Origin of the sequence: Mesorhizobium sp. M0243 (assembly GCF_040321775.1) — a bacterium.
Classification (GTDB): domain Bacteria; phylum Pseudomonadota; class Alphaproteobacteria; order Rhizobiales; family Rhizobiaceae; genus Mesorhizobium.
The window spans coordinates 57,467-103,014 of record NZ_JAMYSF010000023.1 but is presented as its reverse complement, the minus strand read 5'-3'; the positions used below and the strand labels follow the sequence as shown (position 1 = coordinate 103,014).

Genomic DNA, 45,548 nt, shown 5'->3' with positions numbered 1-45,548 from the left:
CACACCCCCACCCCCCCCCCTCACCCCACACTTCACTAGACATATTTCGATACGACCCACCCCCCACACCCCCCCCCATCAACCCCGCTTGCGCCCGCGCCCGGGGCCGGGGCCCCCCCCCGACAGATGTTCCGGATGTGTGGACCAACAGCTGACGTGCGGGTTCCGTCCTGAAGACCGGGCGACGCAGGCCGAGGGCCGGCTTGACGGCCCAGCGCAACCACAAAGATTTTTTGCCATCAGCGAACCGCGGAGCTCAGGCACCGCGCCGCCGCAATTGGACACTCGAAAACCTTGGACAACCAAGGTGATGCAGACCGGCCACCCGTACCGGCTCAGGCAAGCACCGCGCTCATCCCGCAAGACACGAGTCACATGAACGCTCCGGCAATCGCGAGGGAATCTCGCCTCGCTGGTCGCCACCCTTCCAAACATCACTGGTGTCATTCAAACGGACGAGGACAGGCACCTGGTGTCCCCCTAGCGTGCACTCGGGCGGCATGCGCTCAGAGGTGATTAAACCGGGCCATGGCAGCATCGAGAGCCAATCGGCCATGTGCGCTTGGGAGAGGCAGATGAACCCGCACCTGGTCTGCGTGGGAGGCGAGGATCACGCCTTGAGAGTTCCCTTCCTCATCGCGCTGCGAGAGAAAGGCTTTCGCGTTACGGCGGTCTCGAGCGGTTCTCCCGTACCGTTTTTACGGCATGACATTTCGCATCACAGGTTCTCCTTCGACCGCTTTGCAAGCGGAGGCGGGGAATGGCGCACTCTCGGAACGATGCGCCGCCTGATGCAGGAGCTTCAGCCTGACATCATCCAGAGCTTCGACACCAAGCCAAATCTGTTAACGCCCCTTTCGGTACGGGGAACTGTTCCGGTCATTCGCACCATCAACGGACTGGGATGGACGTTCTCATCGCTGGAGCCTCGAGCCCTGGCCTTGCGTCCGGTCTATTGCGCACTGCAATGGCTTGCGTCTTCCTGGACGGCAGCGACCGTATTCCAAAATAGCGACGACCAACTGTTCTTCGAGCGCTTTCGGCTGATCGGTCGCGGAAGTTCGCGACTGATACGCAGTTCCGGAATCGATGTCGACGCGTTCGCAACGGTGCGCCATCTCGGGTCCTCAGCAACGAAGATGCGAAAGGACCTCGGCCTTCAGTCCGCCGAAGTGGTGATCTTCGTCGGCCGTTTGACGCGCCAGAAAGGCGTGGCGGCCCTTCTCAAGGCGGTCCCTCGCATTCTGTCCGCAAGGCCCTCGGCACGGTTTGTGCTCGTCGGCCCACGAGAATCCGAAGGCTCATTCGCAATCGACAAGTCGGAACTCGATCGGCATGCACCTCATGTGCTGGCCTTGGGTCCACGACGCGATGTCGCCGACCTCCTTGGCATGGCCGATGTATTCGCCTTTCCCACTCAGTATCGCGAGGGGGTTCCGCGTGTATTGCTCGAGGCGGGGCTGGCGGGACTGCCCATCGTGGCCTCAAGGATGCCAGGCTGCAGCGACGTCGTCGAAGACGGATGGAACGGCTACCTGGTTGCGCCGCATGATGCCGAAGCCCTCGCCTCGCGAACAATAGACTTGCTGTCCGACCGCGCGGCGGCCAAGGCGATGGGCGCCCGTTCTGTTGAACTTGTCCGGAGGCGATTTGCCCTGCCACTGGTGGTCGACCAGTACTGCGACCTTTACGACAACACACTCCGCGCGGGGCACATGCGACCGCTCCCTGCCGTTGGGCTTGGAGGCGGCCTCGCAAATCACCGAGGCGGGGCACATCAATGATCCGGGACGCCTTGCTCGCCCTGGGGGTTGCTATGTCCTATGCGACGCAACTAGGCGTTCCGGGATTGCCGCTCGGCTATGGCGAATTGTTCATCGCGATCTGGATCGTGCTGGCGATTGGACGAATACTCGCTGGCGGTCGTCTCCAGCTCACACCCGCTTTTGTCCAACTGGCGAGCTTCTGGCTGCTCCTGTCGCTCGCTTTGGGGATCGGCACGATCGTCGGTTACCTGACCACCGTTCTTTATCTGACCGGGTTTGTACATGACATTATGGCATATGTGTTGCTGGCAAGCTTTACGTGCCTGGCCGCGGCGGAGCCGGACGCCGATCGGCATCTGCGCCGCAGCGCATGGTACGTGGTCGCGTTTGCCAATGGAGCCTTTGTGATACAGCTTGGCTTGGCTTATGGTGCGATCCACCAATCCGGCGTCGATCCCTGGTATTGGGACCGGTTCCGCGGCTGGTCAGAGAACCCGAACCAACTCGCGCTCTATTGCGCGCTCTTTGGCCCGCTGGCTTTGCATCTTGCCACGACCACGCGCAACCCATGGGCTCGTTTGCTAGCATTCTCATGCCTGCTCCTGACGTTCTATGTCGGCCGACTGACGAAGAGCGACACCTATCTCTATACCAGCATCCTGAGCTGCCTCATCTTCATCGGATTGCGGCTTCGTGCATGGATAGCAACGAGCGGCCGCGCCAGCATGCCCCGCCTGGCGGCAATTATGCTGTTGGCAGGCTCCTTCCCTCTAGCGCTTGCAATGACGCCGTACGCGCTCACCGAAGAGACCAGCGTCGCCAATTTTGCGAAGAGCCTTACCAAAGACGAAGGCGGGGAAGCGACCGTCGAAACGTTCGAACTCCGGCTTTATCTGTGGCAGGAGGCTGTGGAAAAAGGATTGAAATCCGGGTCCCTGGGACTGGGCCCTGGCCCCCACCTCGAGCGGCCTCCCGTGGCCGACCGTCAATTTCTACAGCGACCTTTCGAGGCGCATAACACCGTTCTCGACCTTTACCTGCAGGGCGGATTGCTTGCCGTGATGGCGTTGGTCTGGATCGTGGGCGCCGCCATGTCCTCCGCCTGGCGAGCGGGATTCGACGCCCTGCTGGTGCTCGGGGGATCGACGATAATCTTCAGCATGCCTCACCTGATCATCCGCCACCCGATCGTGTGGTTTTCGCTGGCTTTCTGCCTCGTTGCCGGAAATCCGACCGCACTTCGGCGGCAGCTTGCTGAACCGAGGGTGGCCTAATGTGTGGGATCGCGGGAATTCTATTGGCTTCGGACGCTCTGGACATAAAGCCGCTTGGAGCGATCGGGCGGATGACTGCATCGCTGCGTCACCGGGGGCCGGATGGCGAGGGGCTCTGGATCGACCGCGAAGCTGGAATCGCACTGGGCCACAGGCGGTTGGCAATTGTCGACCTGTCAGCCGCCGGGCACCAGCCGATGCATTCCGCCAGCGGTCGGTACGTGATCACCTTCAACGGTGAGATATACAATTTTCGCGATTTGCGTAGCGAACTCGAGTGTGCGGGCCAAACCTTTCAAGGTGCTAGCGACACCGAAGTGATGCTCTGCGCAATCGAGCATTGGGGGCTTGAGGCCGCCCTCAATCGCTTTGCCGGTATGTTCGTCTTCGCATTGTGGGATCTCAAGACAAGAACCCTGCATCTGGCCCGCGACAGAATGGGCAAAAAGCCCCTCTATGTCGCATCGACCCGAGATGCGCTGGTTTTCGCGTCTGAGCTGAAGGCGATCAATTGCTTTCCGGGCTTTTCTCCCGACCTTGATCTTGATGCCGCCGCGGCAATGCTTTCGACGGGATGGGTGCCGGACCATCGCTGTATCTGGCGAAGCGTGTTCAAACTGCCGCCTGGTTCTGTCCTTTCCGTCACGGCGGCGAATTTTGCCGAAGACCGCAGCGCGGACCGTCTTTCCCGATGCGTTCACCGCTGGTGGTCGCTGGCTGCCGTCGCTGCCGATGGGCGACGGAATCCCGCCATCGGCACCGACGAAGATCTGGTTGACGAACTGGACAACCGGCTTCGGCTGGCTGTGCGGGAACGTATGATCGCCGACGTGCCTCTGGGCGGCTTCCTGTCGGGCGGGATCGACAGCTCAGCCGTGATCGCCTTGATGCAGGCCCAATCCTGCAAGCCGGTTCGCAGCTTCACGATCTCGTTCGGAGAGGGCGGCTTTGATGAAGCTCCATACGCAGCGGCCGTTGCCCGTCATCTGGGTACCGACCACTCCGAACTTCACCTCTCGCCAAGCGCCGCACGTGACGTCATTCCCGAGTTGCCCCAGGTCTGGGATGAACCCTTCGCCGATGAATCACAAATACCGACCTTGCTCGTTGCCAGGCTCGCTCGTCAGCACGTCACCGTAGCGCTGTCGGGCGACGGTGGTGACGAATGCTTCGCAGGATACGGCCGCCACTTTATGGCGGAGCGGCTGAAACGGCACCTGCGCCTGCCCCGACAACTGCGCCGAACCTTGGCGGCAGGGGCAGGGTTTTTCGCACGCGCCGGACGTGACGATGCCGTTGGCAAACTGCCGCTCTCTGCGAGCGCGAGGCATTTTATCCGGAGCGACCGAATGGAACGCCTCGCCCGGCTGCTCACGGCATCGAACGAAGACGAATTGTTTCAGCGGCTGGCGCGGCCACAAGCTGAAAACCTTGGATATCAGCGGCCGACCGAACCAACCCACGGCTACGGCGGTCCGCCGCTTGACGACCTGCTCTCCCGTCTTCTGTACGATGACATGGCGGGCTACTTGCCTGGCGATATCTTGGTGAAGCTGGACCGTGCCACCATGGCCAACAGCCTTGAGGGTCGGTGTCCTCTGCTTGACCACCGCGTTGTCGAATTCTCCTGGCGGCTGCCATCCAACATGAAAGTTCGTGATGGCGCCGGCAAATGGATCCTTCGCCAATTGCTACGCCGCTATCTCCCGCAGCACCTGATCGAGCGTCCGAAACAAGGCTTCGATGTCCCTATCGCTGCATGGCTGCGGGGTCCGCTGCGCAACTGGGCCACCGATCTTCTCGCCGACATGCGAACCGAAAGCAGTGACGTATTGGACACCGCGAAGATCGACGCCTGCTGGCGCGATCACATTGATGGCCATAACCGCTCGCGCGAATTGTGGTCCGCGTTGATGTTCCAGGCCTGGCGGAGCAAGGCCAATCGGCAAGCACAGCAAACCGGCCCAACTCATGAACGCGACCTGGCAGGAGTGTAAGATGGTAGGTTCCGCAATCAGCCCGATCCAGCTGCCACGGGTCAATCAACTACCAGCACCGGTTCTCGAAGGCAGAGTGCCCGTGCGGTCATTGCGTGAGTATGTCGAGCCGCCCACCGCGTCGCGCCAACTCTTCGTGATTCTGGCAAGGAGAAAATGGTCTATTGTTGCCTTCGCTGTGTTGGGCGGCTTGTTGGCGGGGTTGCTGGGAAGCCTTCGACCAGTTCTCTACGAGTCAACAACCCAGCTTATCGTCGACGCCCCCTCGCGCGGTTCACTGCCCGTCGGCGCCCCGTCTTCGCAGGACCTCGTTGATTCAAGCATAGATGACCACATCACGATGTTATCGTCGCAAGATCACCTGCGCCGCGTCATGGCGGCACTGCGCAAGACAGGTGCGGCGGAAACCGGACAGGACAATTCCGCGAGCAGGAATTCCCGGCTTGAACCGTCTGCCACCCCTCCCCCAAGGACACGCTCACTTGCCGGCGGTCTACTGGACTGGCTGTGGCCAGGGGCGGACCAGGCAGACAACGGTCCACAAGCCGAGGATGCCTCCGAGTTGAGAGATTTGCGGCGAGGCATGCGGGTCGGGCAGGAGCTGCGATCGAGAGTAATCTCCGTCGCTTTTGCCGATGACAGCCCCGCGCGGGCGGCGCTCGTGGCCAACACATTCGCTCAGGTTTATGTCGACTCCCTAGCGAAAAAAAGGCAGGCATCCGACCAGCAAGAGCTCGATGCGATCACCGCCAGTTTGCCCGGGCTGCAAAATGATCTGCAGGCAGCGGCAGACCGCCTTGAGAAATATCGGCTGAGCCACGGAGCCATCGACCAAGGCTCGGCTGACAATGCAGCCAGGGAACGGGCCGACCTCAGCCAGCAATTGTCGATGTCAAAGGCGGACCTCGCCGCTGTGGAATCTCGGCTTCGATACGTCCAGGGGCTTCGAGAGCATGGGGCCTCTCTCACCGCCTTGGCCGAAGCTATTGGCGCGCCTGAACTTGCCGACCTTGCGGCTCGACAGGCTCTCGCGCCGGCAGACCAGGAACTCAGAGCCACGATGCAAAGCAAGATCGAACAAGGCGTCGACAAGATTGCTGCCGATGCAAACATTTTCCGTGCACAGATCGCCGCTCTTGAAAGCCGAAAGAACATCCTGGATGCGGTCATGGCCGACACCGCCAGCCGGCTTTCCGGTTTGCGGGCTCTCGAGCCGCAGGTCAGCCTGCTGACCCAGCGATATAACGAACTCCTTGGTCGACAACAGGATTTGACGCGGCGTATCGGAGTTCCCTCAGCTGGAATTTCCATCCTGTCCGCTGCTTGGCCGTCGACTATCCCGCAGACCTTGCCAGCCATCTTCCTTGTTCCCCCTGGGATGATCTTATTCGCCATTCTGGGGGCGATGTACGTCACGATGCGCAATCATTTTGACCGGACTTTCCGTGGCGAGGCCGAGGCAGAAGCGGTGCTCAAGGTTCCATGTGTGGGGCAGATTCCCGAAGCAGGCGGAATGCATGCCAAACAACTGCGAAACCTCGTGCTGGGGGAGCGCAGGTCCGCATATAGCCGCGCCGTGACGTCGTTGCTGATTGCGGCGGCACCAAATGCGCTAAGGGCTCGTTCGTCGTACACGGCGCTTGTCACCTCCAGCGTGCCGCAGGATGGCGGGACCGAGCTCGCGTGGAGCCTGGCGCTCGCCGGCACGCGACTGGGCGGTCGAGTTCTGTTGGTCGATCTTGAACGCAAGGGCGTTCAGCTCACGCTCGAGTTCCTGCACCAGTTCAGCGAACGCAAGAACCGCCATTCCTTCGCTGACTATGTTTGCAATCGCTGCGACCTGGAAGGTGCCGTTGCCAGGCTGCATGAAATCGGGATCGACGTAATGACCGCCGCTCCGTCGGACGACCTGCTGGCGCTGCTATCATGCGAGGACGGAGGCAAAGTGATGGCGGATCTGCACGCGACCTATCGCATCGTGATCATAAACCTGCCGTCGGCGCTGGGGCAGCCGGAAGCCAAATTTCTGCCAGGATGGGCGGACGTGGTTCTTTTCGCCATCCGGTGGAGGAAAACGCCACGCACCCTCGCTCGCGGGGTGCTGGAACTCCTTCAGGGCAACGGTTCTCTTGCGATACCTGTTGGCAGTGTCCTCACGCGAGTGAATCTGAAAAAACATGCCGGATATCGGCTCGAGGACAGCGCTGACCTCTTGCGCGAGCAAATAGCATGACGGCCACAGGCTCGTCCTTGGGCTACGGACGATCCTGGGGCGGTTCATCCAGGGAGCGGCCAGGACGATTCACGGTGCAGCCTGTCAGCAGAGCGCGTCATTCAGGTGAATGATGGCAAGGTCCGGTGTGCATCGTAGGCTGCGGCAATCCCCGATATTTGCCTCCCTCGGAAGCGCGAACCGATGGCACCAAGCGACCTTCTGAGACCCAAGACGGTTCCTGCGGCAGGCACAGCCATCATCGTTGTTCGGCCGAGCCCGATCGGCTCGATCATTCGTGCAGCAAGCGGAGTGTCGGCAATGGCGATTGTCGGCCAGCTCACCCTTCTTGCCGCAATCCCGGTTTTGGCGCGGCTCTATTCGCCGGCCGATTTCGGCATCTTTACGATTTATCTGTCGATCGTGAACATACTCGCCGGGGTCGCGGCATTGCGCTTCGAGGCTTCGCTCTATGGGGTCAAGGGGAACGCGCAGGCCTATGTGACGGTCAAGCTTATTCTCTTGGCTGTGTTCGTGACGACCGTCCTGGCCTTTTCGGCCGGACAGATGCTGTCGAACCTTGCTCCCAATCGCCTCGGCTCGCTCGCCTGGCTCATTCCGATTGGAATGGGAGGCGCAGGTCTGGTCGAAGCCATGAACTGCTGGAGTCTGCGTGCCGGGCTTTTGCGCGATTTTGCTCTCGGGCGCCTGATCCTGCCGGCGAGCATGGCTGCACTGCAATTGGCTTTCGGCATCGCCGAACTCGGCGGTGAAGCGATGATCCATGCCCATATTTTAAGCCAGTTCGTCTTCATCGGGGTGATCGGCTATCGGGTGATGAGTTGGGAGGATTTGCGTGGCATCGCCTGGGCACCTTGGCGTGCGGTATTGGAAAAGGCTCGGCGGGAATACAAATTTCCTCTGTTCGATATTCCCGCAACGCTCGCGAGCATAGCAATCAACAATCTTCCAGCAGTCCTTGTCGGCGGGCTGTTCGGCACCGCATTTGCCGGATATTTGGGCGTGGCCGCGCGGCTGGTCACCGGTCCGGTGACGCTGATCGCCACACCGCTCAGCAATGTTTTTGTCGCCGAAGCAAACCGGAACAGCAATCGTGGACACCTGCTTGGTGTGGCGCGCGGGCTTCTCCTGCTGGCCGCCGCCTTTACCGCGGTGCCGATCTTGCTGCTCGGCCTCGCCGCGCCCTATGTGGTCGTTCCGCTTCTGGGCGAGCCTTGGATGCCCACTGCGGAAATCATGACCGCACTGGCGCTGATGGGCGCGGCACAGGCGTTGTCGACTCCGCTCAGCGACGTTCCCGCTCTGTTACGGCGGCAAGGAACAAGACTGGTCATCGACCTCGCACGGGCGGTTCTCGTGTTTGGCCCGCTGCTCGCCGGCGCCCAGGCGGGCTGGCAGCCAGTCACCGTCATCTATTTCATGGCCGCCGGCGGCGCGTCGGGTTTCGCTCTGAAAATGGCAGCATCACTGTATCTGTTGACCCACGACCCTCAACCAGCAGGCGCTGCAACGTGCATCCAACATGAATGTCTCGAGGAAAAAACACCATGAATTCGTCGTCGGTTGACAACCTTCAAGCGGCAGTTGCGGTCACCCAGCATGACCGGGCCGATCTCTCGTGGTCACGCCCTTTTATCTCGGTCGGGATACCAACCTTTCGTCGACCGGATACGATCCGCAGGGCGATCGACAGCGTCTTGGGCCAGGATTACTCCGATTGGGAGTTGGTCGTGAGCGACGACGAGGGGCCGGAGGGCGAGACCTGGGCTATCGTGACCGACTACGCACGGAGCGAACCTCGCATCCGCATCATCGAAAACAGTCGAGGTCGCGGTCAGGTGGAGAACACCAACAACGCTATGCTGGCTTGCTCCGGACGATGGATCAAGTTGCTACATGACGATGACTGGCTTGCGCCAGGTGCACTCAGGACATTCGCCGAAATTGCCAAACAGTACCCCTCAGTCGCCTTCATGACGTCAGCCGCAAACATAATCGAGGACAAGCGAGTGCGATTTCGCCAAGTCCCCAAGCAGCAGGAACCGATCTCGCTTTATTCCAGCCAGCAGTGCCTGATGGACCTCTATCTGGTGCGCGCGACACGCTGCCTGGGGATTATTCCATCCACATTGTTGATCAACAGCGACGTCATTCGTGCCGGCTGCTTGATGCGCACGCACAAAGAGATTCCGGCCGGAGTGGATCAACTGTTCTTCGTGGATCTAGCCAGCCATGGGGACATGGTGGCGATAAGCGATCCGCTTACCTTTTACGATGCAACGAACCATCCAAGCATTACAACGTCAAAGAGTTTCCGCGAGGTCGACGAAGTGACCCTCGCCGTCAAACAGCTTAACTGGAATCTCATCAAGGACCGCAACCATCTCCCGCCTCCCGAGACATTGCTGCGGGCATTGCGGGTTGCTCGTATTCCCATGAGGTTCCACCAGCAGTCCTGGTTGACCACGTTCCTGGACGGGATTCAGATCTTCCGGCCTTCCGTCATGAAGGTGGCGGGCTGGCACGTGCTTAACCACGTGTTTGCAATCCGCCCAAGATTGGGCCGGGTGCGCACACGACGGCGGTAGGGTGAGGCTGGCGGACAAGCACGCCGGCAACAGATTGCGCGCGCACAAGCCTGTTGCGCGCGCGCATGGTACGGCCGTTACCTCACGGCAAGACGCATATGCGCCCAAGAAGAGCTACCAGTTCCGCCTGGCGCCGTGTTTCGGTCTTGGCGAAGAGCGACGCCAGCTGTGACCTTATCGTGGTCCGGCTCAAGCGCCGCTTGCGGGCTATCTCCAAAGGGGCATCGCCCTGCGCCAAGCGCAGCGCGAGTTGCGTTTCGGCACTCGTCAGACCAAACATTCTTTGCAGCGTCTGGGGATTTGGCCCGGACCTGTTTTCACGATCCAGCAGCGCCACGATACTCGTCGCGTCAGGCGTTGCTATGCCCTTCTCGTTCAAAATCAAGGGCCTGTCGCCCATACCGCGGATCACCACCCATGAAAGCGTGCCAGGAAGAAAATTCCCCGGCACGTTTGCGATCAGCCGCCTCAGAGCAACCGACACCTTGCCGGCCGTATCAGCTGCCTCGCCCTCGCGCTCCAAGGTGTTTTGAGCGGCTGAATTCCACTCCATGACCTTCCTGTCGCTGTTCAGGATCAGATAGCCACACCCGATGCGATCAAGCATTCTCACAACAGATGCAAGGCTGCTCTGCTTTGGCTCGACAGCCACGCCGTCGAACCTTTGTGGTGCTTGGTGCCAGGCGGAACTATGGCCACCCTGCGTTCTCAAGGCCGAGACGGGCTTTCCCCCGAAACTTCCATATTGGCGACCAAGAATTCCATCATGCTGCCTACCAACCAGTGCCATTTTCTTACCTCCCGCAAAACGGCAACGCCTCCCTGTCAGGAGGTGCCTTAAACATGTCAGTCAGGTCGCTTGGAGAGTTGCGGTCCGATCCGCCCCCGACAACGGACAAAATGCGCGCTACAATCCCGGGGAACAATCCTGCGGTCGGACTAGTCTGTACGCTTTTCGGTCTAATCTCGACGGACTAGTCAGAAGGTTATAGTCTGGCACATGCGTTTGCATTCGCTCAGTTTGCATCCGAACAGCTCAGGCAAGTTGCTAACCCACCTTGCCTCGATGTCGCTCCTGGTCGCGACACTTGCGGTCGAGACAGCGCTGCCCGCCTCCATGGCATACGACATCGGCTTTTTTGAGTTTGTTCCCACCATTATTGCCATCTCATATCTCGAAGATCGCCTGATTGCCCTTGCGGCAACGTTTGTGATGGTGACTGTCGGCTTGTTGGCGCGGGATGTCCTTCACAATCCAACCGACGTCGACGTTTGGATTAGGGCCATCCTGCTGCTGGTTGCAGGGGGGATGATCGCCCTGACTTTCCACCGGCAGAGGCAGGACTACCGCACCCTTTTGCGGGTTGCAGAGGCTAGACTCGTGGCCTTGGAGGCGACCGAAAACAGTTATCGCTGGGCATTTGAACGTGCCGCTATCGGCTTTGCCAATATGAGCGAGAACGGAGAGTTGCAACGATCCAACAAACGTCTTTGTGAGATGACAGGGTATGCCGAGGAGGAGCTTTCTAGTTTGCCAGTCAGGGCACTCGTCCATCCTGACGACAACCACACTTTGGCGGAAGCATTGACTCGCCTCAAAGACACGACTTCGTTCGGCTCGGAGATCCGTCTCCTGAGAAAGGACGGCACGGTTTTGTGGACAAGATTGGCGCTGTCTTTGGCCGTGCCAGCTGATGCTCTCCCTCAAAGCATCTTTGTAATGGTGGACGACATATCGGGAGAGCGAACCGCCCGCGAGGCACTCCGGGCTCAGAAGGAATGGTTGGACCTGGCGCTGTCGTCCAGCCGGTTGGGAACATGGCGCATAGACTTCGAGAGCGGATCCGTGAACGGCTCGGCCGCGTTCTGGGAAATGATGGGACTGGCACCCGCGCCGAGCCGTCCGCTGCAGGAACTGGCTGCGGTCGTTCATCCAGCCGACTTGCCTAATTTGACGGCCCCGGGAGAGCTTGCATCCGGCGCCAACTATGACGCGGAGATCCGCATCAGGCGAGCTGGCGGACATATCCGCTGGATTGCTCTTCGCGGACGGGACGAATTGCGCGATGGTCGTGCACAGCGAATAGGAGTCGCCGCGGATGTCACCGATCGGCGCATAACCATTCTGCTGCGGGCTGCGGCGAAGAAGCGAGAGCGGGCCATGCTTGAACAGCGCCACAGGCTCAACAATCTGTTTCCGGTGATCACGGCGCTTGTGAATATGGTTAGTGCCCCCGACAACGATATCGCCCGCTATAAGCAGACACTGATCCAAAAAATCGGCGCACTCCAGGCGACGCATCTGCTTCTTTCACGCGATGGCAACCTGTCGGCGTCCTTGCGCGACCTCATCGTTCAGGAATTGCAGCCCTACATGGGGACGCACAACATCTCGATCAGTGGGCCCGAAGTAAAAATCGCAGAGGGTTCGGCTGAGAGCTTCGCAATGATCGTTCACGAGCTTACGACCAATTCCGTGAAGCATGGGGCTCTCGGCACTCCGGCAGGCCGGATCGAGGTCATGTGGCAATTCACAGCCCAGGAGCCCGGCGCCGACATCGTGTTTGAATGGTCGGAATCGGGAGAGCGCCGGGTCTCCACCTCGGCTCGGCGCGGTTTTGGGTCGTTGATCATTGGAGCCGACGGTGAGCCTATCGTGGGTCACTCTTCCAAGCTTGAGATGCTGGCTCACGGACTGAAATATTCGGTCCGGCTGCCGCCAAAAGCAATCGGCGCTAGTTGACGTCTCTGGCGGCCCATGTCTTCAGCAGAACCGCGGCCTCTGTCCGATTTCGTGCCCCAAGTTCGCGCAGGACGGCGGCGGCATGAATCTTCGTCGTCGCTTCTGCAATTTCAAGAGAGCGGGCAATCTCTTTGTTCGAGTAACCTTCGGCCATCAACCTGAGGACTTCCTTCTGTCTGGACGTAAGCCTGCCCAGATTGTTGACGCTGGTGGTCCTGTGGGGCATTCGCGTGGGAGCCTCGGATGGAAGGCGTACCGGCTCCTTGGACCTTTGTGAAAGAAGTGCCGGAACGTAAATACGGCCGGCCAGGATTTCCTTCACCGCCAGGACCACCTCCTCGTCCGTTTGGGACTTTACGATATAGCCATGAAGTCCAATCGAGAGGGCAGTTAGAATCTCGGCGCGTGAATCGGTCCCTGAAACAATTGCAAACCGTGTGTCGGGATGAGCCGGTAAGACGTCGCGAAGATCGTCCTGGCCGGACAGTCCTGGCATGTTCAGGTCGATGACGGCGAGATCAACGGGCGCCTGATCTTCAAGCAGGCTTATGACGGTATCAAAACACGCCGCTTCGAATATTTCCAAGTCTGGAATGCCGGCCATCAATGCCAGTCGCAGCCCACGACGATACAAGCCGTGATCATCGGCGATGATAATACGATACATGAACCACCCACCTTTTGGCAGCCCGCATGTGTCCCTAGCTGCCGAACCCTCCCTTTGGATGGACTGTACGGTGACCCAACACAGATCAGCCGCCCGCTGATCCCCCGTATGTCGACGCTCGTCGCCGCCCATCCGCACATTTCAACCTGCTAATATAGCTTACAATCGCACACATTTCAGGGCCAGATAGCAAAGTGTTTTTTTCGTACGAACGGTAGCGATGCCCTTCCGAGAAGGTCGTTACCGGCGCCGGACATGCGCACAGCAGTTGCCAATCGAGCGGCTACAGCTCCCAGCTCTGATTGACCGCCCTGCCGCGCCCATGCCCTGCCGGCTGGAATATTGAAATCAAAACGCCGGGAAAGTGCCATTCAAATGCACGACGACGCCTTCTCGGGCGCCACTTACCATCGCTGCACCCGGAGAGGCGAAACCAACACTGGCGTACCTTCCGGCCGGTGGGCTGGACCCATCACACCGCGACAGTCGTATCAATAGGAGGACGAGATGAAAGCGGTCATTCAGTGCGGTGGAATGGGAACACGCCTTCGGCCTTTCACATCCATCTTGCCCAAGCCTCTCATGCCGATCGGTGCTCGACCGGTTCTTGAATTGCTTTTGAAGTGGCTGCGACGGAACGGCATTCAGGAAGTCTACGTCACGACCGGCTATCTGGGGCACTTGATCCGCACCGTATGCGGAGACGGATCACAGTGGAATCTAAGGATACGCTATACCCAGGAGCTGGAACCTCTCGGCACTATCGGCCCGCTCTCCCTGATCAGGGAGGAACTGGACGAGCCGTTCATTGTTCTCAATGGGGACGTACTTACCGATCTCAGTCTCAGCCGGTTTGTGGCATCACACCGGACTCACACGGATCCAGTCACCATAGCCACCGCTTCCCGCGTCATCAAGATGGACTTCGGCGTCATCGACGAGATCGACAATACTGTTAAAGTATTTCGTGAAAAACCGACTCTATCTCATCTGGTAAGCATGGGTATATATTGCATGAACCCAGATGTTTTCCGTTTTATACCTGACGGTATCGCCTTCGGATTCGACGACCTCATGCTGCAGATGATGCAAAACGGCACGAATGTGCACGTCTACAAACATGATGGGCTTTGGCTGGATATCGGACGCGTTGAAGATTTTCAAAACGCACAAACCATTGCCTGGGAAGAGCAGTCCGTATCGATCGAGGTCTCGGCAGCGGCCGCTTGAGGGCGAACGCTCGGCCGCGCCAACATGAGGAGGTCGTAATGCTCTTGGTCAGCGCTCCTATTCTTGGCTTTCCGGAAAAGGCGGCCCTGGCCAAAGTTGTCGACAGTGGGTGGCTGACGATGGGGGACCAGGTACGAGCCTTTGAAGAGGCCTTCGCGGCCGTGCATGATGCGGTCGATTGCGTCGCCGTCAGCTCTTGCACCGCCGCCCTGCATCTCATTCTCCATGCACTTGGGATCGGCCCTGGAGACGAAGTGCTGGTTCCCTCGCTGACCTTCGTGGCGACCGCGAATGCAGTGCTCTACGTAGGAGCAACACCGGTATTCGTCGACATAGAGTCGGCCGAAGTGCCACTGATGTCTCTAAGCGACGCGGAAGCCAAGTGCACCGGACGCACCAAGGCAGTCATTCTCGTCCATTTTGCCGGCTACCTCGCCGACCGGGAAGAATGGCAGAGATTTGCCCGTGTGCGAGGACTGCATATCGTCGAGGATGCCGCGCATGCTCCCGGCCTTAAGGAGGTGGGGACTTACGGTGCGGCCGCGGCCTTTAGCTTCTACGGCAACAAGAACATGACCACCGCGGAAGGCGGGGCCGTTATCGCCCGGGATGCACAGCTCCGTGAAGCGATCCGCCAGGCTCGCGGACATGGGATGACCAGTGGCACACATCAGCGGCTGAACAGCCGCACGCCGCAATACGACGTGACGATGCTCGGTTTCAATTATCGCATGGACGAATTGCGCGCCGCTATCGGCTTGGTCCAACTTCAGAACCTGCAGGAATGGAATGAAATCCGGCGCATATTGGTCGTCCTCTATCGGCGTCTGATCGCAGATTATTGCTCGGCTGTGACAGTCCCGTTCGGCAAACCGCGGACCTCGGCCTACCACATCATGCCTGTCCTCCTGCCGCATGACGTCGACCGGCAAACGGTAATCGACCATCTGCGAACGAAGGGTATACAGACCACAATCCACTATACGCCCGTGCACCAGATGACGCTTTATCGCCAGATGTTCACTGAAATCCATCTGCCGAAGACCGAGGACTTCGCGCAGCGGGAATTGACGATTCCACTACACCCGCAAATTACGGCAAGTGCGATCGAGTCGGTGGTTGTTGCGTTGGCCACGGCGATTGAAGGCAGCGGGCGGGCGGGAGCCGCGGCATGAACGCACTCGACGTGACGATGCATCGGCCCGCCGTAGCTGGCACCAGCCACGGAATTGCCAGACGCGCTATGGACATCATCCTCGCCGCAGTAGCGGGAATGGTACTCGCTCCACTGATGCTCCTGATTGCCGTTGCACTCTTTGTCGAAGGCGGTTGGCCCGTGCTTTTCGCACAGACGCGCCTGGGTGCCGGCGCAAAACCGTTTCGCATGTACAAGTTCCGCAAATTCAAGACGACAGCCGATCCTTTCGGCCTTGCGCTGACCATGAACGATGACAGCCGCATGACGCGGGTAGGCCGTTTTCTCGCGGCAACGAAACTTGATGAGCTGCCCCAACTGTGGAACGTTTTCACGGGGGACATGGCAATTGTCGGGCCGCGGCCGGAAAGCCTTGCCTTCGCCGATTGTTTCCGCGGCGGCAATGAAGCTGTCCTACAGTGGAAGCCTGGCCTGCTCGGCCCAACCCAGGTTCTCTTCCGTCACGAAGCCTGTTTTTACCCGCCCTCCCTTGATCCGCTCCTGTTTTATCGAGAGGTCCTGTTCCCGGCCAAGGCAACGATCGACCTCGCCTACTATCCGCGGCGCACCATTGCATCGGACCTCGTCTGGATAATGCGGGGCTTCAGGGCGGTTTTCGGCGTGTCCCTGCCTCCCGCGGCAAGTGGGTAGAGTTGGCAAGTGAGGAGAGTTTGGCATGAATGGATTGTTGTTCGTTCGCCAGTTTGACGGCTCACATGATCGAAGGAGTGCACGGTCGTGAACTATCACGGCAGGAAGGTCCTGGTCACGGGTGCGGATGGATTTATCGGATCCCACCTCACGGAAGCGCTGGTGCGCGAAGGTGCCGATGTCACGGCACTGGCCCTCTACAACTCGTTCGACAGCCATGGCTGGCTGGATGATTTGCCCGACCACGTTCGAAGCCAGTTGCAGTGCATTCGGGGGGACGTTCGTGACAGCGCCTTCATCAACCGGATCGTGCGCGGCCAGGCGGTGGTGTTTCATCTGGCTGCGCTGATTGCGATTCCCTATTCCTATGCGGCTGCCCAATCCTATGTGGAAACCAATGTGCTGGGTACCGTGAATGTCCTCGAAGCGGCACGCCACTGGGAAACCGAGCGCATTGTGCATACGTCCACAAGCGAGGTTTATGGCACCGCTCTGACCATGCCGATCCACGAATCCCACCCGTTGCAGGGACAATCCCCCTACTCCGCATCCAAGATCGGCGCGGACATGATGGCGGCGTCCTATGCCAGGTCCTTCGATGTGCCGGTGGTGATCCTGCGACCGTTCAATACATACGGGCCGCGCCAGAGCGAGCGGGCCATCGTGCCGACCATCATAAGGCAGGCTCTGGACGAGAACTGTTCGGCGATCATGGTCGGCGACACCAGCCCTATCCGCGACCTTACCTTTGTGGAAGACACTGCGGCGGCATTTGTGGCGGCAGGGGCGGCCAAGCTTGAATTTGGCCATGCCTACAATGCCGGCAGCCAGCGCGCCGCCAGTGTCTCGGACGTTTTGGAGTTGGTGCTCGAGTTGAGTGGCACCAGGAAACCGGTCCGCCGCGATGAAAGCCGGGTGCGGCCGCAGAACTCCGAGGTTCGTGCGTTGCTCGCCGATTCCTCAAACCTTGAAAGTAAAGTCGGATGGCGGGCACATACGAGCCTGCGTGATGGTCTGGAAAGGACCATCGAGTGGTGGCGCTCGCGCCTCAGCGAAGGCCGCGTCCGTCGTGAAATGAGCTATATGACATGACCTTTCCGCGGCTCATACCGGCTGTGCTGCTGATGGCCGCTCTGCTGGCGCTGCACACAGCCGGAAACCGGCCGAGCGGTGCGGCAGGCACGGAGCCGTCAATGGATCTGCCCGCTTACCTGAAACCTGTCACTGATCCGGCGACAGGGATCAGCTTTACTCGGATTACCCAGCCCGGAGCTCTTGGCAGCGGAATTGTCTGCGGCAAGATATATTGCAGTCACCGATACTCGAGCGCGCAAGCGTGGAATGCGGATCAGAGCCTCCTCGTCCTCATGAACGGCTGCAACGGCATGTGTTTCCTCGACGGGAAAACCTACCTCCCTTTGTTTCACCGCAACAAGTCGGGTGAGTGCGAATGGCGCCCTCGAAAGGCGGAGATGATGATCTGTGTCGACGGTCAAAAGATCTCGACTTGGGCTCCCCGCACCAATCGTGAGGACATAGTGTATGCCGCAACGAAATATCGGGATCTCGAATTCGGCCCGTCCAAGGGAAATCCTAGTCGTGACGGCAACCGCATTGCCGTACGCGCGACCCGCGATGATGGAGCTGCCGTCGTCTTCGCATACGACATCGACCGGCGTCTGAAATACCCGGACATCGATCTCGCCCAGGTTGCCGGAACGACCAGTTCCTGCACCATTTCTCCGCTTGGAGAAAACATCCTGTGTTTCCAAAACCTGGTCGACGGCACCGAGCAGCGAGCCATTTTCGCAGTCGACGGCACCCTGCGCCAGAGGTGGAAGGACCATCATCGGCCCGGCCATGGCGATTTGACTCTCGATGCGGATGGTAGCGAGATTTACGTCGGAACCAGCAAATCCGCTCCGGACGAATATCAGGTGATCAAGCGTCGGCTGTCCGATGGAAAGGTCACGTCGCTCACGAAGTACGGTGAGGCCGAGCATACGTCGCTGCGTGCTTTGGACAGGCCCGAATGGGCATTTATAAGTTACGGGGGCAATCCCGATGAGGTTCGGAGCCATCCAAACTGGGCGCCATACACGCGCGAAGTGATCGCGCTGCGTGTTGACGGTCGTCAGGAGGTCCGACGCATCGTGCAGACGCGAAACGCTCCATTTGACTATTGGAGCGAGACACATGCCTCACCGTCCCCTGATGGGTCGCAAGTGATCTGGTCGAGCAATTGGGGGGTGCCTGGTGGGCCGGTCTACGAATTCGTCGCCCGTCTCGATTGGCCGCAGCAGCCGAGCTTGAATTACTTGAATTAAAGGGAGATTGCCATCAATGGCCTTCGTTAGCCGAATTTTCTTTGCAGCGCTTGCCGGCTGCCTGGCCCTGGATATCGCAGCCGCGGCTGAAGCGCCGGTGGCCTACAAGCTTTCCCCCGGCGACACGGTAGAGATAGGAATTGCCTCCATAGCGGAACGAACGCAACGCGCGATTGTCCAGATGGATGGCTCGATCGCGCTGCCCGAGTTCGGGATGATCCCAGTTGGCGGGTTGACGCCGGCTGAATTGCAGACGCGCATGGAAGCGGTGCTGCCAACCAAGATCGTCCACCAGCGTCTGCCTGATGGACGGGAGCAAATGATCGTCATCAAGCCGAGCGACGTCACGGCCGTGATCGCGGAGTACCGGCCGATCTACGTGACTGGCGATGTGCTGACGCCAGGGCAGCAGGCTTACCGGCCACTCATGACAGTCCGGCAGGCGATTGCGGTCGCCGGCGGTTTCAGCCTTCTGCGGTCGCGGGCAAGCCAAAGCGGACCTGATCCCGTTGATCTGCGACGCGACTACGAGTCGATCTGGGGGGATTATATCAGGGACTACTTTCATGGCGCCCGTATCCGCGCCGAACTTCAGAACCAGGCAGAATTTGACATGCAGCCGCCGCAAGGTTCGCCCCTGTCGAATGCATTGATATCGGCGGTCGCGCAGGCGGAAGCGGAGGGTCTCAGAATTTCGCTGAACAATTTTCAACAGGAGCAAAGCTATCTCGACAAGACCGCCAAGGATGCCGAGGCTGAGGTCGAGGTTCTGCTCAAGCGCGAGCAGACGGAAGCGGCCGCGGTGAAACAGGATGAGGACGATCTGGCGCGGGTCACCAAATCGTTCGAATCGGGCAACCTGACCAACAGCAGGCTCGCCGACGTCAGACGTGCCGTGCTGATGTCGTCGAGCCGGGCGCTCGAGACGTCGGTCGAACTCATGAGAACGCGACGCCAGCAGGAAGACTTCGTCAGGCAGCAGGAACGCAATGAAAATCAACGAAGGATCGGCCTTCTGAACGAGTTGAGGGACACCGACCTTCGCCTCGCCGAGACCACTGCAAGGCTCCACGCAGCCAGCCAGAAGCTTCAGCCATCAGGGGCGTCCGCTCTTCCACTGCCGGTCGCCGGCGAAACCTTCCAGGCGCGGATCACAATAACCGGCGGGGCCGGCGACGCGTCGAGAAGTCGACCGGTCGACCAGGACACTGAGGTCGCGCCTGGAGACACGATCGAGGTGAGGTTCAGCAGCGACCTGCAGAGTGCGGCGATCCAGTAGCTACGCGGACGTGAACCTAGCCGGGAACGATGAGGCTGATGCCTCGCCTCACAGCATGAAGACATGGGCGACCTGAGAAATCGAGCATGGGAAAATCAAGAAAGCGGGTTTGTCGTGATTGGTGAAATAGATGTCGCCAGCGCCTACAGCACCGGCCGCACCGACTTCATGGGACTGAAGTTGGTTGTCGCGCCCGGCGTGCTCGTCCCTCGCCCGGAGACGGAATTGCTCGGCTGCACCGCCCTCAATGTGCTGCGTGAACTTAATCGGCCGGTCCCGCGTGTCGTCGACATGTGCTGCGGGGCAGGCAATCTCGCCTGCGCCATTGGATACAAGGTCCCCACCGCGCGCGTCTGGGCGAGCGATCTCACTGACAGCTGTGTAGAAACCACGTGCCGGAACGTCGCCCATCTTGGCCTGGCCGGACGCATTTCGGTGCTGCAGGGCGACCTGTTCAATTCCTTCTCGGGTCTGGAGCTCGAAGGCACGATCGATCTGGTCGTTTGCAACCCGCCTTACATCTCCGAGAAGCGGCTCGAAAACGACCGCGCGCATTTGATGGAACTTGAACCACGTGAGGCGTTCGCTGCCGGGCCCTACGGCCTGAGCATTCACATGCGGGTGATCAAGGAGGCGCGGCGCTATCTGCGGCAAGGTGGTATGCTGCTTTTCGAGGTCGGGCTTGGCCAGGACCGGCAGGTCATGAGTTTGGTTGAACGTTCCAAAGGCTACGAGAGCATTCGCACGGTTGCGAACAATGCTGGTGAAGCCAGGGTGGTTTGTGCACGAGCCAGAACGCCAGCGTGAGCCGCGCCATGGGTTTGCGCGCTCGGTTGGGAAGACGCCCTTATTACCATCGCCCGGCGATCAGTTTTCCTTGCTCACCACGTAACGTGCAATTCCCTGGATGGAATCGAAATTCTCAGGCAGAAGTTCACTGTCCTCGACAGTGATGCCGAATGTCTCCTCGACGAAGCCGATAACTTCAAGCACTCCAGTCGAGTCTATGATGCCCTGGTCGAGCAACGACGTTTCAACCTCCAGGGCACGCGGGTCGGCCACGTAGAAATTTGACGCCAGAAAGGCGCGTATCTGATCGCTGTAGGTGTCAATTCTGTTGTTCGTGCTCAGCATTGAATTGGCCTCCGATCCAAATGATTTCCAGGTATCGCTTTATGACAGCGCTATTTTCTTGAGCTTGCCCGTGTCCGTCATCGGTAGACTGGACACAATTTGGATGGACTTCGGAATCATGAAGTTTTCCAACCGCTTCTGACATTCCATCCGCAGCTGCTTTTCGCCTATGATCGTTCCTTGCTCCATGACGACAAACGCTTTCACTGCTTGCCCCAGCAGGTCGTCGGGAACTCCGACAACCGCGGCTTCCCGTACTCCCGGGATTTCCATCAGCACGTTTTCGACTTCCCTAGGCGCCACCTTTTCTCCCCGCGATTTTATGATCTCATCGCTGCGGCCGACAAAATAGAGGTACCCTTCCTCGTCCATTCGGCAGTAGTCGCCGGTGTACAGAACCTGCTCGCCGGGCAAAGGGCCAGGCTTGAGCTTCCTCGCGGTAGCCTCCGGCTTACCCCAGTAGCCCTTCATGACCGTTGCTCCGCGGATGACCAACTGGCCGACGACATTGGGACCGACCTTTCGGTCATCCTCATCGACAATCCACATTTCGGTGTTCGGGATGGCGATCCCCACGCTCAACGGTTTTCGCGCAAGATCTTCCGGCGGAAGATAGGTGCAGCGTTTGCATTCGGTCAGGCCGTACATCGAATAGATCCGGGCATCGGCAAACAGTTCCTGGAGCAGGCGAATGTGCTTGAGCGGCAGTGCCGCAGCAGTGTTCGTGACATACCTTATGCTTGCAAAATCATTTGCCTTCAGCGTCTTGAGATCCGACAGCGCGGCAAAGATGGTCGGCACGCCGGGAAAGCCTGTAACTCTCTCCCTTTCGATGATCGCAAGTATCTGTGCGGGGAAGGCAAACGAGCGCTCGAGGACCAACCGCGCCCCGGTACGGAATGCCATTATCATCTGATAGAGGCCGTAATCGAAGGCCAGGGGCAAGACATTGAGGATCACGTCGTCTTCGCCAAGCTCGAGGTACGAGGCGATAGACGCGCAGGCTGCCATCATGTTCCTGTGTGTCAGCATCACGCCTTTGGGTTCGCCGGTCGAGCCCGACGTGTAGATGATGGCTGCGAGATCGATATCGATGCGGCGGCGGGCCGGCGCTTTGCCGTGGCCGGCAGCCGCCTCATCCCAGCGCACGGCATGCGGCAATCCCCGGAGCTCGGCGTCGTCCACCTGACCGGAGACGATGAGCCGCCGCAGCGACGGACAGTTACGCGCCGGCTCAGTAAAGATCGGCTGCAAATGTTTGTCGGTGATCAATGCCGCCGGCAGGCAATCGTTGAGCAAATACCCCAGCTTGTCGCTCTTGGTGAGCGGATTGACGACGCACACAACGGCGCTCGCCTTGAGAACCGCCCAGAAGCTGACCACGGTCTCGACGGTGTTGTCGGCGAAGATCATGACGCGGTCACCGGGGGCGACCCCGGACGTGACGAGATGATGGGCGACCGCGTTGGAACGTGTCTCAAGCTCATCATAGGCGAGCCGGTGCCCGCCGCACACCAGCGCCACCTTGTCGCCGAGCCGGCCGGCCGAATGGCTGAGGTAGTCGTGCAGCAGAGGGACGGCGCCATGCATCATACCAGCACCTCTTGCCTGTGCAGGTGATCGACATCTATCCTGAGGTCGACCGCACACCCGCTCGAAGGGCGGCTTGCGACAAACTGCTGATGGAGGAGCTGCGTCGACAGCACGCCGACCAACGCCATGTTGTCCGAGTTGGACAGATCCCCATCGCCGGTCTTGGCAGCGCATTTGTCCAGCAGGCGCGCGACCGAGTTCGGATCAAAGACATTCGCCGCGCGCAGGGCAGTCTCCGAGAGTGCTTCGCGGACATAGGCGGGTGCGCTATCGCCGATGAAGCAAAGTGCGTTGGGCGCCCGGTAGGGTTGCTTCTTGCGGGCCACGACTTCCGCGGGCACGATCGATTTCGCCACACGCTTCAGCACGTGTTTCTCATCCAGAATGCGCAGCTTGTAGTCGGCCGGTAGCGAATTCGCCAAGGCCACCAGCCTGTCGTCCAGGAACGGGAACCGCCCTTCGACGGAATGGGCCATCAGCATCCTGTCTCCCTGCGAGGAGAGCAGGTAGCCCGACATCAGCGTCCTGATCTCAAGATACTGGTCCTGCGCGAGAGGACCCCATCGTTGAAACTCTTCGGGCAGGCGGCAGAGCAGGTCCGCCACCACGTCGTGACGCGCCGTTTCGGCGTGCATGTCGGCCGAGAACAGCCGTTTGATGGCGCTGGTGGTGCGCCAGCGGGTATCATGCGCGAAGCCGGGCGCGCCAAATGCATGGATACCATGTCCAAAGAACTGGCGCGCCATCGCCTGCTGCTTGACCGGCGAGCGGCTCAGATAAGGGTAGAGGCGTTCCAGCAGTCGCGCGCGTCGGGCAGAGGCGGGCTGCCGCCCCCAGAAGCGGCGGACCTTGCCTTCCCGGAACAGGTCGTAGCCGGCGAACATCTCGTCGGCCCCTTCGCCGGTCAGCACGACCTTGATGCCATGTTCGCGCACCAGCCTCGAGAGAAGGAACAACGGCGCCGGCGCCGTCCTGAGAATCGGACGCTCGGCGTGACGGATCACATCTGGGAAGATGTCGGCGATGTCACTGCGCGAAACCATCACCTCGTGGTGCTCGCCGCCGCTCGCACTTGCAACCAGCCGCTGGTAACGGGTTTCATCATATTCGGCGTCAGCAAAACGCAACGAGAAAGTCTGGAACGGCGCGCCGGCGAAGCGCCTCCCGAGCATGGCGACAAGTGAGCTGTCGAGCCCGCCGGAAAGGTAGCAGCCGACCGGCACATCCGCCTTCACCATCCTAAGCGCCGTCGCGGCCTGCAAGGCGCCGCGCACTTCGTCCACCGCATCCTCCAGCGAGCCCCTGAAGGTGCCATGGGACAGGTCCTCGCTCTCGGGATAGCAAGGTTTCCAGAAAGCCTGCTCACGAACGCTGCCATTGTCGTAGATGCGGACATGGCCGGGGGTAAGTTCCTGTACTCCCTGAAATACGCCTTGCGGCGGTACGACGGTCCACAGCGTGAAAGTCTGGTCGACCCCCGCCGGATCGAAGGCCCGCGGTATCGCCGGGTCGGCTGCGAAGATGGCCTTAACTTCGCTGGCGAAATGCAGGCGGCCAGCGTGTTCGCACAAATGCAGCGGGCAGATGCCGAACCGGTCGCGCGACAGGACGAGGCGGCCTGTCAGCGAGTCCCAGATGGCGAGTGCCCACTGCCCGTTCAGCCGCTCGAACGCGCCCACGCCCCAGGCGCGGTAGGCATGCACGACGACCTCCGTATCGCTGCGGGTGCGGAAACGATGTCCCAGGGCTATGAGTTGGTCACGCAACTCGACGTAGTTGAAGATCTCGCCGTTGAACACGATCCAGGTGGTATTGCCTGTGTCGGCGAGAGGCTGCTGTCCGGTCGAGAGATCGATGACCGACAGGCGGGTATGCGCCAGCCCCGCTCGCTTGTCGCGGTAAAGGCCGCTTTCGTCCGGACCTCGATGGGAGAGCGCGGCTGCCATTCTCAGAAGCGCGGCTCGTGACGGAGGCTCCGCAGCCGCTTTCAGCGCCACAATTCCGGCGATGCCGCACATGGGTCAATCCCTGTCCATCGCAGCGGACAGCTGCGGCCGTGCGTGAAGGTAGCGTGCGGCGCGGCGTTTGCTGACGATATCCTTATAGACCTTCTCGACCTGCTCGGCCGTGAGGCCGGCGGCGGCGGCGACCGCGCCGGCCGAAATTCCGTGATTCATGCCGTAGAGGCACAAATCCATTAACTGATAGGGCAAGGCGAAGTAGAACTCCTCCTGGGTTTGCGCCATGGAAAACGTGTCCGTGGTCGGCGGCCTTGTTCGGACCTCCGTGTCAATCCCGAGATATTCCGCCAGCTGGTAAACCTGGGTCTTGTAGAGATGGACGATAGGCATCACATCGGCGACGCCGTCGCCCTGCTTGACGAAGAAGCCCTGGTCGTATTCGAGCCGGTTTGGCGTGCCTGCCACTGCATAGTTGAGGCGGTCCGCATGATAATATTCGGTCATCTTGCGAACCCGCTGCTTGTAGTTGGTAGCAGCGACGATCTGCAGGTAAGCCGCCGGCGACAGACGCACGGTGTCGATCTTTCCGTCCGGATCCTCGACCGTAAGGCGCGTGATATTGAGGCCGCTGCTCTCCAGCACCGATGCCATGACCAGCTTGCATTTCCAGCCTTCGCCATATCCAGGGACGGCAGTTCGGATGGCCTCGATCTGTCGGGCGTAGGCGCCAATGCCTTCGAGCGCCGGCTCGATATCTTCAAGGATGGTGTCGATGCCAAGCTGCCCAGCGACGCTGCGGCCAAGCCTCAACGAGTCGCCTGACGAATCGCGCTCCGGCATGAACAGGCCCAGTACCTTGTACTTTCCGAACGCCCGTGCGCACACCGTTGCGACGACCGAACTGTCGATGCCTCCGGAGAGCCCGACGACCACTCCGCGACGCCGTTGTGTGCCGAGAACCTGTTCGCGCAAAGTCTCGACGATGCGATCGATCTCCAGCCGGGCATCGAGCGCCAGCACATCGCTGCTGAATTCGCCGATCAGGTCGATGACACTGCCTCCTGTTTGCGTGACTCGATTGAAGAGTAGGTCTCGGTCACAGCGTTTTCGATGAGTGGGCGATTGACGGTCAGATGAGGCTCCACGACCATGTCGATGTGGGTGCCGGCGATCGGAATGACGTCCAGATGGACGAATGCCCGATCCCACCCGAGTGCAAGGGGCATTCCGGGCCGCGCGCAACGGAACAAGGTGCCGGTGATCGGCAGTATCGGCCTAGGTTCTGTCAGCCATTGGAAGAAGGCCCGCGCCCGCAGAACCTCCTGCAGTTCCAGTTTGGTTCTGAAGCTCGTCGGATTGAACTGACCCTCGGCATAGCGGTCGAGGAAGCCGGCAAGCCGGGATTCGCAGTGCATTTTGACCGCGACCTTGGCAAGCGCGCGACACGCCACCCGACTAGCCGATATACGATTGGTTCGGATCCGGTGAAATGTCCGGGTAATGGTCTCCCAACGCTTGCTGCGCTCGCCAACCAGGCTGGTATCCAGAATGCCCGTGAACGCTACCGCTCGCCCTTGATCAAGCAGACGCGCGGCAACCTCAAAAGCGACCGCTCCTCCGAGCGAGTGGCCAAGCAGGCGAACACAGCCGGTCGGCTGCACGCGGTTGATATGATCAATTGCAGCTTCGACCATTGCGGCGACAGTGTTCTGACCTTGCAGGATCATGCCCAGGGCCGGATATCTGATGGGAGACACCCTGGCGACCTTGCTTATTGCTGATGCGAACGAAGCAAGGCTCGGACCATAGCCGACCGACCCGGGGAAAAGGAAAAGCAGCGGAGGCTCGTGTTTCCAGGCGGGCGCGTGCTCTCCGCCTCCTTGAGCGGAAATGACCGCTGCAACCATCTCATCGAAGCTCATTCCAACCGTGAAGGCTTCCAATCCGAGCTCTTGCCCGATCGCGCTTTCGATTTCCATCACGCAATGCAGCAGCTTCAGCGAATCTCCCCCCGCTTCATCCCAGCACCCCAGTGCGACCCGCGTTTTAAGGACCTTGGTCCAGGCACGCCGTACGATCTGATGAGCAGGAACTTCATTTCCCGCATGGGCGATTTGCGGTGGGGGCGTTGTTTCCCGCACCGAAAGGTCGATTGCAGCCAGCATTGCCATATCGATCTTTCCGCTGGCCAGCCGCGGTATCTCGGCGCTTGCATGGAGCCGCAGCGGGCAAAGCGCCGGCGGCAATTTTGTCCTGGCAAATTGGCGCAGCTCGTCGCAAAAACTGACTCCCGCCCTGCCGTGCGGTACGGCGAACGCAACCAGTTCATTCGCCGGGGTGACGATAACCACGGCATCCTTCACCGACGGCGCGCCACGCAGAACCCGTTCGAGTTCGGCCGGCTCAACGCGCCGCCCATTGACCTTTATCTGGCGCCCTTTGCGACCGATGATCCGCAACAGGCCATCACTCCCAATTTGCACAAGATCGCCCGTTGCAAAGATACGAAGCGTCTGGTCGGCGGGATCTATTTCAAACGGAACAACTGCCCCGTTTTCCCAATATCCGAGTGCGACATACGGGCTTCTGATCAACAGTTCTCCGATCTTGCCGGGCTGAACCGGGTAACCCTCTTCATCGACAATTGCGAAGCTGATTCCCGGAAGCAGCCAACCGACGGGAGCTGAGGAATCGAATTCCGGCCAATCGTGCGGCAAGAACCACTGCGATCCAGTCGTTTCCGTCGATGAATAGCCGATCTGCACCAGGCAAGTTGGCGGGACAGCCTTGCGCACCAGGCGGATGTCGGCCGAGGACACCTTCTCGCCTCCAATTCGGGCAACCCTGAGTGAACCAAAGGCGTCCGCGGGCTCATCCGCCAGGAGAGCGCGAAGCAATGCCGGCACCAGATACGTGATCGTCACGCCTTCCGATTGCATGCGGCCGCGAACCGAGCGCAGGCCGACGGCTTCGACCTCCACAAGCTGCAACGTAGCACCCGTAAGAAGAGCAGCAAGGATTTCCCGGCAACCGGCGATGGTTGCCGGGCCGGTCAGGGGCAGGAAAACATCCTGCGCATTGATGTGGCAGGCGTCGACATATTGCTGCACTCGGCACAGCAAGCTCCGCTGGCTGTTGACAATCCCCTTGGGGCGGCCCGTGCTGCCGGAGGTATAAAGCACCATTGCCGGTGCATCGACAGAAACGGTACGGTGTTCAGCTGGACGAAGCGTTGCCTGCAACGATTGCGCTATCTCGATCCGGGCAACGTGCTGGGGCAGATCAAGGCCATGGATGCCTTTGTCGCCAATTATGGCGGAGAGCCTCGCGTCGGCGACGATTTCGTTGATGCGCGAGTCCGGATCTCGCACGTTAAGCGGTACTGACGGTCGACCGGATGCCATGCTGGCCAGCATCGCAACTGTGTACCAGACCGAGTTGGCCTGAAGTATTCCAACCGCATTTCCGTCGGGAACGACGGCTTCAATCCGGCTGGCCAAGGCCTCGACCGCCCGAAAAAGCTCGGAATAGGTCAGTCGGTTGGTGCCGTCGCTGGCGGCTAATTTTTCGGAATAATGCCCGGCGATTTCCCTCAGGTGATCAAAGACCGGAATGTCGACGAAGCCAGTTCCCATCCGTTGATGCAGACGTAGAACGGGCCCGCCCTCGTCAAGAGCATGATCGGGAACTTTTGACCATCGACAAGAGACCACCGGTTGGTAGTCAGTCTGCACCGTTCGAATCGCCCTCGAAGATTCTAAATGCGCCAGAGACATAAGGGCCCCACGCTAGGATTGTTGCCGCTTATCGCCCCGCGGCATGATCTTTTCATCAATCATTCGGATGATGCGCCAGGCGGTCTTGATCGCTTGAATCGTTCGAAGTTGAGCATGCAAGCCTGCGCCCGCCCGGGCTGTGGGACTACCTTACCGAGGTGTCGGGCTGTGCGCTGCTGTCCGCTTCGCCGGCGCCTGAAACGAAGCAATATGCGAATACTTCTCCTCCAAGCTCATCCGTGACACGAACCCAGTTGTTTTCCCATGTCCGCAGGGTAACCTGGCGTCCTGTTGATATAGTCGCCGCCGTGAACGGGCTGGACGCATTGACATTACTCGCCGCAACTACGTCGTCCCCTTCCATTTGCTCTACCAGGTATGTTTGCATCACTGCTCCTGACTGCAGGGCATGGCCGGCTCAATTGCGTGTAGCTGGAGGCATGAACTCCCAACCGCAAGGAACGGATTTCGTTCCATGCAACAGGCAGCACTACCGCCGGCAGTCAGCGTTCAGACTGCCCTGGCAGGACCATGGCCTAGCCGCTGAATGACTTGGCCAGGACTGAGCTATGCTTTGGCGGAGATGGACCCTCGCGTTGCGAAGCCGCATACTTCTGGAATAGTGCAATCTTGTCGGGATAAGTGATCCGGATTTCGCTGTGACACCCCTCGCAGCGATATTTGGATGCAACCTGAAACCAGCGCCCGGGTTTCAGCAAAGCCAATCCGCAACGCGGGCATTTGAATGTCATTTCAAGAGGGCATAGATTCTGACACAGCGGCATTTCGCAGATTCCATAAGAGATAGCTAATGTTAGGCAACGGCAGCCGGCCGGAATCGTTCCTAGACGCCGTTCTTTTCGTTAGGCCGATGACCAACCCGGACGCCAGAGACTATTGGTTATCCGCGATGCCATATTCACTGACGCAGGCCTGAACTCAGGCGCATCCCGCTTTCATAGTGACGTCGAGCCTGAGCGCCGATCGAACGGTTGTCAGAAGGTTTTATGAGAACTTGTTCACCGGGCCTCGGCACCGAGCGTGATGGCCTCGGGGCGACGACGGGCCGCACGGTCGACGACACGACCTCTAATCCGGACGCTGAAACAACGCCGCGCGCCAGCATGTCGAACAGCACTACCGCGATCAGTGAAACAAGAAGGACGAAAGCAGCGCAACCAGGCGGCGACCCTTGAGCATCTCGCCTATATCGTTGTGCTCGGGAGCCGCGATCCCGATCGAACTTATGGATATGGATGCGCTGTTGAAAGCAACCGACGCATCCCTTGGCGAAATGCGTCGGTTCCAGAAGCTTATGCGTGGCGGATTTCCGTTCCCAGCACCTTCAGACATTCGCGGATGAACGCAGCAAGCGCCGTCCAGCCTTTGGCAGAAACCATTGTCCCGTCCACATAGGCCTCGGTCGGCGACAGGTCGATATAGGTGCCACCCGCCAGTGTCACCTCAGGCTCGCAGGCGCCGAGTGCTGCGACCTTCTTGCCACGCACCACGCCGTCAACAGCGATCAGGATCTGCACACCGTGGCAGATGGTGAAGATCGGCTTCTTGGCCTCGTGGAAATGGCGCACGATGGCCTGCACGCGCTTGTCGGTGCGGATGTATTCCGGGCCGCGGCCGCCCGCGCAGTAGACGGCATGATATTGATCGAGCTGCCTCTCGGCTTCCGAGAAAGTCTTGTTGATCAGCGCATAGTGGCCGAGCTTTTCGGTGTAGGTCTGGTCGCCCTCGAAGTCGTGCAGCGAGGTCTTGATCAGATCTCCGGCGTTCTTGTCTGGGCACACCACGTGGATGGTGTGACCGACGGCTTCCATGGCTTGCTGATAGACAAAGATTTCGTATTCTTCGGTGAACTCACCGGTCAGCATCAGTATCTTCTTGCCTGGCATGGCTCTTCCTCTCAGTGTTTGAGCTAGGCAGTGCGCGGACCGCGCCCTGCCTTTCGGTGAAATCGGATAGGGTTAGAATGGCGAGTCGGGGAAATAGTATTCCTTGGCGTTGGCTTGGGTGATCAACGGCGCGTCGAGCTTGACGGTGCCACGGACGGGTGCCTGGCCGATCAGGTTGGCGACGGTCATGTAGATCGCGGTCTTGATCATCGACGGCGGATATGGCGTCTCGACCGGCGTCATGGCGTCGCCGTCGATCACCTTCTTGACGATGTCCTTCATGCCGTTGCCACCGAGCGCCAGCTTGATATCGGTCCGGCCCGATTGCTTGACCGCTTCGAGCACGCCAAGCAGCATGTCGTCGTCATTGGCCCAGACCGCATCGATATGCGGGTACTTGGCCAGATAGTCCTGCATCAGCTTGAAGGCCTCGTCGCTGTTCCAATGCGCGTACTGGATGTCGAGGACTTTCAGGTTCGTACCCTTGATCGTGTCCTGGAAGCCCTTGATGCGCTCGTCGTCGATGACGGTCGGAATGCCGCGCAGCACAACGACGTCGCCCTTGCCGCCGAGCTTGTCGATCATGAACTTGGCTGTGTTGGTGCCAACCGCGATATTGTCGCCCGCGAGGTAAAGATCCTGGACGGAGGCGTCAGTCAGACCGCGATCGACGACGGTAATGAACGTGCCCATGTCCTTGATAGCCTTGACCGGCTGAGTCAGCTCTTCCGAGCTGTAAGGCAGGATCACCAAAGCATCCAGCTTGCGGCTGGCCGACAGGTCCTCAAGCGCGCTGACCTGCTCCGCCGTGGACGGCGACGTCTTCACGACCACTTCGACGTTCGGGAACGCGGCGTTGATTTCCTTGGCCGCCGCCTGTGCGTGATAGACGATGCCCGCCGTCCAACCGTGGTCGGCTGCCGGTATCGACACCGCGATGACCTTCTTGTCTTGCGCCATGGCCTGACCGGCCAGCAGCAGCGCGCCAAGTGTCGCCGCCGCAATCCATTTTCTACTGAACATTGTCTTCTCCCTTGGACCTATAAGAACGTTGATCCGCGTGGTCCGGACGCGGCGCTATTTCGAATTCGAAAACCGCTGGATGAGCATGGCGATGATGATGATGACGCCCTGAACAGCGGCAACGAGGTATTCCGAGACGAAGTCCGACAGCACCATGAGGTTGGCGATGAGCTCCAGGATGACGGCGCCGGCGACTGTTCCCCACACATGGCCCTTGCCGCCGCGCAGCGCGGTGCCGCCGATCACCACGGCTGTGATGACCTGCAGTTCCCAAAGCTGTCCGGTCGTCGGCGTTGCAGCGCCCAGGCGCGGCACGTAGCAGATCGCGGCAATGGCCACGCAGGCACCCTGGACGATATAGGCCACGGTCCGTGTCCTGATCACCGAGATGCCGGAATAACGGGCGACATCCTCATTGGCGCCGACCGCCGCGCATTTGCGGCCGTATTTCATCTTGTACAGGATGAAGGATGCGGCCGCGGCGACGGCGACGGATATGAGGATAGGAACCGGGATGCCGGCAACCGTGCCGAAATAGACAGGCCGGTAGGCCTCGCGCAGCGATCGGTCGATCGGTATCGTGCCGCCGTCGGTCAGATAGGTTATCAGCGCCCGGAAAATCCCCATCGTGCCCAGCGTGGCGATAAACGGTTCGATCCTGCCGACCGTGACGATGAGGCCGTTGGCAAGCCCGCACAGCAGGCCGACCAGGATCGCCACCGCCATGCCGGCGGGAATAGCCCAGATACCGGCATGCGGGGCCACCGTGTTCATGAACATGATGGTGATGCCGGTGATGAAGGCGGCCATCGAGCCGACGGAAAGATCGAGCCCGCCGGACGAGATCACAAATGTCGCGCCGACCGCGATAATGGCGATGAAGGCGCTGCGGGTGATGACGTTGGCGAGATTGGTGGCGGACAGGAAATCGGGGTTGATGAGGTAACCCACGACCAGGAGGGCCGCCAGCGCAAGGAAGGGCCCGATGTCGGTCCAACTGACATTGAGATCCAGGGGGCGACGCCTGGGTGCGGATTCGGTCATGACAGCCATTCTGTGCCTCCCTTGGCTTTTAGCCCTGGCTTGGGGCCACTGGTCGCCAGTACCGCCACGTTGCTTTCGGTCATTTCGGCGCCGCTGACCTCGCCGGTGATGCGGCCTTCGCGCATCACCAGGATGCGGTCGCAGATGCCGATCAGTTCCTGCATCTCCGAAGAGATGACGATGCAGGCCTTGCCCTTGGCCACAAGCTCCTGGATGAAGGCATAGATCTGCGCCTTGTTGGCGATGTCGATGCCACGCGTGGGCTCGTCGATAATGACCACCGAAGGATCGGTCAGCAGCACCTTCGCCAGCAGCAGCTTCTGCTGATTGCCCCCGGAAAGCTGGCCCGCCTTGGCGCCGAGGCTCTTCAGCCTGATGTCATATGTCTCCACGGCCTGTTCCAAGGCCTCCGCTTCGCGGCGCCGACCCATCGAGAGGCCGGGATGGAACAAACCGAGCGCCGACAGCGTCAGGTTAGGCGCCAGGCGCTCCTGCAGCAGCAGTCCCTTGCCCTTGCGATCCTCGGTCAGGTAACCGACGCCGGCGTCGATCGCCGCGCGCGGCGATTGGAAATGGATCGACTTGCCCTCAAGTTCGACCTTGGCGGCCGCCGGGCGCAGGCCGATAATGCCCTCGAAGAGTTCAGTTCGACCTGCGCCGACCATGCCGGCGAACCCGAGGATCTCGCCTTTGTGGACCGTGAACGACACGTCCTCCGCATAGCCGGGAACGGAGGCGTTCCTCACGCTCAGCATCGGTACATCCGAAGGCGCTGCGGTCCTTTCAGGATAGAGTGCGGCCAGTTCGCGACCGACCATCAACCGCGCCATATCCATCTGGCTCAGCGTCTTGCCGGGATAGGTGCCGACCATCTTGCCGTCGCGCAGAACGGTCACTTTGTCGGCGACCCGTTGCACCTCGTCCAACCGGTGGCTGATATACAGCACGGCGGTGCCGTGAGCCTTCAGTCGCAGGACGATCTCCAGAAGGCGCTCGACCTCGCCACCGGTCAGAACGGCGGTCGGCTCGTCGAAGATAACCAATTTATAGTCGTCAAGCAGAGCACGAGCGATCTGCACCATCTGCCGGTCTGCCAGCGAGACGTCTCGCACCAGTGCCCTTGGCGAGACCGCGCAGCCGATCTGCGCCAGTTTGTCGGCCGCCAGCCGGCGCATGGTGCGGTCATCCACGACAAGGCCACGCGAAAGCTCTCGCCCGAGAAACAGATTGTCGGTGACCGTGAGCCCCTCTGCGAGCAGGATCTCCTGATGGACCAAGGCGATACCGGCATCCTGTGCCTGGCTGGGCTTGGCAAATTTCACCGCGTGTCCGTTCATCGACAATGTGCCATGGCTTGGCTCGACATAGCCGGACAGCAGCCGCATCAACGTCGACTTGCCGGCACCGTTCTCGCCAATGATGGCGTGGACCTCACCGGGCAGGATGTCCAAAGTGACGTCCGACAACACCGTCACCGGGCCGTATTGCTTGGACAATTGCTGGGCGCGCAGCACCGGTTCGAGCGAACCATGCGCATTGCTGGACAACGTGCTCCCGCCCTCCCCGGCGATATTAGCGGCAATAGACATCCGTTCCGACCTCAATCGAATGCCGGGAGCAGGCGATCGCGCGAGTGCTCTATATGGATGCGCATCGCCTTTGCGGCGGCATCGGGATCGGCAGAGCCGAACGCGGCAAGAATCGCCTCATGTTCGTCAAGTGCCTCCTCGGTCACACGTGCATGAAACATCAGGCGGAAGATGTGGAAGTGCGTGTGCTGGTGGCTCAACGTCTCTCGGATGAGTTCGTTTTGAGAAAACTCCAAGATCTTGTCGTGGAAGATCGCATCCTGCCTGGCGAAGTTCGAATAGCGTACGCGATCATCCTTGCCGTCGCGGCGTGACATCACGCCGGCGGCTTCGAGCAACACATTGAACTTGGCCTCGTCCATCATTACGGCGGCCTTTGCGGCGCCATGCGGTTCGAGCAGCAGACGCATTTCGTACAATTCGTCGAAACGGCGCCGGGTGATCTGGGGTGCGGCACGATAACCGATCAAATGCGTCTTGAGGACGAGGCCTTCGCCTTCGAGCCGGCCAAGGGCTTCGCGGATCGGCGTGTGCGAGACGTTGAATTCCTTGACCAGGCTATCGACTGTAATACGTGAGCCTGGCGGGATTTTCAGCGCCATCAACTGCGCGAAGATGGCTTCATAGACATCTTCGACGAGACTGTTGGCGCGCTGGATGCGACCAGCTCCAATGGTGGCGTCGCTTGGGTCGGATAAGTTTGCGGTGTGCATATTTTGCCTCTTGACAGTCAGGACTGCTAACACGATGGTTCCGTCGATGCAATCCTATATCCTATACGATTTTAAAGCGGATATGTTTTAGGGGCGAGAGACACGTACTTAGACCTTCCGATCCCAAGCCCAGTCCAATGCCTCCGTTTCCAGTCAGCCGCAGTTAAAGGACCGATCATGACCCTCTTCGCCGCCCTGCGGTTGCCGCGTGAAATCCTGTTCGGGAAAGGGCAGCGCCATGTGCTGCCGACGGTCGCCGCCCGGTTCGGCCAACGTGCGCTGGTCTGCACCGATGAGCGTTTCGCGGGCACAACGGTATTCGTCGACATCATCAAGTCCCTTCAATCAGCCTCGATCGAAGTCCTTGTGCATGATCGCGTTCTGCCCGACGTGCCACGCGACACGGTCGGCATCTGTGTCGAGGAAGCGAAGGGGTTCAGGCCGGACATGGTGATCGGCATCGGCGGCGGCAGCTGTCTCGATTTCGCCAAATGCACCACGCTGCTTCTCAGCCATGGCGGCAAGCTCCAGGACTATTACGGCGAGTTCAAGGTGCCGGGTCCGACGCTGCCGCTGATCGCCGTACCCACCACGGCCGGCACCGGCTCCGAGGTGACGCCGGTCGCGGTGATTTCCGACCCGGACCGGACGCTCAAGGTGGGCATATCGAGCCCTCACCTTATCGCCGCAGTCGCCCTGTGCGACCCCGAACTGACAATGACCTGCCCCCCTGGCCTGACCGCGATCGCCGGCGCTGACGCTTTGACCCATGCGATCGAGGCCTTCACCGCCATACGGCGCGATGAAGACCCCAATCTGCCGCAACAGCATGTCTTCATCGGCAAGACTGCCCTGACCGACCATTTCGCGTTGCTCGCGATAAAGCTACTTGGCCGGAGCCTCGAGAAAGCCTGCAGCGATGGCACCGATGCCGACGCGCGTGCCGATGTCATGATGGGCGCTCTGGCAGCGGGCTGCGCATTCGGCACCGCCGGAACGGCGGCGGCGCATGCCGTGCAATATCCGGCAGGCGCCCTCACCCACACCGCCCATGGTTTGGGCGTGGCGACAATGATGCCTTACGTAATGACCTATAACAGCCGCGTCGCCGCTGACGAGATGGCAGAGATCGGCGCGGCACTTGGCTTGGAGACGAAGGCGAGAACCACCGCCCAGATGGCAGCCGCCACAATCGAGGAGATCAGGCGATTGTTCGCGGCGATAGGCATTACGCCAACACTGGCGGATCTAGGCCTCCCTGCCGATAAGCTTGACTGGACCGCCGAGCAAGCGCTCGGCATCGACCGCCTGATCAAGAACAATCCGCGTGCCTTCGATCTCGGCACGATGCGACGCCTCGTCCAGGCTGCCCATGACGGCGACATCGCCGCCTGTGTTATGTGAAGAACGGAACAAAGCGATGAATTTGAACGCTCAGCAGCTCGACCAGGATGGCTATGACGTGCGCGGTTTTTCGCACGGACTCTACATCGACGGTATTTGGCGACCGTCCTCCGACGGTCGGCTCATCGATGTTGTCGATCCCTCCTCCGGGGCGGTGATCGCGGCGGTTCCCGATGCGACAGTCGAGGACGCCACCGCCGCCGTCGAGGCCGCGGCCAAAGCAGCCAAACGATGGCGGGAGACGGCGCCGCGCAAACGCTCGGAAATCCTTCGGCGCTGTTTTGAGCTCATGGTCGAACGCTCCGAAACGCTTGCCATGCTGATTTCCCTGGAGAATGGCAAGGCGCTGCGCGACGCGCGCGGCGAGGTAGCCTATGCAGCCGAGTTCTTCCGTTGGAATGCTGAGGAAGCGGTCCGCATCACCGGCGAGTTCGGCACCGCGCCCTCCGGCAGCAATCGCATCGTGGTCGATTATGAGCCGATCGGAATTTGCGTGCTGATCACCCCGTGGAATTTTCCGGCCGCTATGGCGACCCGCAAGATCGCGCCGGCGCTGGCGGCAGGCTGCACTGTCGTCCTGAAGCCGGCAAGTGAAACACCGCTGACGGCCTATGCGCTGGCGGCACTCTACAGCGAAGCCGGCGTGCCTGCCGGTGTCGTCAACGTGCTGACCACGACCAGTCCCGGGCCGCTGACTTCGGCCATGCTCGCCGATCCGCGCGTCAGGAAGCTGTCCTTCACGGGGTCGACGGGCGTGGGCCGAACCTTGCTCGGCGAGGCTTCAAAGCATGTCATTTCCTGTTCGATGGAACTCGGCGGCAATGCCCCGTTTGTCGTCTTCGACGATGCCGATCTCGACGCCGCCCTCGACGGCGCGATGATCGCCAAGATGCGCAACGCCGGCGAAGCCTGCACCGCCGCCAATCGCCTCTACGTGCAATCAGGAATCCATGATGCTTTTGCCGACGGGCTCCGCAAGCGCATGGCGGCACTTAAGGTGGGGGCGGGTCCGAATGCAGACACAGAATGCGGGCCGATGATCACCAGAAAGGCTGTCGACAAGATCGACCGCCTGGTCAAGGACGCCGTGGGCCGGGGAGCCAAGGTGCTTTGCGGCGGGGCGATTTCGGAGGAAGAAGGATTCTTCTATCCGCCCACAGTGCTGTCCGATGTGCCGCCCGACGCGGAGATGGCGCACGAGGAGATTTTCGGCCCGGTGGCACCCATCACACGCTTCGACACCGAGGCCGAGGCGATCGCACATGCTAACAACACGGAATATGGCCTGGCCGCTTATATATACACACGCGATGTTGGACGCGGCATGCGGGTGGCGTCGGGGATCGAGGCCGGCATGATCGGTCTCAACCGAGGACTGATGTCGGATCCGGCCGCACCATTCGGAGGCGTCAAGCAGAGTGGCCTTGGCCGCGAAGGCGGCCAGCACCACGGCATCGCCGAGTTCATGGAGGCTAAATATATTGCCGTCACCTTCTGAACCGGCAGTCATATCAAAGGACCCTTTCCGCACGCGCGACCATGTGGCCGATTTTGACGATATCGTGGCCGACATAGTGACTCGCAGCGCCGAAACCCGGGCGAACCTGCCGATGTCGGCTGATATCGCCTATGGCGAGGGCGAGGCCGAGAGGTTGGACCTGTTCTTTCCGCCCGGCGCGCGCAGGGATCTTCCCGTGCACATCTTCATCCATGGCGGCTACTGGCGCATGTTCTCCAGGAGCGACTATTCTTATGTAGCAAACACAGTCACCAAAGCTGGGGCGATCGCGGTCATCGTCGACTATGCGCTGATGCCCGAGTTCAGGATGGCGGCAATCGTCGGCCAGGTCCGGCGTGCCAAACAATGGGTGCTGGACCATATCGTCGACCATGGCGGCGACCCTGCCCGGCTAAGCGTAAGTGGTCATTCGGCGGGTGCGCACCTGGCCACATTCCTGTTCGAAAAGACGCCAATGCCATCACGCATACGTGCGGCGCTGCTGCTAGGCGGCCTTTACGACCTCAAGCCCCTTCAGACGTCCTTCCTCCAGCCGCTAATCGGAATCACCGATGAGGAGGCAGCTGTCTTCACCCCAATGACGCGGTGGCATGACCCGGAGACGGCAGCGACCATTCTCGTCGGAGATCAGGAAACGTCACCTTTTCACCAGCAGGCCGCCGACTTCGGAAAGCGCTTGCGCGCGCAGGGGCACCTTGTCTGCGACCTCCGCCTGAATGACCGAAACCACATGAACAGCGTGCGTGATCTGGGCATCAGCGGCACACAATCTGGCGATTGCCTGATGGCGATGATCGAGGGAAACGGCCTATAGGACGGAAGCTGGGGAAAGCAGAGCCGCTTGACTGCCGGGCCAGACACTCCCGTCACTCAAGAAAGTACCGTCACGGGATCGCGGCACGCTACCGGCATCGGGCTGAGCTTTGCGGCAGGTGAAATCCGGCAGAGGACACAACCGACGATTCCTCATCCTCTTTCTCCACACTGCATGCGGGTGGTGCCGATCGACCATCGCACGCTCAGTCGGTCTGGATCCAGATCGACTTGGCCTCCAGATATTCATGCAGATGTTCGATGCCGCCCTCGCGGCCGTAGCCGGACATCTTCATGCCGCCGAATGGCACCGCCGGGTCGATGGCGTGGTACATGTTGACCCACACCGAACCGGCCTTGATGCGGCGGGCGAGCTTGTGGGCGGTGCCCAGATGGGTGGTGAAAATGCCGGCTGCCAGGCCATAGGGCGTCGCATTGGCCCGCGCCACGGCTTCGTCAAGCGTGTCGAACGGCATCGCCGAAATCACCGGACCGAAGATTTCTTCACGCGCGATGGTCATCTTGTCCGACACCGCGCCGAAGACGGTCGGCGCGATGAAATTGCCGCCGTCGTAGGGCTCGCCGGTCAGTCGCGACCCGCCCGCTATCAGTTCCGCGCCTTCGTCGCGGCCGGCCTTGATATAGCCCACCACCTTGCCGGCCTGCCTGGCATTGATGAGCGGGCCGATTTCGGTTTCCGCCTCAATGCCATGGCCGATGCGAAGCCTGCCGGCAAACTCGGCGACCCGGCGCACGAATTCGTCATGGATTTCGCGCGCCACGAACAGCCGCGATCCGGCGATGCAGATCTGGCCCGAATGCACGAACACCGCCATCGCGGCGACAGGAACCGCCTTGTCGATGTCGGCATCCCGGCAGACGATGATCGGCGATTTGCCGCCGAGTTCCAGGGAAACGCGCTTGAGGTTGATCACGCCCGCCCGCGCGATGGCCTGGCCGGTCAGCGTCGAGCCGGTGAAGACGATCTTGTTGACGTCGGGATGTTCAGCGAGCCGCGCACCGGCCTCCGCCCCGGTGCCGGTGACGACGTTGACGACGCCGTCGGGGACGCCGGCTTCCTGCATCAGCCTGGCGATCAGCAGCGGCGTCAGCGAGGCATCCTCCGAGGGCTTCAGCACGATGGTGCAGCCGGTGGCGAGCGCCGGCGCGATCTTCCAGATCGAAGCGGCGGTCGGAGCGTTCCAGGGGATGATCGCGCCGACAACGCCCACCGGCTCGCGCCTTGTGAAGCTGACGATCTCGCCGGGGATCGAATTGTCTATGGATTCGCCATGCAGCGCGGTCGCCATGCCCGCATAGAAGCGCAGCATGCCGATGACGCGCCGCCGGTTGGCGAGCGTGCGCGTGATCGGCAGCCCCATGTCGAGAGTGTCCGAAACGCTGAGCTCTTCCCAATGGGTCTCGAAGAGATCGGCGATGCGCAGAAGCACGCACTGCCGCTCATAGGGCGAGAATTTTGACCATGGCCCTTCGAAAGCCGTGCGCGCAGCGGCCACCGCCGCATCGACGTCGGCCGCCGAGCCACGCGGCACGGTGGCCAGCACTTCGCCAGTCGCTGGGTTGAACGCCTGCATCTCCTGGCCGGACTGTGCCGGAATCCACTTGCCGCCGACGAACATCGGCCGGAATTCGCCATGGTAGAGCGCCGTGGCCTTCGCCCGCGGGTCGAAATTCAGCGTCATCCCTTCCTCCTCACAATCCGTGGTGACTATGCCTCCCACGCCGGTCGACCTCAAACAAGGAAAGCTAAAAGGGCGTTCAGATAATCGGACTGTGCAATGTACCCGACTTCCCCGATGGTGGCGTCAATGGAGGAACAGATATGAGACTTGCTGGCAAGGTCGCCATCGTCGCTGGCGGCGGTTCGGGATTTGGCGAAGGCATCGTCAGGAAATTCGTCACCGAAGGTGCGCGGGCCGTGTTGATGGACCGGGATGAGGCCGCCGCGGCCCGCGTTGCTGCCGAAATCGGCGAAATGAGCGGCCAATCACTGGCGACCTCTCGACACTCGCAAGCTCGAAGCGGCGGCAGACCTGGCCCGCTCGGCCTTTGGCGGTCTCGACATACTGGTCAACAATGCCGGCGTGGCCCAGCCGCCCTGGCGCTCGAGACGATGGACGAAGAGATGTTCGACCGGATCGCCAACGGCGGCGTCTCGCCTCGCCCGAATTTGACTTGGTGCAATGCTTCAAGGGCTGGGCGATTGCCGCCACCCGGGCCATGGCCGTGGAACTCGCACCGTTCGGCATCCGCGTCGTCGCCACCATTCCAAGCCTGTGCCATAGCGCCTGCCTGACGGCAGGCGGTTAGCCGCCGCCGCCCATGGTCACGGACATGAAGGCCCGGAAGGCCGCCGCTGCCGGTTCGATTGATCTGTCACGCGACCAGGCCAGGCCGACATCCATAGTGGGGATGGGCTCGACAAGCCCGCGCACTTCGATGCGCTGCCCCTCCAAGGACCAGGGGCGGTAAACCATGTCGGACAGGACAGTGACCCCCATGCCGGCAGCCACGAGCGACCGCACGGCCTCGACCGAACTGGTGGTAAGGACGGCGCGGAGCGAAAGCCCCGCGGCATCCCAGTAACGGGCGGCCGTCGTACGTGCCTCGTCAACCGTCAGCATGACATAATCTTCCGCCGCCACATCGGTGAGGCTGATTTCCTGTCGCGCGAGCAGGTGATGATCAGCCGAAAGCCAGAGCCGGCGGTTCGACCGCATCAAGACCTCCTGCGCCAACTCCTTGGTGTGCTCCAGGTTCGACACCAGCATCACGGCCATGTCGATGTCCCCGCACATCAACCCGCTTTCGAGAGCGTCTCGGGGCAGTTCCAGCACCTCGACCTCGATCTCGGGATAGGTCTTTCGAAACCGGGCGTAGTGGCGCGACATGTAGTAGCCGACGACCGTGTAGGTCATGCCCAGCCGCAGCTTGCCCGCCAGGCCTTTCCTATCGCGCAACGGGCTTCGGACGGCGGCAGCGACGGCCCCGGTGATAACCCGCGCATGTTCAAGAAACCGCGCGCCCTCCATCGTCAATCTTACGCCAGCGTGGTTACGCTCCAAAAGCCGTACGCCCAGGTCAGCCTCAAGCGTCTTTATCGCCGCAGTGACCGCCGATTGCGAGATGTTGAGTTCCACCGCAGCATGACTGACCTGTCCGCTCTCGGCGGTCGCGATAAAATAATCAAGCTGTTTCAAGGTGATGGTCATGGTGCGCTCCGGCCCAGAACCATTATCTGTTTTTTTGATATGACAATCAATAAACTACTATTTCACAAACGCCTTCGCATGCGCAAAAAATGCTGCAACGCCGCAAAGACGGCAGCTTCGAGGGGTAACAATGCGATGGCGGTGACGCTAAACTGCGACATGGGCGAAAGCTTTGGCCTCTACAAGGTTGGCGATGATATGGGCATGATGCCCATCATCGACGTTGCCAATGTCGCCTGTGGTTTCCACGCTTCTGATCCGGATCACATGCACGCCGCCGTCCGCAGCGCCAAGGCGAGTGGCGTCAAGATCGGCGCCCATCCAGGCTTGCCCGACATTCAGGGTTTCGGCCGGCGCGAGATGCGGATGACCCGCGAAGAAGTCAGGAACACCATCATTTACCAGGTGGGAGCGCTTGCCGGCTTCCTCAAGGCCGAGGGTGTGGAACTCCACCACATCAAGCCGCATGGCAGCCTTTACTTCATGGCCATGCAGCAGGAGGCAATCGCCCATGGCGTGTGTGACGCGGCAGAGGTTTTCGGCGTACCCCTCTTCGGCATGACGGGCACCCTGCATGAGAAGATCTATCAAGAGCGCGGTATCCCATTCGTCGCCGAGTTCTATGCCGATCTCGACTACGATGCCTCCGGCAAGCTGATCTTGACACGCGTTCATGACGCCAAGGACCCCGCAGAGATGGCCGAGCGGTGCGTACGCGCCATCAGGGAGGGCGAGGGCACGGCAGAGGACGGCAGTTTCTTCCCCGTACGCTGCGATACCATCTGCGTGCATTCCGATACGCCGAACGCCATCGAAATAGCCAGGGCCGTGCGCACCGCAATCGCCCCCTGGCACTGAATTCGACCGAACCCGCCCGCGCGGGCGGTTCCAAATTAGTCTGTCCGCAGTTTTCCGGAGCTTTTTATGGCCCAGATTCTTTCACCTCTTCCTGGCACCTTCTATCGCAGCGCTTCGCCAGACCAGCCGCCCTACAAGGCGGATGGCGACGCGGTGTCCGCCGGAGACGTAATCGGTCTCATCGAAGTGATGAAGTCGTTCCACGAAGTGAGGGCCGAGACGGCCGGTACGAACATCCGCTTCATTGCCGACAATGAGGACCCCATCATGGCCGGCGCACCTATTGCGGATCTCGACTGATGCTGAAGAAGCTTCTGGTTGCCAACCGGGGCGAGATAGCGGTCAGGATCATCCGGGCCGCGCAAGATTTGGGGATCGCCACCGTGGCGGTGTATTCGGCCGCAGACGCCGAGTCGCTCCACGTCCAGCTTGCGGACGAAGCGGTCAACATCGGCCCACCAGCGGCAAAGAAGTCCTATCTCAATGTCGAAGCAATTCTGAAGGCTGCCCGCGACACCGGTTGCGACAGCGTTCATCCAGGCTATGGGTTCCTTGCCGAGAATGCCGCGTTTTCCGACGCGGTCACAGGCGCTGGATTGGTCTTCGTCGGCCCGTCGGGAGATGCGATCCGGATGATGGGAGACAAGGTCTCGGCGCGATCCGCCGCCGCCGCTGCAGGTGTCCCTGTGGTGCCTGGCTCGGCTGGCCGGGTCGAGGGCCTCAAGGCTGGCCACGAGGTGCTGACCGCAACCGGTTTTCCGGTGATGATCAAGGCGGCGGCAGGCGGCGGTGGGCGGGGCATCCGCATCGCCAACTCGCTCGCCGAGTTCGAACAAGCCTTTCCTCAAGCCGAAGCAGAAGCCCTCGCCGCCTTTGGCGACGGTGGCCTCTACATGGAAAAGGTGATCGGCAAGGCCCGCCATATCGAGGTGCAGGTGCTGGCAGACGGAAGCGATGCCATCCACTGCTACGAGCGGGAGTGCTCACTGCAGCGGCGACGCCAGAAGGTTTGGGAGGAGGCGCCGTCGCGCGCACTTTCAGACAGGCTGCGCGAGGAGCTCTGCGCTTCGGCGGTCGCTTTGGCCAAGGCGGTCAAATACTCTGGTGCCGGCACGGTAGAGTATCTTTATGACGATGAAGCAGATCGCTTTTACTTCATCGAGATGAACACCCGTATCCAGGTCGAGCACCCGGTCACCGAAGCGATCACCGGCATCGACCTCGTTGCGGAGATGCTTCGCATCGCCGGCGGCGAGAAGCTGCGGATCCGGCAAGGCGATGTCTCCGTCAAGGGGCATGCGATCGAAGTCCGGCTCAATGCCGAAGACCCGGCGAAGGAGTTCGCTCCATTCCCGGGGCTGGTGGCCGAGCTTCGCATTCCCGGCGGTCCGGGCGTACGCTTCGATTCGATGCTCTACCAAGGCTATCAGGTGCCGCCCTTTTATGATTCGCTGCTTGCCAAGCTGATCGTGCATGCAGAGACGCGCGAGGCGGCGATAGTGCGCCTGATCCGCGCGCTCAACGAGTTGAAGATCGGCGGGCTCAAGACCACCAAGCCGCTGTTTCTTGCGCTGGCCGCCGATCCGGCGGTGCGGGCGGGAGACGTGCATACCCGCTGGCTGGAAGGCTGGCTCATCGAAAACGCCGCAACATTGGCGGGTTAAGGAGGACCGATGTCGATACGATTCAACTTCGGCGGTGACGAACATATCTTCGGCGAGGTGTCCGAAGAAATGTCGCTCACCTCCTTCTTTACCGGCCTTTCGATGACGAACGCGGTGCGTACGGCAGGCATCCGAGGTGTCACCGAGATCTGCCCTGCCAACGCCAGCTTCCAGATTCGCTTCAACCCCGACATCGTCAAGCCGCAGGATTTGCTCAGCGAACTGAAGTCGATGGAAGAGGCGGCCTCGAAGGCGGACCCGGTGCTGAAGACCCGGATCATCGAACTGCCGGTTTATTTCCAGGATCCATGGACGCGTGAAACCTGCTTGCGCTTCCGCGAGCGCCATCAGGACCCCTCCTCCACCGATCTTGAATATTCGGCCCGCATCAACGGCTACGCCACGGTGGAAGAATTTATCGAGGCCTATTCCGGCCAGCCCTGGTTCGTATCGATGGTCGGCTTCGTCGCCGGACTGCCCTTCCTGTACCAGATGGTTGAGCGCAAGAAACAGATTCAGGCGCCGAAATACTTGCGTCCACGCACCGACACTCCCAAGCTCACCATTGGCCATGGCGGCTGCTTCGCAGCGATCTATTCAGTACGCGGCGCTGGCGGCTACCAGATGTATGGCATAACCCCGGCCCCGATCTACGACCCGACCAGGAAGGTGCGCTACCTCTCCGATGACATGTGCCTGTTCAAGCCAGGCGACATCGTCAAGTTCAAGGCCATTGGCCGCGATGACTACGACGCCACGCTGGAGGAAATTGAAGCCAATCGGTGGCAGCCGACGGTTCGCGAGTGCACCTTCAGCCTGAAGGACTTCAACAGCGATATTTACGGCACCAATGCAAAGCTGATGGAGCTTATCAATGGCCGTTAAGGTAATCTCTCCCGGCCTCTCCACTTCCGTGCAGGACCTTGGTCGACCAGGCCACTATCATGTCGGCATTCCCGAAGGCGGCGGCATGGACCGCTTTGCCACACGCATCGCAAACCTGCTTGTCGGCAACAATCCGGGTGCCGCGGTGCTCGAAGCCACCTTCATGGGCCCCGAACTCGAATTCACCCAATCCGCGGTCGTCGCCGTCACCGGCGGAGAACTCCCCCCCAAACTCAATGGCGAGGAGCGGCCGACCTGGGAAAGTTTTCCGGTGAAGGCCGGTGACCGGCTTTCCTTCGGCTTCCTCAAGGGCGGCGCGCGCGCTTATCTGGCCGTCTCCGGCGGCATCGACGTACCCGTGGTTCTCGGTTCGCGCTCGACTTACATTCTGGGCGCACTCGGCGGCCATCAGGGCCGCACGCTGAAGGCGGGTGATGAGCTTCCCCTCGGCGAAGGTTCCGGCAAAGCCGGTCTTTCACTGC

At 60.6% G+C, this 45,548-nt stretch carries 38 protein-coding genes (1 of these 38 cut by a window edge); 23 read left to right on the top strand and 15 right to left on the bottom strand.

Going from position 1 to position 45,548, the window contains the following annotated elements; genetic code table 11:
• The first annotated feature begins 575 nt into the window (after window positions 1-575).
• From NKJ11_RS25365 to NKJ11_RS25340, 6 genes are all read left to right on the top strand, one after another.
• Entirely contained in the window at window positions 576-1,784 is a 1,209-nt protein-coding gene (locus NKJ11_RS25365) for a glycosyltransferase family 4 protein (protein WP_352610099.1), read from the top strand.
• Window positions 1,781-3,040 (top strand): O-antigen ligase family protein, encoded by a 1,260-nt coding sequence (locus NKJ11_RS25360; protein ID WP_352440666.1) that lies wholly within the window; start codon window positions 1,781-1,783, stop codon window positions 3,038-3,040. The genes NKJ11_RS25365 and NKJ11_RS25360 overlap by 4 nt, the downstream gene beginning before the upstream one ends.
• The gene (asnB, locus tag NKJ11_RS25355; protein ID WP_352440667.1) at window positions 3,040-5,037 is read left to right on the top strand and encodes an asparagine synthase (glutamine-hydrolyzing); all 1,998 of its coding nucleotides are present in this window, start codon (window positions 3,040-3,042) and stop codon (window positions 5,035-5,037) included. Before NKJ11_RS25360 ends, asnB (NKJ11_RS25355) begins: the two co-directional genes overlap by 1 nt.
• Window positions 5,012-7,270: a GumC family protein gene (locus NKJ11_RS25350; RefSeq protein WP_352794558.1), complete on the top strand. Its 2,259-nt coding sequence runs from the start codon at window positions 5,012-5,014 to the stop codon at window positions 7,268-7,270. The genes asnB (NKJ11_RS25355) and NKJ11_RS25350 overlap by 26 nt, the downstream gene beginning before the upstream one ends.
• A gap of 300 nt (window positions 7,271-7,570) precedes the next feature.
• Window positions 7,571-8,821: an oligosaccharide flippase family protein gene (locus tag NKJ11_RS25345; protein WP_245486033.1), complete on the top strand. Its 1,251-nt coding sequence runs from the start codon at window positions 7,571-7,573 to the stop codon at window positions 8,819-8,821.
• Complete coding sequence (locus NKJ11_RS25340) at window positions 8,818-9,858, top strand: glycosyltransferase family 2 protein (RefSeq protein WP_023808946.1); 1,041 nt, start codon at window positions 8,818-8,820, stop codon at window positions 9,856-9,858. Before NKJ11_RS25345 ends, NKJ11_RS25340 begins: the two co-directional genes overlap by 4 nt.
• Before the next feature lie 82 nt (window positions 9,859-9,940).
• Here NKJ11_RS25340 and NKJ11_RS25335 read toward each other — a convergent pair whose 3' ends face one another.
• Window positions 9,941-10,648 (bottom strand): helix-turn-helix transcriptional regulator, encoded by a 708-nt coding sequence (locus NKJ11_RS25335; RefSeq protein ID WP_031212340.1) that lies wholly within the window; start codon window positions 10,646-10,648, stop codon window positions 9,941-9,943.
• A gap of 210 nt (window positions 10,649-10,858) precedes the next feature.
• On the opposite strand from NKJ11_RS25335, the gene NKJ11_RS25330 reads away from it, so the two are divergent.
• Window positions 10,859-12,601: a PAS domain-containing protein gene (locus NKJ11_RS25330; protein WP_023808948.1), complete on the top strand. Its 1,743-nt coding sequence runs from the start codon at window positions 10,859-10,861 to the stop codon at window positions 12,599-12,601.
• On the opposite strand, the gene NKJ11_RS25325 is transcribed toward NKJ11_RS25330, so the two are convergent.
• Window positions 12,594-13,268 carry a LuxR C-terminal-related transcriptional regulator gene (locus NKJ11_RS25325; protein ID WP_023808949.1) on the bottom strand — a complete coding sequence of 225 codons (675 nt, stop codon included), beginning with the start codon at window positions 13,266-13,268 and terminating at the stop codon, window positions 12,594-12,596. The two genes, NKJ11_RS25330 and NKJ11_RS25325, sit on opposite strands and share 8 nt — an antisense overlap.
• A gap of 507 nt (window positions 13,269-13,775) precedes the next feature.
• Here NKJ11_RS25325 and NKJ11_RS25320 point away from each other — a divergent pair.
• From NKJ11_RS25320 to NKJ11_RS25290, 7 genes are all read left to right on the top strand, one after another.
• Window positions 13,776-14,498, top strand: a complete 723-nt coding sequence (locus NKJ11_RS25320; RefSeq protein ID WP_352794557.1) for a nucleotidyltransferase family protein — start codon at window positions 13,776-13,778, stop codon at window positions 14,496-14,498.
• 38 nt (window positions 14,499-14,536) lie between these two features.
• Entirely contained in the window at window positions 14,537-15,673 is a 1,137-nt protein-coding gene (locus NKJ11_RS25315; protein ID WP_023808951.1) for a DegT/DnrJ/EryC1/StrS family aminotransferase, read from the top strand.
• Window positions 15,670-16,344, top strand: a complete 675-nt coding sequence (locus tag NKJ11_RS25310; protein WP_023808952.1) for a sugar transferase — start codon at window positions 15,670-15,672, stop codon at window positions 16,342-16,344. Before NKJ11_RS25315 ends, NKJ11_RS25310 begins: the two co-directional genes overlap by 4 nt.
• Window positions 16,345-16,431: 87 nt before the next feature.
• On the top strand, window positions 16,432-17,436 hold the full coding sequence (locus NKJ11_RS25305) for an SDR family NAD(P)-dependent oxidoreductase (RefSeq protein ID WP_023808953.1): 1,005 nt from the start codon (window positions 16,432-16,434) through the stop codon (window positions 17,434-17,436).
• Window positions 17,433-18,671 (top strand): hypothetical protein, encoded by a 1,239-nt coding sequence (locus tag NKJ11_RS25300; RefSeq protein ID WP_352794556.1) that lies wholly within the window; start codon window positions 17,433-17,435, stop codon window positions 18,669-18,671. Before NKJ11_RS25305 ends, NKJ11_RS25300 begins: the two co-directional genes overlap by 4 nt.
• Window positions 18,672-18,687: 16 nt before the next feature.
• A complete protein-coding gene (locus tag NKJ11_RS25295; RefSeq protein WP_023808954.1) occupies window positions 18,688-19,950 on the top strand; it encodes a polysaccharide biosynthesis/export family protein in 1,263 nt (420 codons plus the stop codon).
• A gap of 63 nt (window positions 19,951-20,013) precedes the next feature.
• Complete coding sequence (locus NKJ11_RS25290) at window positions 20,014-20,757, top strand: N5-glutamine methyltransferase family protein (protein WP_050592622.1); 744 nt, start codon at window positions 20,014-20,016, stop codon at window positions 20,755-20,757.
• A 60-nt stretch (window positions 20,758-20,817) separates the two neighbouring features.
• Here NKJ11_RS25290 and NKJ11_RS25285 read toward each other — a convergent pair whose 3' ends face one another.
• The 10 genes from NKJ11_RS25285 to NKJ11_RS25240 all read right to left on the bottom strand — a co-directional run bounded on the left by NKJ11_RS25285 (window position 20,818) and on the right by NKJ11_RS25240 (window position 34,690).
• Window positions 20,818-21,084, bottom strand: a complete 267-nt coding sequence (locus NKJ11_RS25285; protein ID WP_013533122.1) for an acyl carrier protein — start codon at window positions 21,082-21,084, stop codon at window positions 20,818-20,820.
• 39 nt (window positions 21,085-21,123) lie between these two features.
• Window positions 21,124-22,677, bottom strand: a complete 1,554-nt coding sequence (locus tag NKJ11_RS25280) for a class I adenylate-forming enzyme family protein (RefSeq protein ID WP_031212342.1) — start codon at window positions 22,675-22,677, stop codon at window positions 21,124-21,126.
• On the bottom strand, window positions 22,674-24,695 hold the full coding sequence (gene asnB / locus NKJ11_RS25275) for an asparagine synthase (glutamine-hydrolyzing) (RefSeq protein ID WP_023808957.1): 2,022 nt from the start codon (window positions 24,693-24,695) through the stop codon (window positions 22,674-22,676). Before asnB (NKJ11_RS25275) ends, NKJ11_RS25280 begins: the two co-directional genes overlap by 4 nt.
• A gap of 3 nt (window positions 24,696-24,698) precedes the next feature.
• Complete coding sequence (gene nadE / locus NKJ11_RS25270; RefSeq protein ID WP_032908690.1) at window positions 24,699-25,682, bottom strand: NAD(+) synthase; 984 nt, start codon at window positions 25,680-25,682, stop codon at window positions 24,699-24,701.
• Window positions 25,679-28,414: a non-ribosomal peptide synthetase gene (locus tag NKJ11_RS25265; RefSeq protein WP_023808959.1), complete on the bottom strand. Its 2,736-nt coding sequence runs from the start codon at window positions 28,412-28,414 to the stop codon at window positions 25,679-25,681. Before NKJ11_RS25265 ends, nadE begins: the two co-directional genes overlap by 4 nt.
• 1,313 nt (window positions 28,415-29,727) lie before the next feature.
• Window positions 29,728-30,321 (bottom strand): DJ-1/PfpI family protein, encoded by a 594-nt coding sequence (locus tag NKJ11_RS25260; protein WP_013533129.1) that lies wholly within the window; start codon window positions 30,319-30,321, stop codon window positions 29,728-29,730.
• A 72-nt stretch (window positions 30,322-30,393) separates the two neighbouring features.
• The gene (locus NKJ11_RS25255; protein WP_352794554.1) at window positions 30,394-31,344 is read right to left on the bottom strand and encodes a substrate-binding domain-containing protein; all 951 of its coding nucleotides are present in this window, start codon (window positions 31,342-31,344) and stop codon (window positions 30,394-30,396) included.
• A gap of 54 nt (window positions 31,345-31,398) precedes the next feature.
• On the bottom strand, window positions 31,399-32,388 hold the full coding sequence (locus NKJ11_RS25250; protein WP_352440793.1) for an ABC transporter permease: 990 nt from the start codon (window positions 32,386-32,388) through the stop codon (window positions 31,399-31,401).
• Window positions 32,385-33,977 (bottom strand): sugar ABC transporter ATP-binding protein, encoded by a 1,593-nt coding sequence (locus NKJ11_RS25245; protein WP_352440669.1) that lies wholly within the window; start codon window positions 33,975-33,977, stop codon window positions 32,385-32,387. The genes NKJ11_RS25250 and NKJ11_RS25245 overlap by 4 nt, the downstream gene beginning before the upstream one ends.
• Window positions 33,978-33,988: 11 nt before the next feature.
• The gene (locus NKJ11_RS25240; RefSeq protein ID WP_352774870.1) at window positions 33,989-34,690 is read right to left on the bottom strand and encodes a GntR family transcriptional regulator; all 702 of its coding nucleotides are present in this window, start codon (window positions 34,688-34,690) and stop codon (window positions 33,989-33,991) included.
• A gap of 177 nt (window positions 34,691-34,867) precedes the next feature.
• Here NKJ11_RS25240 and NKJ11_RS25235 point away from each other — a divergent pair, with 177 nt between their 5' ends.
• The 3 genes from NKJ11_RS25235 to NKJ11_RS25225 are packed head-to-tail and all read left to right on the top strand — an operon-like array spanning window position 34,868 to window position 38,427.
• Window positions 34,868-36,094: an iron-containing alcohol dehydrogenase gene (locus tag NKJ11_RS25235; RefSeq protein WP_352774872.1), complete on the top strand. Its 1,227-nt coding sequence runs from the start codon at window positions 34,868-34,870 to the stop codon at window positions 36,092-36,094.
• A 16-nt stretch (window positions 36,095-36,110) separates the two neighbouring features.
• Window positions 36,111-37,592: an NAD-dependent succinate-semialdehyde dehydrogenase gene (locus NKJ11_RS25230; RefSeq protein WP_352794553.1), complete on the top strand. Its 1,482-nt coding sequence runs from the start codon at window positions 36,111-36,113 to the stop codon at window positions 37,590-37,592.
• Between the two features lie 10 nt (window positions 37,593-37,602).
• Complete coding sequence (locus NKJ11_RS25225; protein WP_352774909.1) at window positions 37,603-38,427, top strand: alpha/beta hydrolase; 825 nt, start codon at window positions 37,603-37,605, stop codon at window positions 38,425-38,427.
• Window positions 38,428-38,632: 205 nt separating this feature from the next.
• Here the strand turns inward: NKJ11_RS25225 and NKJ11_RS25220 are convergent, their stop codons facing one another.
• Together NKJ11_RS25220 and NKJ11_RS25215 are read right to left on the bottom strand one after the other, a co-directional pair.
• Window positions 38,633-40,129 (bottom strand): aldehyde dehydrogenase family protein, encoded by a 1,497-nt coding sequence (locus tag NKJ11_RS25220; RefSeq protein ID WP_352794551.1) that lies wholly within the window; start codon window positions 40,127-40,129, stop codon window positions 38,633-38,635.
• 50 nt (window positions 40,130-40,179) lie between these two features.
• Window positions 40,180-40,434, bottom strand: a complete 255-nt coding sequence (locus NKJ11_RS25215; RefSeq protein ID WP_352610114.1) for a hypothetical protein — start codon at window positions 40,432-40,434, stop codon at window positions 40,180-40,182.
• On the opposite strand from NKJ11_RS25215, the gene NKJ11_RS25210 reads away from it, so the two are divergent.
• Entirely contained in the window at window positions 40,330-40,743 is a 414-nt protein-coding gene (locus NKJ11_RS25210; RefSeq protein ID WP_352610109.1) for a Rossmann-fold NAD(P)-binding domain-containing protein, read from the top strand. The genes NKJ11_RS25215 and NKJ11_RS25210 overlap by 105 nt on opposite strands.
• Window positions 40,744-40,753: 10 nt before the next feature.
• Here NKJ11_RS25210 and NKJ11_RS25205 read toward each other — a convergent pair whose 3' ends face one another.
• A complete protein-coding gene (locus NKJ11_RS25205; RefSeq protein WP_127294331.1) occupies window positions 40,754-41,659 on the bottom strand; it encodes a LysR family transcriptional regulator in 906 nt (301 codons plus the stop codon).
• Between the two features lie 135 nt (window positions 41,660-41,794).
• Here NKJ11_RS25205 and NKJ11_RS25200 point away from each other — a divergent pair, with 135 nt between their 5' ends.
• The 5 genes from NKJ11_RS25200 to NKJ11_RS25180 all read left to right on the top strand — a co-directional run.
• A complete protein-coding gene (locus tag NKJ11_RS25200) occupies window positions 41,795-42,517 on the top strand; it encodes a LamB/YcsF family protein (protein WP_352628745.1) in 723 nt (240 codons plus the stop codon).
• 66 nt (window positions 42,518-42,583) lie between these two features.
• Window positions 42,584-42,817 (top strand): acetyl-CoA carboxylase, encoded by a 234-nt coding sequence (locus NKJ11_RS25195; RefSeq protein ID WP_013533152.1) that lies wholly within the window; start codon window positions 42,584-42,586, stop codon window positions 42,815-42,817.
• Window positions 42,817-44,181, top strand: coding sequence for an acetyl-CoA carboxylase biotin carboxylase subunit (locus NKJ11_RS25190; protein ID WP_352628439.1), 1,365 nt, complete (start codon window positions 42,817-42,819; stop codon window positions 44,179-44,181). The genes NKJ11_RS25195 and NKJ11_RS25190 overlap by 1 nt, the downstream gene beginning before the upstream one ends.
• 9 nt (window positions 44,182-44,190) lie before the next feature.
• The gene (locus NKJ11_RS25185) at window positions 44,191-45,066 is read left to right on the top strand and encodes a 5-oxoprolinase subunit B family protein (RefSeq protein WP_128302548.1); all 876 of its coding nucleotides are present in this window, start codon (window positions 44,191-44,193) and stop codon (window positions 45,064-45,066) included.
• Window positions 45,056-45,548: the 5' portion of a 5-oxoprolinase subunit C family protein gene (locus NKJ11_RS25180; RefSeq protein WP_023808979.1), read on the top strand. 479 nt of this gene lie beyond the right edge of the window; 493 of the gene's 972 nt are visible here — the first part of the coding sequence; the start codon lies at window positions 45,056-45,058; the stop codon falls past the right edge of the window. The genes NKJ11_RS25185 and NKJ11_RS25180 overlap by 11 nt, the downstream gene beginning before the upstream one ends.

Bases quoted from the DNA above. Each gene is read 5' to 3' on its own strand.
- NKJ11_RS25365 (WP_352610099.1), top strand. From the start codon at position 576: ATGAACCCGCACCTGGTCTGCGTGGGAGGCGAGGATCACGCCTTGAGA.
- NKJ11_RS25360 (WP_352440666.1), top strand. From the start codon at position 1,781: ATGATCCGGGACGCCTTGCTCGCCCTGGGGGTTGCTATGTCCTATGCG.
- asnB (WP_352440667.1), top strand. From the start codon at position 3,040: ATGTGTGGGATCGCGGGAATTCTATTGGCTTCGGACGCTCTGGACATA.
- NKJ11_RS25350 (WP_352794558.1), top strand. From the start codon at position 5,012: ATGAACGCGACCTGGCAGGAGTGTAAGATGGTAGGTTCCGCAATCAGC.
- NKJ11_RS25345 (WP_245486033.1), top strand. From the start codon at position 7,571: ATGGCGATTGTCGGCCAGCTCACCCTTCTTGCCGCAATCCCGGTTTTG.
- NKJ11_RS25340 (WP_023808946.1), top strand. From the start codon at position 8,818: ATGAATTCGTCGTCGGTTGACAACCTTCAAGCGGCAGTTGCGGTCACC.
- NKJ11_RS25335 (WP_031212340.1), bottom strand. From the start codon at position 10,648: ATGGCACTGGTTGGTAGGCAGCATGATGGAATTCTTGGTCGCCAATAT.
- NKJ11_RS25330 (WP_023808948.1), top strand. From the start codon at position 10,859: ATGCGTTTGCATTCGCTCAGTTTGCATCCGAACAGCTCAGGCAAGTTG.
- NKJ11_RS25325 (WP_023808949.1), bottom strand. From the start codon at position 13,268: ATGTATCGTATTATCATCGCCGATGATCACGGCTTGTATCGTCGTGGG.
- NKJ11_RS25320 (WP_352794557.1), top strand. From the start codon at position 13,776: ATGAAAGCGGTCATTCAGTGCGGTGGAATGGGAACACGCCTTCGGCCT.
- NKJ11_RS25315 (WP_023808951.1), top strand. From the start codon at position 14,537: ATGCTCTTGGTCAGCGCTCCTATTCTTGGCTTTCCGGAAAAGGCGGCC.
- NKJ11_RS25310 (WP_023808952.1), top strand. From the start codon at position 15,670: ATGAACGCACTCGACGTGACGATGCATCGGCCCGCCGTAGCTGGCACC.
- NKJ11_RS25300 (WP_352794556.1), top strand. From the start codon at position 17,433: ATGACCTTTCCGCGGCTCATACCGGCTGTGCTGCTGATGGCCGCTCTG.
- NKJ11_RS25295 (WP_023808954.1), top strand. From the start codon at position 18,688: ATGGCCTTCGTTAGCCGAATTTTCTTTGCAGCGCTTGCCGGCTGCCTG.
- NKJ11_RS25290 (WP_050592622.1), top strand. From the start codon at position 20,014: ATGGGCGACCTGAGAAATCGAGCATGGGAAAATCAAGAAAGCGGGTTT.
- NKJ11_RS25285 (WP_013533122.1), bottom strand. From the start codon at position 21,084: ATGCTGAGCACGAACAACAGAATTGACACCTACAGCGATCAGATACGC.
- NKJ11_RS25280 (WP_031212342.1), bottom strand. From the start codon at position 22,677: ATGATGCATGGCGCCGTCCCTCTGCTGCACGACTACCTCAGCCATTCG.
- asnB (WP_023808957.1), bottom strand. From the start codon at position 24,695: ATGTGCGGCATCGCCGGAATTGTGGCGCTGAAAGCGGCTGCGGAGCCT.
- NKJ11_RS25265 (WP_023808959.1), bottom strand. From the start codon at position 28,414: ATGTCTCTGGCGCATTTAGAATCTTCGAGGGCGATTCGAACGGTGCAG.
- NKJ11_RS25260 (WP_013533129.1), bottom strand. From the start codon at position 30,321: ATGCCAGGCAAGAAGATACTGATGCTGACCGGTGAGTTCACCGAAGAA.
- NKJ11_RS25255 (WP_352794554.1), bottom strand. From the start codon at position 31,344: ATGTTCAGTAGAAAATGGATTGCGGCGGCGACACTTGGCGCGCTGCTG.
- NKJ11_RS25250 (WP_352440793.1), bottom strand. From the start codon at position 32,388: ATGACCGAATCCGCACCCAGGCGTCGCCCCCTGGATCTCAATGTCAGT.
- NKJ11_RS25245 (WP_352440669.1), bottom strand. From the start codon at position 33,977: ATGTCTATTGCCGCTAATATCGCCGGGGAGGGCGGGAGCACGTTGTCC.
- NKJ11_RS25240 (WP_352774870.1), bottom strand. From the start codon at position 34,690: ATGCACACCGCAAACTTATCCGACCCAAGCGACGCCACCATTGGAGCT.
- NKJ11_RS25235 (WP_352774872.1), top strand. From the start codon at position 34,868: ATGACCCTCTTCGCCGCCCTGCGGTTGCCGCGTGAAATCCTGTTCGGG.
- NKJ11_RS25230 (WP_352794553.1), top strand. From the start codon at position 36,111: ATGAATTTGAACGCTCAGCAGCTCGACCAGGATGGCTATGACGTGCGC.
- NKJ11_RS25220 (WP_352794551.1), bottom strand. From the start codon at position 40,129: ATGACGCTGAATTTCGACCCGCGGGCGAAGGCCACGGCGCTCTACCAT.
- NKJ11_RS25205 (WP_127294331.1), bottom strand. From the start codon at position 41,659: ATGACCATCACCTTGAAACAGCTTGATTATTTTATCGCGACCGCCGAG.
- NKJ11_RS25200 (WP_352628745.1), top strand. From the start codon at position 41,795: ATGGCGGTGACGCTAAACTGCGACATGGGCGAAAGCTTTGGCCTCTAC.
- NKJ11_RS25195 (WP_013533152.1), top strand. From the start codon at position 42,584: ATGGCCCAGATTCTTTCACCTCTTCCTGGCACCTTCTATCGCAGCGCT.
- NKJ11_RS25190 (WP_352628439.1), top strand. From the start codon at position 42,817: ATGCTGAAGAAGCTTCTGGTTGCCAACCGGGGCGAGATAGCGGTCAGG.
- NKJ11_RS25185 (WP_128302548.1), top strand. From the start codon at position 44,191: ATGTCGATACGATTCAACTTCGGCGGTGACGAACATATCTTCGGCGAG.